We start from the raw sequence: 56820 nt of genomic DNA on the forward strand, positions 1-56820 counted from the left end.
GCCGAACCCGCAGGCCTGCGCCCGTTCCTTGCGGATATTCTTGCGCTTGCGCGAGGACAGTGCATCGAGAAACCCGTCGAAATCCGCATATGTATCATTGAGCCAGTGAAACTGCTGCGACGTGCGCAGCATCAGGCCCATCTGTTCGCCGGTGATGGCCTCATCTTCGGTGCAGAAGGTGGCGTGCAGCGATGACACCCGGTTGTCGGCGGCCAGCTGCACCGCGCCCTGTACCAGCGCCGACATCCCCACCGCCTCGTATCCCGGTCGCACCAGAAAGCGCCGCCCGGTAGCGGGGGTGAAGGGCACGGCGATCTGCAGCTTGGGATAGTACTGCCCACCTGCGTTTTCGTAGGCATGGGCCCAGTTGTGGTCAAAGATGTATTCGCCCTGGCTGTGCGACTTGGCATACATGGGCGCCGCCCCGATCAGCATCCCGTCCAGATAGGCGGTCAGATATTGCGGCTGCCAGCCGGTACCACGCCCGACCGAGCCGCTGTTTTCCAGCGCCGACAGGAACCGATAGGTGGTGAACGGGTCCAGTGGCCGCCCGCCATCGGCGGCCTCGGGGCAGGCGCAACTGTCCCAATCCTCGGCAGAAATCTGCGACAGCGACCCCAGAACCTGAACTTCGATTTGCGCCTGATCCATATGCCCTCCGCGTCTGACCTTTATCTGTGACGGAGGGGGACGGGTTCAACCCGGATGTGGGGCCAAATAGCCTTCGAAGGTCACATTGTCGGCAACCTCGCGGGCCTGTGCCTCTTGTTCGGGCGATCGCACCGTCCAACACAGAATCGGCACGCCCTGCGCTTTCAGCTCGGCCACGCGGGGACGGGACAGGTCTGCGGCCTCATGGCTGATGAAACTGGCACCGACCCGGTCAAAATCGGGGATGTCGCGCAAATGATCACAAACCTTCTGCGGCAACAGCTCGACCTTGGGCTGATAGGAACACGTCACGATGCCGCGCGGCAGGTGCGGCGCAAGGCGCGCCAGTTCAGCCACCGAATTGGGGTTGAACGACATCAGCGCCACCGGCCCATCATAGCCCTGCAGCGCGCGCACCGCGTCCGCCTCAAGCGGCCCAACATCGGGACCCATCGCGCCGTCCTGGTCCTTGAATTCGATCAGCAGCGGTACCTTGCCGCCCACCATCTCGAGCACCTCATCCAGTGTCGGGATTCCATCATCTGCGTGCAGCAGCTGTGTGTCCTGTGCCTGGGCCGCTGAGATCTGTTGAATCGGGCCGGACTGTCCGGTCAGGCGTGTCATGTCATAGTCATGAAACACCATCGCTTGGTTGTCCGAGGTCAGTTGCAGATCGATCTCGATGCCGTACCCGGCCTCGATCGCGGCTTGAATGGCCGCCCGGCTGTTTTCCGGGCGGTTGTCCGATTTGTCATGCAGCGCCCGATGCGCGATCGGGGTCTGCAAGAACACGGAAGGCAGAGACGGTGTCATTGGACCTCGAAGATACCTTCGATTTCGACGGCCACGCCCAGCGGCAGCGCGGCGGCACTGACGGCCGAACGGGAATGGCGACCAGCGTCGCCCAGCGCTTCGACCAGGAAATCGGACGCGCCATTGATCACCTGCGGCTGCGCGGTGAAATCGGCGGTCGAGTTCACGAAACCGGTCAGCTTGATCACACGCACCAGCTTTTCAATATCACCACCACAGGCCGCCTTGACCTGGGCCAGCAGGTTGATGGCGCAGACCTTTGCGGCCGCGGCACCAGCCTCAATTCCCATGTCATCGCCCAGCTTGCCGGTGATCAGATCATCATCCTTGGAAATCTGACCCGACACATAGACGATGTTGCCGACCCGCACGAAGGGGACGTAATTCGCTGCCGGTGCGGGCGCGTCCGGCAGATTGACGCCGAGGCTTTCCAGTTTCGCTGCGATGCTCATGAGGTTTCCTCCAAATCTTGAGTCGCGGCGAAGCTAACCGGGACGGGCAAATTCGGAAAGTCAGAAAACGGGGATGGACCTGCCCGAAAGGTGGGCGTAACTCTTCTTATTCCGAACAGTTGAAGCGGTGTCGCTTTACCTCGGCCCATCGGGCGGGTTAAACGCTTTCTGTTTCATATTGGTTGTGAAACGTATATGTGACGTCGGATTGGGCCCCGCTATGTGGCCATAGGCAGTATTGATTGATAGTTCGGGTCAACGACCCCGAATGGTTTGGAGTTGCAAAGACCGTGTTGAGCAGACCCCGCCTGAAACACCTGATCGTTCTGTCCCTGATGACAGTCCTGAGCGCCTGCGCCACGCAGCCTCCGGAAGGGACCCCGACAAATGAGGTGTTCGATCCCTATGAAAGAAACAACCGGGGCATTCACAAATTCAACCTGGGCGTTGACCGGTTTCTGTTTCGCCCGGCGTCGAAAGGGTACGTCAAGATCGTGCCCGATCCGATGGTGACCAGCTTCAGCAATTTCGCCGAGAACCTGTCATTGCCAAGCCAAGCAGTGGATTACCTGCTGCAGGGCAACCCCAAGCAATCCGGCAATGCGTTGCTGCGCTTTGTCATCAACATGACGGTTGGCGGTGCGGGTCTGTCTTCACCAGCTGACGAGCTGGACCTGCCCCCCGTGGACACCGATTTCGGGGAAACCCTGCACGTTTGGGGCGTGGGCGAAGGCGCCTATGTCGAGCTGCCGCTCTACGGCCCGTCAACCCAGCGGGATGCCATCGGGGTCGTGGTCAACCTGTTCACCAACCCAATTGACTTCGCCCCCACACGACCGGCCGACAATCTGGGCGTTTACGCCGAAATCGTACGCCGGATGGGCGATCGGGGCCGGTTCTCGGATACGGTCGACTCGATTCTTTATGAAAGTGCAGACAGTTACGCGCAGGCCCGCACAATCTACATCCAAAATCGCCGCTTCGAACTGGCCCGCGATGATGAGGAAGCCTATCTGGGTCTTTATGACGACCCCTATGCTGAAACCGGGACCGACCCTGTCAGGGACCCCTACCTAGACCCCTACGAGGACCCCTATGCCGAATAACACTTTGAACCGACGCGGTTTTATTGCCACCGGCCTGGCCGGTGTTATGCTGACCGCTCTTCCCGCCTTTGCCCAGACCGAAGCCAGCGCCAAGGCGCTGGTCGTCAGTGTCGTGGACGACATCAACCGCGTGATCGCTTCGGGCAAATCCGAAAAAGCGATGATCCGCGATTTCGAGAAGATTTTCGTGCAATATGCCGATGTGCCGATCATGGCGCGCTATGTGCTGGGCGCCGATGGCCGTTCGGCCAGCCCGTCGCAGCTGAAACAATTCACCAGGGCGTTTCAGGGCTATATCTCGACCAAATACGGCCGCCGCTTCCGTGAATTCATCGGTGGGCAGGTGACCGTGCGCAATGCCCGCAAGATCAAGGCAGGTTACGAGGTACGCACCTCGGTCAAGCTGCAGGGATCGTCGCCGTTCGAAGTGACCTTCCTTGTTTCGGACAAATCGGGCCGCGACAAGTTCTTCAACATGTTCATCGAAGGGGTGAATATGCTGCTGACCGAACGGACCGAGATCGGCGCGATGCTGGATGCACGCGGTGGCGATCTGAACCGTCTGATCAAGGACATGAAGAAGAACAAGGTCAGCTGACCCGGTTCGCCGTTCAAAAAAAGCGCCGCGCGAAGCCAATCGCGCGGCGCTTTTGCGTTCAGTTCAGGCGTTCGCCGGTTTCCTTGGCAAAGTAGGACACTTTGCTCATGTCAAAGGCGAGGTTCAGCATCTTGCCCGCCTGCGCGCTGGTTTCCGCGTGCAGACGCGCAGTGACCTGCTTGCCGCCCAGTTCCGACACCACATAAGTGTCGGCGCCTGCGGGTTCGACCATGTCGACAAGGCATTCGGCCTCTTGCACGCCGGCACCGGCTCGGAAACCTGCCTCGGCGATATCTTCGGGGCGCAGACCAAGGATCACGTCCTTGGGCAGTGACAGATCGCGGGTATCTTTCAGCACCAATGTCTCACCCGTTTCGCGGGCGATGGCAATCTCGGTGCCCGAGCCGTTCTTGGTCGCCTGCGCCGGGATCAGGTTCATTGCGGGCGAGCCCATGAAATCGGCCACAAACAGGTTGGCCGGATTGTTGTAGATCTCGGCCGGGGTGCCGATCTGCTGCACGACGCCGCCTTTCAGGACCACGATCTTGGTCGCCAGCGTCATGGCTTCGATCTGGTCATGGGTCACGTAGACGATCGAAGCATCCAGCGTCTGGTGCAGCTTCTTGATCTCGGTCCGCATCTCGACCCGCAACTTGGCGTCGAGGTTGGACAGCGGTTCATCAAACAGGAACAGCTTGGGGTCGCGCACCAGTGCCCGGCCCATCGCCACCCGCTGACGCTGACCACCCGACAACTGGCTGGGGCGGCGGTTCAGCAGCGGCTCGATCTGCAGCAGTTGGGCGACCTCTTTCAGCTTGGCGTCCTGCGTGGCCTGATCGACCCCGCGCACTTTCATGCCAAAGGTGATGTTCTTGGCCACCGACATGGTCGGATACAAAGCGTAGGATTGGAACACCATCGCGATGTCCCGGTCCTTGGGGCTGACATGGGTCATGTCGTTGCCGCCGATGGACAAGGTGCCGCCGGTGATCTCCTCAAGCCCGGCAATACAGTTCAGCAGGGTAGATTTACCGCAGCCCGAGGGGCCGACCAGCACCAGGAAGTCGCCCGGTTCGATCGAGATGTTGATGTCCTTGAGAATTTCGACGGGGCCGTAATTCTTGTAGAGTTTGTTGATATCAAGGATGGGAGCCATGGGTCTTATCCCTTCACTGAGCCAGCGGTCAGACCGCGGATGAAATACTTACCGGCGACGACATAAACGAGCAGCGTCGGCAGACCCGCGATAATCGCGGCAGCCATGTCGACGTTGTATTCTTTGACGCCGGTGGTGGAGTTTACGATGTTGTTGAGCGCCACGGTCACGGGCTGCGTGCCCGCCTGGCTGAACGACACGCCGAACAGGAAGTCGTTCCAGATCTGCGTGAACTGCCAGATCACGGTCACCACGATGATGGGCAGCGACAGCGGCAGGAAGATCGACCAGAAAATCCGCAGGAATCCCGCGCCGTCCACCCGGGCGGCCTTGGTCAGCTCGGCCGGAATGGTGACATAGTAGTTGCGGAAGAACAGCGTGGTGAAGCCCAGCCCGTAAATCACATGGACAAAGATCAGGCCCGGAATGGTTCCGGCGATGCCCATCATGCCCAACAGGCGCGCCATCGGCAGCAGAACAACCTGAAACGGGATGAAGCAGCCAAACAGCATCAGCGAGAAGATGATGTTCGCGCCTTTGAACCGCCACTGCGCCACGACATAGCCATTCAGCGCGCCCAGCAGGGTCGAGATGGCCACGGCAGGCACGGCGATCAGGACCGAGTTCCAGAAGTAAGGCCGCAGACCTTCACACTGGATACCGGTACAGGCGCCGGACCATGCGGTTTTCCAGGCGTCAAAGCTGACCTCGCGGGGCAGTGAGATCAGGCTGCCGGTGCGGATTTCCTCAAGGCTTTTCAGCGATGTGGTCAACATCACGAACAGCGGCATCAGGTAATACAGCGCGAACAGGCCCAGCAGGACATACAGCAGCCAACGCAGGGCGATCTTGCCAGTGGCGCTTTGGGTACGGGTTTCGGTATGGGGCATCGACAGATCAGTCATTTTTAGCCCTCAGCTCTGAGTAAAGGTAAGGAACCACGATGGCAAAGACGACCAGCATCATGATCATCGCGGAGGAAGCCGCCTGACCGATATCGCCGCGCGAAAAGGCCATTGCGTACATGTAGGTTGCCGGCAGATCGGTCGCGTAACCCGGACCGCCGCCCGTCAGGGCGATGACAAGGTCAAAGCTCTTGATCGCAAGGTGGGCCAGCACGATGAAGGCGGACAGGAAGATCGGAGCCATCGAGGGGATGATAATGGCGGTATAGATGCGCCATGTGGGGATACCATCGACCTGCGCGGCCTTGATGATCTCACCATCCACCGAGCGCAGCCCGGCGAGGAACAGCGCCATCACAAAGCCCGAGCTCTGCCAGATCGCGGCGATCACGATGGTGTAGATCGCGTAATCGGGGTTCACCAGCCAGTCGAACTCGAAATTTGTAAAGCCCCAACCCTGCACCATGGATTCAATGCCCAGACCCGGGTTCAAAATCCACTTCCACGCAGTACCGGTCACGATCATCGACAGCGCCATCGGATACAGATAGATCGTCCGGATGGCCCCTTCGACGCGGATTTTCTGATCCAGCAGGATCGCCAGCAACAGGCCCAGCACCATTGCGATCACGATGAACAGCGCGCCAAAGATATACAGGTTGTTGATTGCCGTATCCCAGCGGGGCGAGTCGAACAGGCGTTCATACTGGATGAAGCCCTTGATCTCGTATTTCGGCAGCAGTTTCGATCGGGTTAGCGACACCCAAGCCGTCCATCCGATAAAGCCGTAGACAAAAATCAATACGGCAATGAACGACGGTGCCAGCACCACCTTGGGCAGGTGGTTTTCCAGCCATTCGGACATTTTTTCCTCCGGGAGAAAAGAGGTTCTGCCCCGCAGTATAGGGGCAGAACCGGTTCGGATCAGTAGCTGTTGGCCACTGCGTCCGCCAGTTGCTGAACCGCGTCAGCCGAGGACATATCCGAGTTGAAGTGAGCGGTCACAACATCAGTGATTGCGCCGGACTGCGACCCGCGCAGTGCCATGCCATGGGCGTAAGACGGCAACAGCGAGCCACCTGCCGAAGTCGAACCCATATCTTCGGCCGACAGGTTGGCGCAGATGTCAAAGTCATCCAGCGCAACGTCGGTGCGTGCAGGGATCGAGCCTTTGTTCAGGTTGAACACTTTCTGGAAGTTCGGCGCGACGATCAGCTTGGCCAGCAGGTCCTGACCGGCTTTCTTGTCGTCACCGTCCACGTTGAACATGGCAAAGCTGTCGACGTTGTACAGATATCCGTCGCCGGGGGTCGAGGCGCACAGGAAATCTTCGCCGGGTTTCTTGCCTGCAGCCAGGAATTCACCCTTAGCCCAGTCGCCCATGATCTGGAACGCCGCTTCGCCGTTCATCACCATCGCGGTGGCAAGGTTCCAGTCGCGGCCCGAGAAGTTCTCGTCCACATAGCCACGCAGTGTCCGCATCTGGTCGAATACCTGAACCATGGTGTCCGAGGTCAGCGCCTCGGGGTCCAGATCAACCAAAGCCTTCTGGAAGAACTCGGGCCCGCCAATGCCCAGAACCACTGTTTCGAACACAGTTGCGTCCTGCCATGCCTGACCACCATGGGCCAGCGGGATCACCCCAGCGGCCTGCAGCTTGTCAGCGGCGGCGTTGAATTCGTCCCATGTGGTCGGCATCTCGATACCGTTCGCGGCCAGAACGTCCGCGTTGGCCCAGATCCAGTCGACGCGGTGCACGTTCACCGGCGCGGCGCACCAGGTGCCTTCGCACATCATGTGACCCGCGATCGAGGCGGGTAGCACGTCGGCCCAGCCTTCGGCCTCGGCCACGCTCGAGATATCGGCCAGAACGCCCTCTTCGTACCATTCCTGAATGGCGGGGCCTTTCAGCTGAACGGCGGTCGGCGCGTTGCCGGCCAGAACACGGGCGCGCAGCGCGGTCATCGCCGCATCACCGCCACCGCCGGCAACCGGCATATCGGTCCAGGTGCCACCGTTCGAGGCGAACTCTTCCTGAAGAACGGCCACCGATTTGGCCTCACCACCCGAAGTCCACCAATGCAGAACTTCAGCCTGCGGCTCGGCCAGAACCGACGTTCCGGCCACCACGGCCAGAGTCGATGCAGTGGCAAATACAAAACGCTTCATTACGTGTCTCCTCCCTGAGAACTTTGTGACTGCAAACGCAGCGATGCCCGACATACTGCGCCCAGATTGCTGTCTGGCAACGCGGAATCCGCACCCAAGCCCGGCCAAGGCCCAAATTTTCACCGCTTTTGTTACAGCGTGTTACGTTGGTATTGAATCTGTTTCCGTTCGTTACAATGGACGGTACAGAGGAGCAGAAATTGGGAGGACAAGCCGCGTGAGCATTCCGCGACTACTTGTGGTGGATGACGACCCCGAGATGCGGTCGATGATGACCCAGTTCCTGCAGCAGAACAGTTTCATCGCCCTACCCGCCAGTTCGGAAAACGAAATTCGGTCGCATCTGACGGCAGGCCGGATCGACCTGATCCTGCTGGACGTGATGCTGGGGGATGAGAACGGCATCGAGATCTGCGCCCGCCTGCGGGCCGAGCAGGATGTGCCGATCATCCTGGTCTCGGCCCTGTCTGCCGATCATCAGCGCATGGCGGGGTATGAGGTCGGGGCCGATGACTATATCGCGAAACCGTTCAACCCGCAGCTATTGCTGGCCCGTGTCCGCGCGGTAATGCAGCGCGCCCGGCGCACGCCGTCACTGGCCTATCGCCGCCGAACGCGCAGTTTTCGGTTCAACAACTGGACCTATGATGGCAAACGGGATGAGATTCACTCACCAGAAGGCTATCTGGTCTCGCTGTCGCAACGGGAAACCGCATTGCTCAAGGTTTTGCTGGCCAACCCGCATATCCCGCTGACCCGCGATGAGATTGCCGCCGCGCTGGACGTCACAGGCGGCACTGACAAACCCGAGGCGCAGGGCCGTGCCATCGATATGCTGGTCGGGCGGTTGCGGTCAAAGATCGAGGCTAACCCGAAAGACCCGCAAATGCTGCGGACCGAGCGCGGCGTCGGCTATGTCTTTGCCGCCGAAGTGGCCGTGGACGAGGACGCATGACAGCGCGCGCCCCGCGCCTGCGCAGCCTGGGCTGGATTTGGACCGGGGCGGCCTTTGCCTCGGGCCTTTTGTCCGCAGGGTTGTGGTTTTCTTCGGCCCGCGCCTGGGATGACTTTCTGACCCGCGCCTATGTCGCAGGCTTTGCCGTGTACGAGGAGCTACGGATCGGAATAACCCCGCCACCCGGCGTCACCGTCACAGTATTGTCGCCCGACGCAGCGCAACTCGCCGAGGCGGGGCAGTTCGAGCAATTACCGGGCCTGTCAGACCGCAGCTTTGTGACCAACCTTTCAATCCTGACCGACAACACTGCACCTCTGGCCGGGCGCGAACTGACGCTGGCGGTGATGTCCGACCGGCTGGTCTATCCGGTCTCAGATATCCTGTCGCGCATTGATCAGACCGGGGCTGAGAAGATGGGCAACCTGACCCGCCTGCTGGCCACCTATTGCAGCGAACCGATCCTGATCGCCCGGTTCGGGCGCAATGACTGGCGGAAGGTGGACGGCACCAATGTCTGGGGGTGCAAGGCCGCCCCCGCCGATTTGCGCCTGCCCGCCATTCTGGCCGCGGTTGTGGCGCTGGCGGTCATCCTGACCTCGGTCGGTAATGTTTCGGATACCTTCACCCGGTTTGCTGGCGCGCTGCGCGATCGCAAACGCCGGGGCGGGCCGAACAGCTATGACACCAACGGGCCCGCGGAACTGCGCGAGATCGTCTCGGCCGTCAATGACCATCTGGATGCCGAGCGGGCGCAGCTTGAAAAGCGCGCCACCGTTCTGTCCGGGGTCAGTCACGATCTGGGCACGCCCGCCACCCGCGTCCGCCTGCGGGCGGCGTTGATCCCGGATGACGAGCTGCGCGAAAAGCTTGAGGCGGATGTGGACCAGATGACCGGCATGATCGAAAGCGTCCTGACCTACACGCGGTCCGAGCTCAGCGTCGAAGAACCACGTCAGATTTCGCTGACCGCATTGGTCGAGTCTCTGGTCGCCGATTACCAGGATATGGACCTGCCGGTGACGCTGAAGAAAATCGCCCCGGTCGCGGTCGAGGGCGCGCCGTCGGTCTTCATGTCGCGGCGCGGACACGGGTCGCTGCCGGAAACGCGGCGGATGCTGGTGATGGCGCGGCCGATCTCGTTGAAACGCGCGCTGACCAACCTGATCGACAACGCCCTGAAATACGGCCGTCATGCCGAAGTGCAGCTGGAAACCGATGCCCGCACGGCCACCATCACCGTCGAAGACAAAGGGGCCGATCTGTCCGTGTCGGATATCGAAGCGCTGATGGCCCCGTTCCGCCGCGGCTCGAATATCGGATCCTCGGACGGGTTCGGCCTTGGCCTGACCATTGTGGCCACGATTGCCGAACAGCATGGCGGCTCTCTCAGTTTCGAGGCCGGGGATCAGGGATTGCGGGCGCGGCTGCAGATCACCCGGCAGTAAGGGTTCAGGTCATGTAGCTGCGCACCAATGCGCCAGCGATCAGCGACCAGCCATCGGCAATGACGAAGAACGCCAGCTTGAACGGCAGCGATACGGTTGCGGGTGGCACCATCATCATCCCCATCGACATCAGCACCGCCGCCACCACCAGATCGATGATCAGAAACGGCAGAAAGATCAGAAAACCGATCTGAAACGCGCGGGCAATCTCGGACAGCATGAAGGACGGCATCAGGATCGACAGCGGTGCCTCGGGCGACAGCGCGATGGCATCTCCGCCGGGGCGCAGGGCGGCCATGGAATGAAACGTATCGGGGTCCAGGCGCGCTGCCATGAAGGCGCGGAACGGTTCGATCGCGATTTCCAACGCCGGTTCGACCTCCATCGATTCTTCGATCATCGGTTTAATGCCGGTGGTCCAGGCTTCGGTAAAAACCGGTTCCATGATGAAGTAGGTCAGGAACATCGCCAGGCTGACGATCAGCATGTTGGGCGGCGATTGCTGTAACCCAATGCCCTGCCGCAGGATGGCGAGAACTGTGATCAGAAACGGAAAACAGGTGATCATGATCGCCAGCCCCGGCGCGAGGCTGAGCACAGTGATCAATAGGATCAGTTGGATGGTCCGCGCCGAGATCGAGCCGCCTTCGCCCAGTGACAGCGACAACTCCTGCGCCGCAGCCAAGGATGGGGACAGGGTCGCAAGCGCGACAACCAGCCAAAGCAGAACCCGCATCAACCGATCCCGTTCTGCAAATCCGCAATCTCGGTCAGGCGCACCGCCAGCTGCCCGGCCTGATCGCCCTCCATCTCTTCCAGCAGGCCACGGGCGACCAGTTGATCACCGACATAGAGGTCAACCGGATCCTCAATCCGCTTGTCCAGCGTCAGCACAGCATTTTCGCCCATGTTCAACAGGTCGCGGATCAAGGGCCGCGCGCGCCCGACCGAGACTGTGACCTCGATCGGGACGGCTTCGAACGGGTTGGCTTTCTCGGGTTTCGGGGTCTGGGAATCACTCATCGTTCACTGCCTCTTTTGCCTCAAATACATATGCGTCGAATGCCCCGGCGACCGAGGCGAGCAGGCCGCTGCAATCCACCTCGCGCTGCGAGGTGCCGACCTGCAATCGGGCCTGCCCGGGCTCGAGTGCCGGGTCCTCGATCACGCGGGTGGGTGCGGACATATCCTGCGGCAACAGGGCCTCGACCTCGCCCCCGCAACCCGTGGGAACGAAGATCTGCATCGGCTGACCGACCTGTTCGCGCGCCATGTCCGCCAGCTGTTCCACCAGCCGCGCGGCAAAGCTACGGTCCAGCGTCTCGGGCAGGACAACCTTCACCAGACTTTGGAACATCGGTTCCAGCGACAGGGTCATCCGGGTGACGGCCTCGTGATAGGTAAAGGACATATCCTCAAGCGATTTGGCCAGTTCGGCCGAAACCTGCCCCCGGCTCTGTTCCTGTGCCTGAACCGCGTCTTCCCAACCGGCGCTGTAGCCTTGTTCAAAGGCGGCCAGTCTTTGTTCTTCCAGCGCGTCCTCGTCCAGAAGGTGCAGCTTGCCACCCCCGGCCTGCAGGGTAAAATCCTCAAGAAGATGGGCAATCGACATCAGACACGCTCCTCCCCTTCTTCGAGCCAGCTGCGCAGAATCTCGACGGTTTCTTCCTGTTTGTCGCCGATCATCGCGCGCAACCGATCCACCGGATCAGCGCCCTGCTGAGCGGCCAGTGCCGGAACGTCGCCAGCAGGTACCTGACCCGGCAACGAGGTGAACTGGCCGTTCTCGTCGGTTGCAATTTCACCGGTCAGATAGGCCTCGGGCTCAGGAATGGTCCCTGCAGGCAGCAGCGCGGGTGCCACCGCCGGTTTCGTCAGGATCGGACGGATCACGAACAGGCCGAGCACCAGCGAGACAATCGCCAGAACCGCCATCTGGACCAGCGACATCACGTCGAAATGCACCTTTTGCCAGATCGAGGCCGAGGCCATCGTGCCCTGTGGCTCAACCACCGGCAGGTCTAGCGATTTCAGGGTGATGACGTCGCCGCGCGCCTCGTCGAACCCTACGGCCGAAGCCACCAGCTCTTTCAACGCGCCCATCTCGGCCTCGGGCATCGGCTCAAAGTTTTCAAGCCCGGCCGCGTCTACCGTGCGGGTTCCGTTGACCAGAACCGCAACGGTCAGGCGCTTGATCGCACCGGGGGCGTTGTGAACCTCAAGCTCGGTCTCGGAAACTTCGTAATTCACCCGTTCCCGCGTTTGCGTTGCGTTGGAGTTCGATTCGTCGCCGCCAGCGCCATCCCCATCCGGCAGGTTCGACGCCACGGTGACATCGGCAGACTGGTTGCGGGCACTGTCCGACCGTTCTTCGATATCAGTGCTGATGGCGACGCGGCCATTGGGGTCAAAACGGCGTTCGCGGATGGATTCGGTCTTAGTCACCGTATCGACACTGACCTCAACCACCGCGTTCCCGGTGCCGACGCGCGCCTCTACCAGTCGCATAACCCGTTCGCGCAGCTGTCGCGCCTTGTCATCTGCCGTGTCAGCGGCAACGGCCGTTTCCTGCGCCCCGATCACTGCCCCGTTCGAAGCGACGACAGTGACATTCTCGGGTGCCAGGCCACTGACGGCCGAGGCCACCAGAAAGCGGATCGCCTTGGCCTGATCGGATGTGACCTGCGCCCCCGACGGCACCAGATAGACCGAGGCCGTCGGTGCCACGCTGCGCTGGAACGGATTGGTTGACCCGTTGGCGATATGCACCCGCGCCTGGCTGACATGGGGGCTACCGACGATGGTCCGGGCCAGCTCACCTTCTTTCGCGCGCCAATAGGCGGCATCGAACATCTGCGACGTGGTGCCAAAGCCGCTGAGCGAATCCAGCAACTCATAGCCCTGATTGCCGTTGGCAGGCAGCCCTTCGCTGGCCAGAGTCATACGCAGCTCATCCCGCTGCGACCCGGGCACATAGATCGAACCGCCGCGAATCTCATACGGAACCCCGCGCTGTTCCAGCGAGCGGACGATATCCCCCGCGGCACCGCTTTCCAGCCCCGCATAGAGCAGGGTCATCGACGGCGCCGTCACCAGGCGTGACATCGCAAGGACCCCAAGAAACACCAGCACAACCGCACCGGCAACGATGATTTGTTTACGCCTGTCCAAACTTGCCCAGACAGTTCCGATCTGCTGCACGCTCACCTCCGACTCGCCGACATTCTGCCCGGCGCATCCCCTGTTTGGACGATTGCCCTTAACAATCGGTTAGTCCCTGCCGGGTTATGACGATTGCAGAACGCACAAATGAGGACGTCATGACTGACGCGACTGCAGAACAGGCAGAAGCCCCTGAAAAATCAGGTAAAAAAGGTCTGCTCATCGGAGTGATTCTGGCCGTGGCCGGGGCGGCAGGCGGGTATTTCCTGACCACGTCCGGAATGCTGCCTTTCGGCGGCAAAGCCACGGTGGAAGAGGTCAAGGAAAAGGATAATGGCAAGCCGGTCAAGGCGTTGCCACAGGTGGGCTTCGTCGATCTGCCACCGGTCATCGTGTCGGTGAACGCAGGCGATTCGCGGCATCTGAAATTTCACGCTCAGCTTGAAGTGAACAGCGAATACGCCGCCGATGTCGAGAAGATGAAACCGCGAATCATGGACATCCTGAACGGCTATCTGCGCGCGGTCGAAGTGTCGGATCTTGAGGATTCGCTGGCCCTGATGCGCATCCGCGGACATCTGCTGCGGCGCATTGAAATTGTCGTTGGCGAGGGGCGCGTGCGCGATGTCCTCGTGATGGAATTCGTACTGAACTAGGAGGCGAAATTGGAGCTGATTGCAGATATTTTGCTGGTCGCCGGCGCGCTGGGTGCGGGTCTTTATTGTTTTGTGCTGTCCCGGCGGCTCAAGCGGTTCACCGATCTGGAAAAGGGCGTTGGCGGTGCGGTTGCCGTCCTGTCGACTCAGGCCGATGAGCTGAAAAAGTCGCTCGGTGCGGCGCGTGAGGCGTCGGACCAGTCCGGTGAAGTTCTGAAAGAGCTGACGCAGCGGGCTGAATCGGTTGCCCAGCGCCTTGAGCTGATGATGGCATCTATGCATGACGTCGTGCCGTCCGAAGACAAGGCCGCAATGCCAACAGAACCGGAACCTGGCGAATCCCCCGAAAAAGAAAGTGAAACGCCCGAGGAGGCAGCTGAAGCACCCGCGCCAGCTCTGCAAGACACGACCGAAAAGTCGGTCGAGGCGGAAGGCAGCGCCGAAACGATCAATGAAAAAACAGAGCTAGAAGAAACCGAAAAGCCCACTGGGGTGGAAGACAAAGCACCTGCAACGCCTCCGTCCAAATCGCCCAGTGGATTGATGTTCTTTCGACACGACCGCAATCGGGACGAGGCCGCGACATGACCCGCAAGCCACCCGAAAAACGCCCAAAGGGCGGCGTGTTGGCGGTCATCTCGTTGCTGATGATCGGATCCGCCGCGATTCGCATTGGGCTGGAAGCCGGTCCTGCGCTGGCAAAAGGCGCCGAGCCATCTATGCCCGCAGCCAAGCAGACACGGGCCGAATTGCCCGGAGCTCAGGTTTTGCTGACCGAGTTGTTGCGTCGGGAAGAGGCGCTGAAACAGCGTGAGGCGGCCGTTTTGGACAAGGAAAAGGCGCTGGCCATTGCCGACCATGCGATCGAGACCCGCCTGGTTGCGCTACAAGAAGCCGAGGAAGCCTTGCGCGCGACACTCGCCGTCGCCGAAAAGGCCGCCGAGACCGATCTGACGCGTCTGACGGACGTTTACCAAAGCATGAAGCCCAAAGACGCGGCCGCCCTGTTTGAAACGATGGACCCGAGCTTTGCCGCCGGCTTCCTGTCACGGATGCCACCGGACGCGGCCGCAGGCGTTCTGGCCGGGCTGAGGCCCGAGGCCGCCTATACGATCAGCGTCATCATGGCTGGCCGCAACGCCGCGGCGCCGCAGGAATAACAATTCAACCCGCACAGGACTTTGCTGGAGACCACCCATGATCGGATTAATCGGAATTGTCGTCATTTTCGCCATGGTGTTCGGTGGCTATCTGGCTGCGGGCGGCAAGATGGCCATCATCATGAAATCGCTGCCGTTTGAGATAATGATGATCGGCGGCGCCGCCGTGGGTGCTTTTCTGATCAGCAACGACATGAGCGCTGTCAAACACACCGCCAAGGACATCGCCAAAGTGTTCAAAGGTCCGAAATGGAAGCCCGAGGATTACCGCGACCTGCTGTGCTTGCTGTTTTCGCTAATCCGCATCGCCAAGGCCAATCCGGTCGAGGTCGAGCAACATATCGAGGACCCGGAAAGCTCGTCTCTGTTCTCGGCCTACCCGAAAATTCAGGCCGATAAAGAAGCGGTCGACCTGATCTGCGACACGATGCGGTCCGCATCGATGAACTATGACGACCCGCATCAGGTGGAAGAAGTGTTGGACAAGCGGATGGAGGCGAATTTCCATCACGCCATGCATTCCAGCCATGCATTGCAGACGGTTGCGGATGGCCTGCCCGCCTTGGGCATCGTGGCGGCGGTTTTGGGGGTGATCAAAACGATGGGTTCGATCGACCAACCACCCGAAGTTCTGGGCAAACTGATCGGCGGCGCGCTGGTGGGAACCTTTCTGGGCGTTTTTCTGGCCTATGGTCTGGTCGGCCCCTTTGCGGGCAAGCTGAAGGCGGTGGTCGAAGAGGACAACCATTTCTACCAATTGATCAAAGAGGTTCTGGTCGCCAACCTGCACAACCACAACGCCGCGATGTGTATCGAGGTCGGGCGTCAGAACACGCCGACCCACAACCGCCCGGACTTCACCGAACTGGAAGAGGCACTGAAAGAACTCAAGCAGGCGGCGGCATGACCCGGTTCGCGCTGATTGCTTCTGCCCTGATTGCGGCGGCCACCAGTGCTGCCGCGCGGGATGTGATCGTGCGCTCGGGCGAGCATGACGGCTACACAAGGCTGGTTGTTCAGGTGCCGCCAGACACCGGCTGGGTTCTGAAACAGACAAAGAACGGCGCGCAGCTGAATGTCGCGCTGGAGGATGTAGCCTTTCAGACAGGGGCGGTGTTTCAACGCCTGTCCCAGAACCGCCTGGCGGCCCTTTCGCAAACTGAACCCGGCGCCCCTCTTGAACTGGAGTTTGGCTGTGACTGTGTTGCCTCGGCCTTTCTGTTCAAAAACACGATGATCGTGGTGGATATTGCGCCCGGTACCTTCCTGCCGCCGCTCACAAGCGACATTCCGGCCCCGGTGCTGCCCAAAGCCCCCAAGGGCGACAAGACACCCGGGCCGGATCAGAGTATCGCAGCATTAGAACTGCCCTTGTTGAATCTGAACGCAGGCGGATTTGAAGACCAGCTTGCAACGCGTCTGCTACAGGGCGCTGACCGCGGCATTGTCGATCTGAAGATTGCGCCCGTGGGTCCACGAGCCTCCATTGGCAACCAAAGCCTGCTCATGCCGTCTGACGTGGAACTGAACGTCCAAGTAACCTCAATCCTGGACGATCTGAACGGCCTTTTGGGCCCGGATGTGCCGCAGCTGGAACGACGTCCCCCCTGCGTGTCCAGCGCCGAACTGGCCTTTGACGGCTGGTCCGATGAACGTCCGTTTGCGGAACAGGCCGCGCAGCTAAGGGCGGGTCTGTTTCAGGAATTCGACGCACTCGACAAAACCCGCGCGCTGCAACTGGCCAAGCTTTACGCCTATTCCGGGTTTGGGGCTGAAGCCATCAGAACACTGGATTTACTGGGCGAGCGGTCATTGGAAACCGAACGTATCGCTGCCATTGCCCGCGTTCTGGATAAGGGGCCGTTGATTGGGTCGAACCCTTTTGCCGGGCTTCAGCGTTGTGAAAGCGATGCCGCCATGTGGGCCGCTCTGACCGAGGGCAGCTTGTACGAAGACGCAAATCTGGTGGCCATCGAGCAGAGTTTTACGCGACTGCCGGACCACCTGCGCCGCCATGTCGGGCCGATGCTGTCGGACATTCTGGTGGACGGGCAGGAATTGGAGGCCGCCCGGCGCGTCCTGCGCTCGGTGGATCGCGTCGAGACTCAGACCAGCGCAGACACCACGCAGGCCAAGGCAAAGGTCGCAACGGCCGAACACGATGCCCCCCGGGCGGAAACCTTGCTGACCGAAGTGCTTGAGGCCCCGGACGCCACGCTCGAGGCCCCGCTGGCGCTGGCCCGGCTGGTTGACAAACGCTGGCAGGAACGCGGCGCGGTCTCACCGCAAGAGACGGATCTGGCAGAGTCCTACACGGTCGAGTTGCGCCGGTCGGAAATCGGCCCGATGATGCGTCAAACCCACGCGGTTGCCCTGAGCCTTGGGCAGGAATTCGATGCAGCGTTGGACGTGGTGGCAGAGCTGTCAGAGGGTGACGGAACCACCGAGACGCTCAACCGCGTGGTATTCGTTCTGACCGAACGGGCCGACGATGCCACCTTTCTGCGCCGCATCCTGAGCCTGTCGCACACCCAGACACAGGGGCTGACAATAGATGCGGCAATTGCGGTTGCTGACCGGCTGGCCGAGCTGGGGTTTGCAAGGCAGGCGCAGGCTTTGGCGAAACGCCCTCAGGACAGGCTTAAACGTGGGGAACGGGCCCGATTGCGGGCCAAAGCGGCGCTGCTGGCCCAGCGCCCGCATCAGGCGATGCTGGAATTGGCCGATGATCCGTCGGAGGAGGCCGCTTCACTGCGGGCCACAGCCTTGCAAGCCGCAGGTGACTTCGCAGCGGCGGGCGACCTGATGCGTGCTTCGGGTCACGTGGAGGAAGCCAACCGGTTGTTCTGGCTGGCCGACCTGACCGAGAAGGCGGAGCCCAACAGCGGCACGAAGTTCAGCCGTGTTGCGAAAACAACCGTGGGTCTGGTGGCCTCGCCCGCACGCGTGCCTGAAAAACCTTTGGCCGACGCGGAAGCCCTGTTGCAGGACAGCGTGGAAACTCGCCAGAAGATTGCTGATCTCTTCGCGACATTGGAGGCAGACTAAAACAGGCATCCCGCCCAATGGCCCGGTGCGCACCCCCTATGGGCCGAAAACAAGTGACGACAGGTCGGAGTATCGGGAGTTCGGGGCGACCCAGCCCAATATGACATTGCGGATCGCCTCGGCACGCGTCGCCCCGATGATCGGGGCCGCGAATTCCATGTATTTGGCAACCACCTCATCCCGGCTGAATGGGGCCTCGGGGCCGCCGCGGGCGTGGATGTCTCCGGACTTCAAAACCCGCCCGTCGGTGGTTTTGATGCTGACATCAGCCCAGCGACCCTCGGGGAATCGGGCATTGTGGCGATCAGCCTCCGCCACCTGGATGCGCATCATCAATTCCGCCACTGCCGGATCAGACAGCCCGGCGCCGGAAATGTGCTCCACCCCGATCCGGCCATAAAGCGCCTGCACGGCCACAGCAAAGGGCAGAGAGTACTGGGCCTGAGACGTCGTACCCGGCATCCCAGCATACAGGCAGGCCGCCTCATGGAAACTGTTGATCTGAACGGCTTGAATCTGGTCATGGGACAGCGTGTTATCCCGCATCACCGTCCGGACACCATCAATCGCTGCATGGGCCCAGCGACAAATTGGGTAGGGTTTCACATACTGGTGCTCGACCTGCCAGAATTGTCCCAGATCGTCCCAATGGCGGGCGGCGGTCTCCGCTTCGATCGTGATGGCAGGTGCCCCGGTAAAGCCACGCTCGGCCAGAATTGCGGAAGAGATACCAACCAGCGCACCCCAGCCCGAGCCGTCATGCAACATCGTCGGATTGGCAATCTCGCGCATCATCTGGCTGCGGGGGCCGTGATATTCGGCAATTCCCATCCCCTGCCGCATCTGATCGTGTGTAAATCCCCGCAGCCGCGCCGCCATCGCCACCACGCCCAGCGCGTTCCACGCGCCCGAGGTGTGGTAGTCGCTGACCGACGCGTGCAACGACAGCCCGGCCCGACCGGCGATTTCATAACCGGTGATCACCGCGGCCAGCGCTTCGGGTCCGGACAGGTCAGGGCGATGTTCCGCCAGGGCAATCAGCGCAGGCAGAACCACGACCCCGATATGCCCTTTGGTCGGGTTATATCCGTCATGCCCGTCCAGATTGTCGGTCTGGGTTGCGGCGGCATAGGCTGCCCCTGCCAGACTGACCGGGCGACCGTCGAACATCATCCGCGTGCTGTAGGCCGGATCGGAACTGGCATAGAGCAGCGCAGCCGTATCGCGCGCGATCACCCCGGCCTCCATCGGACCCGAAGCGATCAGGATGCCCATCGTGTCCAGCATCATCAGTGCCGCCGCCTCTTTGGCGCTGTCCGGCATCTGATCGGCCGAACGGTTCAGGGTGAAATCAGCAACGCGTGTGAACGTATCGGTCATGAGGCGCCCTCCATCACCGGTTGGACGCCGCGCAACCGGTAACCCTTGGGATCAAAAGGCGGCTCGGAAAGGAGCCTGGCCCTGTGCGGCTTGCCGAGGATAAAGATTTCAACCGTATCACCCGGCCCTGCCACTTTGGGGTCGGCATATCCGATGGCCAGAGACTTGCCGACCGAATACCCAAACGCGCCCGACGTAACACGGCCCACAGGCGTGCCGTCGGGGGTAAAAATCGGCTCACCGCCTGAGGCATCAGCAACATCTGCATCGACCTCGAAGATCGACAGAACCTCGCGCGCCGGATTGTCCTTGATGGCCAGATAGGCCTCTTTGTGCAGGAACTCCTTGTCCAGCTTGATCAGGCCCGCCAGCCCGACTTCTTGCGGCCAGTATTCCTGAGAATACTCGCGCCCCCAGGACCCATAGCCCTTTTCGATGCGCAGCGACCCCAGCGCACGGCCACCTACGGGGCCACCGTTCAATGCCTTTGCAGCGTCCAAAAGCGCGGAATAGAGCCTGATCTGATCCTCTTCGGCGCAATGCAATTCCCACCCCAGATCACCGGTAAAGCTGACGCGGATAGCCAAACAGGCAACCCCGGCGACCTCGATCGTGCGGGACCGCATGAAGCGGAAGCCTTCGTTGGTCAGATCCGCGTTGGTCAACCTCTGCAACAGATCGCGCGATTTCGGGCCCGCCACGTTGAAGCCTGCGATGCGATTGGTGGCGACCTCGAAAGTGGTGCCCTCGGGCAAATCGACCATGTCGAAGAATCGCTGATGATAGCGCTCGGCCATGCCCGAGCCGATCATCATATACTCGTCGTCAGCGACCTTGGTGATGGTGAAATCTCCGGCCACACCACCGCGAACCGAGATCAGCGGGGTCAGGCAAGCCCGCCCGACCTCGGTCGGCACCCGGTTGGCAACCAGCTTGTCCAGCCACTCGTAGGCCCCCGGCCCCTTGATCACGTAATTGGCGAAGTTCGAAATATCGATGACGCCCACTTGGTCGCGCAGCATCTGCACCTCGCGCCCCACCGGCTCCCACCAGTTCTGACGGGTGAAACCGTTGGTTTCCACCGCGCCAGGCTGATCGGCGAACCACAGCGGGTGCTCCCAACCGCAATTGAGGCCAAAGACGCAGCCCATGTCCTTTTGCATCTGATAGGCCGGGCGCACACGGGCCGGACGGCCAGCGTTGCGTTCTTCGTTCGGGAAGTGGATGGCAAAACGGTGAGTATAGACGTCCTCGACCCGCGCCTTGGTGAAGGCTTTGTCCGCCCAGTCGCCGAACCGCGCCAGATCCCAGGCAAACATGTCGTATTGCGGCTCTCCCTCGATCATCCATTGCGCCGACAAAAGACCAAGGCCACCGGATTGCGAGAATCCGGGGATGATCCCGGTGCAACAGAAGTAGTTTTTCAATTCCGGCACCGGACCCCAGATTGCGTTCGAATCCGGGGACCAGATCATCGGCCCGTTGATCACCCGTTTCACACCCGCCGTGGCAGCCACCGGCACGCGTTCGGTAGCGCGAATGACGTTTTCCATGATGCGGTCCAGATCGTCGGGGAACAGGTCATGGGCGAAGTCCAGCGGCGTGCCGTTTTCTGCCCAGAACCGCATGTCTTTTTCATAGGCACCGATCAGCAGGCCGTTGCCTTCCTGCCGGAAGTAGTACTCGCCATCGCGGTCGGCGATTGACGGCAGGCGGCGGCCAAGATTGGCGACTTCGTCGATGGCTTCGGTGACGAAATACTGATGCTCAGTCGGTTGCAACGGCAGTTCGATCCCCGCCAGTGCGGCCACCTCACGCCCCCAGAGCCCGCCTGCATTGACCACCCATTGCGTGTGAATATCACCCTTTTCAGTGCGTACGATCCACGAGCCATCGGGTTGCTGATCAGTCCCTATTACAGGGTAAAACCGCTCAATCGTGGCCCCCAGAGCACGCGCACCGGCGGCATAGGCCATGGTCACGCCGGACGGGTCCACGTTGCCGCCGTCGGGTTCGTACATGATACAGCGGATGTCGTCGAACTGCGCCAGTGGGTGCAATTCCTTGGCCTGTTCCCGGCTGATCTCATAGAAGTTCAGACCGTAGAACTTCGCCTTGGCCTCTTGCAGGCGCAGCTGGTGTTCCCGGTCCTCGGTCTGTGCCAGATACAACGATCCGGGCTGGAACACGCCGCAGCCCTGCCCGGTTTCCTTTTCCAGCTCTTTATACAGGTTCATCGTATAATGCTGGATACGGGTGATGTTGTTGTTGTCGTGCAGCCCGTGGATATTGGCTGCCGCGTGCCAGGTCGAGCCCGAGGTCAGCTCATCACGTTCCAGCAAGACCACATCAGTCCAGCCGAGCTTGGCCAGATGGTAAAGGATCGAACAGCCGACAAGGCCGCCTCCGATCACAACGGCCTGTGCGTGGGTTTTCATGGGCGGACCTCCTGCTTGCGTACAAAGCGCTTACCGAAAGTCAGCCACAGGTCAGGGGCGGCTTATGCTCTGTTCCCGACGCGAAATGTCGGGAACAGAGTTTGGATCGCCGGTTTTGATCAGTAGGGCGCCTCGACATCGTTCATCGAGACGTAAACCGTCTTCATCTCGCTGAAGTGGTTGATCGCCAGTTTCGAGTTCTCGCGCCCGACGCCCGACATTTTGGACCCGCCGAACGGGGCCTCAACCGGGGCGAGGTTGTAAGTGTTGATATAGCAGGTGCCCGCCTCGAACCCGGCCACGATGCGGTGGGCACGGGTCAGGTCGTTGGTAAAGACGCCTGCGGCCAGGCCGAATTCGGTGTCGTTGGCACGGGCCATGACCTCTTCTTCGGCGTCGAAGTCCAGCACCGACATGACGGGGCCAAAGATTTCTTCGCGCGCGATGGTCATGTCGTCGGTCACATCGGCAAAGACAGTGGGCTGCATGTAGAAGCCATCACCGTCGATCCGCTCGCCGCCATAAACCAGACGTGCACCTTCGGCCTTGCCCTTTTCGACATAACCAAGCGCGATGTTCATCTGGTTTTCGCTGACCATGGGGCCAAAGTTGACCTCTTCATCCAGCGGGTCACCGATTTTCGCGGTTGCCAGACGTTCGGAGAGACGGGCAAGGAACGCTTCTTTGATGCCTTTTTGCACGAACACGCGGGTGCCGTTGGAGCACACCTGACCCGAGGAATAGAAGTTGCCCAGAATCGCGCCCGAGACGGCGTTTTCGATATCGGCATCGTCGAAGACGATCATCGGGGATTTGCCGCCCAGCTCCATCGTCACGTGCTTCATGCCATCCGCCGCGGCGGCATAGACCTTGCGGCCCGTTGGCACAGACCCGGTCAGCGACACCTTGGCCACGCGCGGGTCGGTCACCAGCGCCGCACCTACGTCGCCATAACCTTGTACGACGTTGTAGACGCCTTTGGGGGCTCCGGCCTCGATCAGGATTTCCGCCACCTGCAGCGCGGACAAAGGCGTGGTTTCGGACGGTTTGAAGATCATCGTGTTGCCGCAGGCCAGCGCAGGCGCGCCCTTCCAGCAGGCGATCTGGGTCGGATAGTTCCACGCACCGATGCCGACGCAGACGCCCAGCGCCTCGCGGATCGTGTATACGAAGTCGCCACCGCCCAGTGGGATGTGCTCGCCGGTCAGCGAGGCCGCCAGACCGCCGAAGTATTCCAGCGCGTCCGCTCCGCTGGTCGCGTCGGCCACCAGCGTTTCCTGAAGGGGTTTGCCGGTGTCGTGGGTTTCCAGAACCGACAGTTCGTGGTTGCGCGCGCGCATGATGTCGGCGGCGCGACGCAGAACGCGGCCACGCTCAGTTCCCGACATTGCGGTCCACTCGGCCTGGGCCGCTTTTGCGCTATTTAGAGCCTGATTTTTGATCTCAGGCGTCGCGGAATGCAGCCGCGCAATGACCTCTCCGGTGGCCGGATAGATGACGTCGATCGGGGCGCCATTGGTGTCTTCGACATATTCGCCATTGATAAAATGGCTGGCCTTGGGCTGAAACTTCATGCCGCGTCCTTTTCTGTTCGGATGTCCCTTTGGGGTTAGGGAATTGAGTGCGTTGTGTACGGATTTAGCTTTTATTGACTTGCCAGTCAATAAAAGCGAAGGCCGGCGGGTTCTTGCCGAGTCAAAAGGGCCTACTCTTGAAAAAAAGAGTTAATGTTCCATTTATGTTCTACATAGTCAGAGGACCACCCGATGACCCGGAACATGCGAAATTCCGCCCTGAGCGGCCCGTCAAACGACTATCACCTGCTGCCTGTTACCGACCGGCAGATGCGTTATGCCCGCGCCATTGCGGAGCAGTCTGCGCTGGACATTCCGGTCGAGGCGCAGCGCGACCGCCGATCGATGTCAGACTGGATTTCGGCCCACAAGCCACACGATCCGTCACCGTTTGCCAACTATCCCACGGGCAAACAGGTCGCCTTTGCCGAACGCATTTCACGCAGCAAACGCAGGCCGATCCCGTCCGAGTGTTTTCGGGACAAGCAAATGATGTCGCACTGGATCGATCAGAACAAATAGACAGAACACATGTTCAATGCGGTTGGTGGTAGCGGGCATAGATGCTGACTGCCGCCGCAACGAACATCCCCAGCAGCACATAGCCCGTGACCGCCTCGGCCGCTGCAAGCGCGCGGCACAACCCAACTGGGGCCATGTCGCCGTACCCCACCGTGGTGAAGGTGACGTATGAGAAATACAGCACGTCCGCCGGCCCTTTGGCACCAACCACACAGAGGTCATAATACCCAAAAGCCCCATAGGCCGCGGCGAACAGGAAGGGCACCACCTGTATGAAGGACACCCCCATCAGGAACACCAGTCGGCGAGGAGACTTTACCTGCGTCATGTAATACCAGGACTGCGAAACGATCCAGATCACCAATCCGACTGACGTGATCGTTCCGATCGTATCCCCGGCCGCCGCCTCGCTGAGACGAGACAACCCATACCAGGCCAGGAAACTGGCCACGATCAGCCCTAAAGCTGCGACCAGAGTCGACTTCCACTCTGCCAGGGTTGTTGGTTCACGACGCATGACGCCTCCGATACCGTGTATGCGGAAAGATGATCCGCTTTCCGGGGCGCGCCCGCAACCTTGTTTATCAGAGAGTTAGTCGGAGCCCAGATGCTCTTGACCACGCTGCCGCGCCAGTTGGATCTGTTTCTGCCGCTCGCGGAACCGCGTCTTGTCGGCCTCAGAGGTCTCGTCGATGCACTGATGGCAGGACACGCCATGTTCATATTCGGGACGTTTCATATCCTCGGGCAGGATCGGGCGACGGCAGCCGTGGCACAGATTGTGCGGCCCCTCGACCAGCCCATGCCCCACGGACACGCGGTTGTCGAACACGAAACATTCACCCTGCCAGGTGCTGTCCTCGGCGGGCATCTCTTCGAGATAGCGCAGAATGCCGCCCTTCAGGTGATAGACATCCTCGACCCCCTGCCCCAGCAGGAAATTGGTGGATTTCTCGCAACGGATGCCGCCCGTGCAGAACATGGCCACGCGCTTGTTGTGGAAGCGGTCCTTGTTGTCCTCCCACCAGGCGGGAAAATCGCGGAAACTGGCTGTTTCAGGGTCTATCGCGCCCTCGAACGTGCCAATTGCCACCTCATAATCGTTGCGGGTGTCGATCACCACCACATCGTCCGAGCGGATCAGGTCGTTCCAGTCCTCGGGTTCGACATAGTTACCCACCTGGGCACGCGGATCGATATCCGGCTGGCCCATGGTCACGATCTCTTTTTTCAGACGCACTTTCATCTTGCCAAAGGGCGGGTGGTCGGCGGTGGCCTCTTTCCAGTCCAGATCGGCACAGCCCGGCAACGCGCGGATATGCGCCAGCACCGCATCGATCCCGGCACGGGGGCCAGCAATGGTGCCGTTGATCCCCTCTTGCGCCAGCAAAAGCGTGCCCTTGACCGATTGCGTGCGGCACAGGTCCAGCAAAGGGTCGCGCAGTGCGGCGGGATCGGCGAAACGGGTGAAGTGGTAAAGGGCAGCGATCGTGTACATGCCCGTGATCTAAACCTGCAGGTCCAGTGTCGCAAGATGTTGGGTTAAGACCCGGCACAAGATTGACGCGCCCGCCCCCGCGCCGTACCGATAGACAACTCCGAGGAGAAACCGCGATGACCCACGCCCTTCTTGTAATCGACGTCCAGAATGATTTCTGTCCCGGCGGTGCGCTGGCCGTGCCCGGAGGGGATGAGATCGTCGCCCCCATCAATGCCATGATGGGTGATTTCGACGCCGTGATCCTGACGCAGGACTGGCACCCTGCGGATCATTCCTCGTTCGCCAGCAGGCATGACAACAAGAACCCCTTTGACACGAAAGACATGCATTACGGCCCACAGATTCTTTGGCCGGATCACTGCGTTCAGGGCACCGAGGGGGCCAATTTCCACCCGGACCTGAACACACATGCCGATCTGGTCATCCGCAAGGGCTTTCGCAAAGGTATCGACAGTTACTCGGCGTTTTTCGAAAACGACCAGACCACACCGACCGGGCTGGAGGGGTATCTGAGAACGCGTGGCATCGACAAACTAACCCTTGTCGGTCTGGCCACGGATTTCTGCGTCCATTTCTCGGCCATAGACGCCGCGCGGCTCGGGTTTGACGTGACCGTCCGGATGGATGCCTGCCGGGCCATCGATCTGGACGGGTCTTTGGCTGCCGCAGAAACTGCAATGCGGGACGCTGGCGTAACGCTGTCCTAGGGTGTGGTTCCTTCTGACGCCAGATACCTGAGCACCGCGATCACAACCACAGCCAGCCCAAGCGCAAATCCGATACGACCTTGGATCGAACGTCTTTTGGGTTTGGGCGCGGCGGGCTGTTGCCGTTTCGGTGCCTTGTCCCGAGCCTCCGAGCGGATTTCATCCCGTGGCCGGGCCGTCTTTACATCGTCCAAGAACTGCCAGAGGTCGAACGCACCACAATATTCACCCTTTACACCCACAGCCCTGACATTGGCGAACAACGCGCGCAGGATACGTTCCCGCTCGACCGTGTCCTGCGCACGGAAATACCCATGTGCAAGATTGCTTTTGGCCGTTTCCAGACCAAACCCGGCTTCTTCGAATATCAGACGTATTTTGGGAGAGGCCGCGCGCAATGCCTCGGCGGCATTGGCATCACGAAACAACGCACGCACCGTCCTGTCCCCGGACGTTGCGGAGCCTGACTTCGTATTGTCAGCATCAATCGTTACGATATCAAAGTCGTACTCGAAACCCATTCACCGACTTAACCTTGTACTTCCTTCCCCTTCGTCTCACTAAACAATGAAAGTATCACATAATATGCTCTCATTGTGTCGTGACCTTGTCATTGTCTTCGATCCGGCGACTCTTGCCAATCCACGCACCTATTGATCTAACAACGGAAATCGCAGGAGTTCCCCCATGATCGATATTGCGACACGCGTGTACAATCATAAATGGAAGATTGACCCGATTGTCCGGTCTTTGATCGACACTGACTTCTACAAACTGCTGATGTGCCAGTCAGTGTTTCGAAATAAGCCCCAAACGGATGTGGTGTTTTCGCTGATCAACCGGTCGAATCACATTCCTTTGGCCGAATTGATCGACGAAGGAGAATTGCGCGAGCAGCTGGACCATATCCGGTCGCTCAGCCTCAGCCGCGGCGAAAGCACATGGCTGCGGGGCAATACATTCTACGGCAAACGGCAGATGTTCCGCTCGGACTTCATGGAGTGGTTCGAGAACATGCGCCTGCCGCCCTACCACCTGGAACGCAAGGGCGATCAGTACGAACTGACCTTCGAAGGCAAGTGGCACGAGGTCATGCTGTGGGAAATCCCCGCTCTGGCGGTGCTGATGGAGTTGCGATCCCGCGCGGTTCTGAACGACATGCGCCGGTTCGAGCTGCAGGTGCTTTATGCCCGCGCCATGACCCGTGTTTGGGAAAAGATCGAACAGTTGCGGGAAGTCGACGGCCTGGGCATCGCCGATTTCGGAACCCGCCGGCGTCATTCCTTCCTGTGGCAGGACTGGTGCGTGCAGGCGATGATCGAAGGGCTGGGACCGGCATTTACCGGCACCTCGAACTGTTTGATCGCCATGCGGCGCGAGGTCGAGGCGATCGGCACCAACGCGCACGAACTGCCCATGGTCTATTCCGCGCTGGCCGAAACCGATGAGGCGCTGGCGCAGGCCCCTTATGACGTTCTCAGCGACTGGCATGACGAGCACGACGGCAACCTGCGTATCATCCTGCCTGACACCTATGGCACGCAGGGATTTCTGGACCGCGCCCCCGATTGGCTGGCGGGCTGGACCGGTATCCGCGTCGACAGCGGCGATCCGGCGGCGGGTGCGGAACGCGCGATCAAATGGTGGGAATCGCGCGGCGAAGACCCAATGCAAAAGCGGGTCATCTTTTCGGACGGATTGGACGTGAACAAGATCTGCGAGCTTCACAGCCAATTTGCAGGACGCACCAAAGTTTCCTTTGGCTGGGGCACCCTGCTGACCAACGATTTCCGCGGGCTGGTGCCCGATGACGCGCTGGCACCGTTCTCTCTGGTCTGCAAAGCCGTATCCGCCAACGGTCGCCCGACGGTGAAACTGTCGGACAACCCGGAAAAGGCAATGGGGCCACAGGATGAGATTGAGCGCTATAAACGGGTGTTCGGTGTTGGCGCGCAAGAAGCGATTGAGGTCATCGTTTAGACCCTAACCATGGCAGGCTGCCACAGTTTTCAGCTGTGAGAACCCGTAAAGGGCCTCGAACCCTTTCTCGCGCCCGTGACCGGATTTTCCGACCCCGCCGAAAGGCAGTTCCACCCCGCCGCCGGCACCGTAATTGTTGATGAACACCTGACCCGAGCGGAGCCGTTTCGCCAGCCGCATCTGCCGCGCGCCATCGCGGGTCCAGATGCTGGCGACCAGCCCGTAATCGGTGCTGTTGGCGATGTGGACGGCCTCTTCCTCGGTGTCGAAGGGGATCAGAACCTGAACTGGTCCGAAAATCTCGTCGCGCGCCAGAACGTGATCCGGGGGGACATCAGCAAACAAGGTGGGCCGGACATAGGCGCCTTGCTCCGGCGCTTGGTCTACGATCCGCCCCTGCCCCGCGATGTTCAGATCAGAGCCCTTGGCCAAGAACCCGGTCACGATCTCTTTCTGCCGGGCCGAGATCAGGGGACCGACCCGCAAATCCTCTTGCGCCGGGCCGACGGTCAGATCGGTATACGCCGCGGCCATTCGGGTTTTGACCTGCTCATAAATCCCGCGCTGCACCAGAATGCGGGACGAGGCAGAACAGGTCTGCCCCGCGTTCTGAATGCCTGCATTCACCAGAAACGGCAGCGCCGCGTCCAGATCGGCATCGTCAAACACCAGTTGCGGGGATTTCCCGCCCAGTTCCAGCGTCACCGGCACCACATTGCGCCCCGCCGCCTGCTGCACCAGCGCCCCCGTCGCGACCGAGCCGGTGAACGAGATATGGTCAACGCCCGGATGTCCGGACAGCGCGGCTCCGGCCTCGGCCCCCATTCCGGGCACCACGTTCAACGCGCCCGCAGGCAGGCCAGCCTCTTGCGCCAGATGGGCAAAGGCCAGTGCAGTCAGACAGGCCTCTTCCGCCGGTTTCAAGACACAGGCGTTGCCCATCGCCAGCGCCGCCCCGACCGAGCGGCCAATGATCTGCATCGGGTAATTCCACGGTACGATATGGCCGGTCACCCCATGCGGCTCGCGCAGGGTATAGACGGTGTAACCCTCCAGATAGGGGATGGTCTCTCCCATCACCTTATCCGCAGCCCCACCGTAGAATTCGCAATACCGCGCCAAAGCCACCGCATCCGCGCGGGCCTGGGTCAGCGGTTTGCCCACATCCATCGCCTCGATCCGCGCCAGATCATCCACCCTTTCCAGAACCAGCTGGCCCAGCCGGGTCAGGATACGGCCCCGTTCCAACGCGGTCTTGCGCCCCCAATCGCCTTGCAGCGCAGCCTGAGCGGCCTGTACTGCAGCATCGATATCCGTCGCGCCCCCGCGTGCAATCCTGCAAATCTCAGACCCGTCCGACGGGTTGATCAATGGAATATCCGCCTGTGACGCAGGGCTGACCCATTTGCCACCGATCAAACACAGGCCGGGATTGAACCAGAGTGGGTTGGGCATTTGGGCCTCCTTTCAGGCTCTAACTAAGGGTTTATGCGACGTGTGTGCCGATTTCCGGCAAAACGGGCGCGGCTTCGATCAGGGTTCGGGTATAAGGATGTTGCGGGTCGGAAAAGACCTGTTCGGTCTCACCCTGTTCAACGATCCGGCCCGCCTGCATCACCATCACCCGGTCGGTAATCGTTCGCACAACGCTCAGGTCATGGCTGATGAACAGGTAGGTCAGGTCGTAGGCGGCACAAAGCTCGGCCAGCAGGTCCAGTATCTGCGCGCGGACCGAGACGTCCAGCGCCGAAACGGCCTCATCAAACAGGATCAGTTCGGGGCGGATGATTAACGCGCGGGCGATAGCGATGCGCTGTCGCTGCCCGCCCGAGAACTCGTGAATGTACTTTCCCGCGTCGTCGGGGCTGAGTCCCACGGCTGTCAGCATCTCGGCGATGCGGTCCTGGCGTTCGGACCCCGTGGGAGGGGTGTCCAACAGATGAAACGGTTCGGTGATCAGACGGGCGACACGGTGGCGCGGGTTGAAGCTGCCATAGGGGTCCTGAAACACCACCTGCATCTTGCGACGCACCGCCGGGTTCGGCCTGTGGCCCGAGAAAACCGGCTGCCCGTCCAGGCGAATTTCACCGCTTTGGACCTCTTTCAGCCCCAGAATAGCCCGTGTTAGGGTCGACTTTCCACATCCGGACTCGCCCACCAACCCCAGACGCTCTCCCCGGTTCAAGGTAAAGCTGACGCCGTCCACTGCACGATGATGTCCCGGCGTGCCGAACAGGCCCTTTCGGGGCAGGCGGTAATCGCGGGTGACCTGTGTCACCTCAAGCAGGGGGCGTGGATCAGCGGCGTCGGGCAGCGACACCTGATGGCCGGAGGCTTCGAACAGCATCCTTGTATAAGGGTGCCGCATGTTGCGCAGCAGGTGGGCCGTTGCCCCGCTTTCGACCACCTCTCCGCGGCGCATCACCGCGATCTGATCAGCCATATCCGCCACCACCGCCAGATCATGCGTAATCATCAGCAGACCCATGCCGTATTCGCGCACCAGCCCTTTGAGCAGGTCGAGGATCTGCGCCTGAGTGGTCACGTCCAGCGCGGTTGTCGGTTCGTCCGCGATCAACAGCTTGGGGCGTAGTGCGATGGCCATGGCAATTACCACACGCTGGCGCTGACCTCCGGACAGCTCATGCGGATAGCGGGACAGCGGAAAGCGGTCGGGCGGCAGGCCGACGCGGGTCAGAACCTCTTGCGCGCGCGCCAGCGCCTGCGGGGGCGGCATGGCTTTGTGGATCAGAATCGTCTCCATCACCTGATCGCCGATGGTCTTGACCGGGTTCAGGGCGGTCATCGGTTCCTGAAACACCATTCCGATGGCGGCCCCGCGCAGGGCGCACATCTTAGCCTCGGGACGGGTCAACAGGTCCTGACCCTCCAGCCGGATCGCACCCTGCGCCTGCGCCCCGCTCGGCAGCAATTTCATTACGGCGAGTGCGGTCATAGACTTGCCCGAGCCACTTTCCCCAGTCACAGCCACGATCTGACCGGGATTGATGGACAGGCTGACCTTTTTCAGGATGTCCGCGCCGTGGATCGACAGCGACAGGTTTTCGATCTGCAACAAACTCATGCCCGCGCCACCCTGATCCTTGGGTCCAGCCAATCGCGCAACCCGTCGCCAAGCAGGTTCAGACCCAGGACGGTGACAATAATCGCCAGCCCCGGAATCAGAGCCAAATGCGGGGCAAAACTGACCATTGTTTGCGCATCCGCCAGCATCCGGCCCCAGCTGGGTGTGGGTGGCTGCGCGCCAAGGCCGACATAGGACAGCCCGGCCTCGGCCAGTATCCCAAGGCTGAACTGGATGGTCCCCTGCACGATCAGCAGGTTCGCCACATTGGGCAGGATATGTTCTGCAGATATCCGCGCCGCACCCTTGCCCGAGACACGGGCGGCGAGGATGAACTCCCGCTCCCACAGCGACAACGCGGCCCCACGGGTGATGCGGGCAAACACGGGGATATTGAAGATGCCGATGGCGATGATGGCGTTGATCGCTCCGGCCCCGAAAACGGCGGTGATCAGGATGGCGATGACCAGCGAGGGGAAGGCAAAGACCAGATCATTGCCGCGCATGATGACCTCATCCAGCCACGATCCCTTGCGCGCAGCTGCGGTCAGGCCCAGGGGCACGCCCAGCGCCATGCCGATGCCCACCGCAACCAGCGCCACTGCAATCGACGTGCGCGCGCCCACCATGATCATCGAGAACATGTCGCGGCCGAAATGATCCGTGCCGAACCAGTGCTGCGCATTGGGCGGCTGCAATTTGTCGGGGATATCCAGCGCCGCGTAATCGTAAGGTGTCCAGATGAAAGAGACCAAGGCCGCCAGCAGAACCAGCGAGGACAACACCGCGCCAAGGATCAGGTTACGGCTCATGTCCGGCTCCTTAGCCTTGGATCGACGGCGGCATAGGCCAGATCGACCAGAAAGTTCACGGTGATGACGGCAAAGACCAGCAGCATGACGACCGATTCCACCACGATCAGGTCACGGGCCGAGATCGCCTGAAACACCAGCCGCCCGAGGCCGGGCAGGTAGAACACCTGCTCGATGATGATCGATCCCGCCAGCAGGAACGAGAATTGCAGGCCGATGATGGTCAGCACCGGGATCAGAGCGTTCCGCACCCCGTGCCGCCACAACGCCTGGCGGCGGGACAGGCCCTTGGCGCGGGCGGTGCGCATGAAATCCTCGCCCAGAATATCCAGCAACGACGACCGCATCACCCGTGCCAGAATCGCCGCCTGTGGCAGGGCCAGCGCAATGGCGGGCAGGGTCAGGGAATGCAGACCGGTCCAGAGCCCCTGATCCCAGCCCGCAAACCCGCCCGCATTGAACCAGCGCAGGTTGATGGCAAAGATCAGCACCAGCATCATGGCGAACCAGAAATTCGGCACCGCGATGCCCAGCTGTGTTGCGCCCATGACCGTCAGATCCCCGGGTTTGCCCCGGCGCGCGGCGGCGTAAATCCCGGCGGGAAAGGCAATCAGCGTCGACAGCGTCAGCGCATAAAGCGCCAGCGGCAGCGACACCCACAACCGGTCCGCAATCATCTGCGATACCGGCGTGCGATAGGTGTAGGACGTGCCGAAATCCCCCACCAGCATCCCGCCGACCCAGTTGAAATAGCGCTGTGCCTTTGAGACGTCCAACCCAAGCTCGGCCCGCAACGCGGCCAGAGTATCCTCCTGCGCGTTCACGCCCAGCATGAACGAGGCCGGATCACCCGGCGCGACCTCGATCACCGCGAATATGACCACCGAGGCGACGGCCAGGCTGATCAGCAGTGAAATCAGACGTTTGAGGGCATAGCGCAGCATCGAGGCCACGTTAGGCACACAATACGCGCGGGTCCAGCACCTAGGGCACCAGCAGATAGATGAAAATCGCGTAGGCGACGATGGCGGCGTAGCCCAGCGGGTAAATCCACTTGATCGCGTAATTGTCCAGCTTTCTGGCCCCGTCCTCGCGCCCGGATACCTTCAGTTTGCGCAGGGCCACGTTGAACACGATCAGCGCCCCGGTCATCAGGAACATGCATTGCAGGATGAAATCCAGAAAGGTCAGATATCCAAGCTTGGGCAGATCAGCAGAGATCGCCCAGTTGAAGGCCACGAAAACCAGCAGATTGCCCCCGGCGATCTCGATCCTGCGGCGGTATTCGTCAAGGAAGAACAGCGCCCAGCCAACAGTGATCAGAACCAGCATCGGCAGGAACACCCGGATCACATAGTAGGTCAGATGCCGCTTGCCCTCGAAGGCCAGAGCGACCTGATCGCTGTCCCGGCCGGACAGGCCGATCACCGTCGAGCGCTCGACCCGGGGGTTGTCCAGAATCCACTCTTCCTCGCCCAACAGATCGCCAAGGCCCGAGTACTTCTCGAGCGGGTAAAAGGACACGAATTCGGACGGAAAGACCGAGACGACCTCAAAAAAGAACTCCTGCGTGTCGAACGGGTATTTGCGGAAATCGAAATGCGGGGCCTGTAAGGTCAGCGAGGATTTCTCGACATAGATCACATGCCCGTCATCGCGCAATGAGGCCGCGGATTCGTGAATCCACTTGTTGGATTGCTGGTTATGGATGACGAAAGCGGGCACAATCGCACCCAACCCCCGCGCGTGATCGGCCAGGGCCGGAGGGTTGAAGACCTGAATTTCGCGCCCGACCTCATCGCGGTCAAAGGCCAGCGCAGGGTCGGTCCATTCGGCCCTCAGAACAACGACGGCACCATAGTTTTCGGCCTTCTGATCGACGCTGGTGACCTGATCGATGCGGATACCAATCCCCACCTTCAGCGGGTTTTCAGGCGTACCAACCAGCGGCCCAACCCCGCCTGCCAGCCCGTTTTGCGCCTGCGCCCCGCCCCCCGCGGCAAGGAGGCAGGCAACAATTACAAGACAGAGGACGCGAAACAGGTTCATTATCAGGCTTACTCGGGAACAGGGGCCCGGGGCCGGTTACAGCCCCGGACAGGGCTTATTCGGACCAGCTGATCTGGGTCAGGTCGATCGCAGCCGTCGGTGCGTTCATCCAAAGGCCCTGCACTCCGGCTTTGGCGATCCCCAGCTTGGGCAGCTGGAACAGATAGCCGTTGACGTAATCGGTCGAAATCAGCCGCTGCATGTCGCCCAGCAGTTTCTTACGTTCCTCCGGGTCGGTGGTCGCGTTCAGCGTCTCCATCAGCGTCTGGGCGTCCAGGCTGTCATACTGGAAATAGTAGTCCGGGCGCGCATAGATTCCGATGTCCATCGGCTCGGTATGGCTGATGACGGTCAGGTCGTAATCCTTGCCCTTGAACACCGATTCCAGCCATTGCGCCCATTCCACGTTGATGATCTCGGCGGTGATGCCGACCTCGGCCAGTTGTGCGGCGATGATTTCACCGCCGCGGCGAGCGTAAGAAGGCGGCGGCAGGTGCAATGTGGTTTTGAACCCCTCTTCATAGCCCGCATCAGCCAGCAGCTTGGCCGCTTTTTCCGGGTCATAGGCCGAATTTCCGGTCAGATCGACATAAGCCGGGTTGTGCGGTGCGAAATGGGTGCCAATTGGTGTGCCATATCCAAACATCGCCCCGTCAATAATGGCCTGTCGGTCGATGGCATGAGCCAATGCCTGGCGCACACGGATGTCATCAAACGGAGGCTTCTTGTTGTTGGTGGACAGGATCGTTTCACCCTCGGTCGAACCGACAAGCACCTGAAAGCGCGGATCGGCCTCGAACTGCGGCAGGTTCTCCGGCGCGGGGAAGTTGTCGAACACGTCCACATCCTCGGCCATCATGGCGGCGAAAGCGGCGGTCGGGTCCGAGATGAATTTGAACGTTGCAGCCTCCAACGCGGGCTGAGCCCCCCAATAGTCCGGGTTTCGGATCAGCGTGATGCTGTCGCCCTGCACCCAGTTACCAAATGTATAGGCCCCGGTGCCGACGGGGTTGGTGGTGATGTTATCAATACTGTCGGGGGACACGATCACCGCATCCCCCCAGGCCATGTTGAACAGGAAATTGCCGTCAGGTTCGGACAGGGTCACCTTGACGGTCAGCGGATCGACGACCTCAACGCTTTCGATTCCGGCAAACAGCGCCTTTTGCGCGTTGGCGCTGTCTTCGGCGCTGGCGCGGTCGAGGCTGAACTTGACGTCCTCGGCATCCATCGTGGTGCCATCATGGAAAGTCACGCCGTCGTGCAACTTGAAAGTATAGACGGTGCCGTCCTCGGAAATCTCCCAGCTTTCGGCCAGCCCGGGCACGACCGAGCCATCGCCCATGAACCGGGTCAGCCCTTCGAAAATGTTGGTGTAAACCACCGAGTCGATCGCCTGCGCCGCAGCGCTGGTCGGGTCAAGATGCGGCGGCTCAAGCTGCATCGCGATGGTGATATCGGACTTGGCCAAAGCCCCGGTGGCAAAGACACTTGCCCCCAGCGCCAGGGCCGATGCAAAGGATTTCAACATCTGATTTGTCATAAAAATCTCCCACCGTTCTTATGGCTGAACCCGCTGTTTTACGGACCTTTCTGCGAGTAATGTCCCTTTAAACCTCGGGTCAATCAAGGAAATGTTCGCGCAACCGGGGTTTCTATAACCTTGTTCAATCTGCTATGCCGCGCTGCAACATGAACACCGGAGGAGCGATCATGAGCGCCACCGCCCATAAAAAAGCCCCCAATGCCGAGGACATCCGCGCCCGCAAAGGGGGCACGCCGCTGGTCTCTCTGACCGCTTACACGACCCCGATGGCGCGGTTGATGGATGCCCATTGCGACTTTGTTCTGGTGGGCGACAGCGTCGGCATGGTGCTGCACGGGATGGAATCGACGCTGGGCGTGACGATGGAGATGATGATCCTGCACGGACAGGCCGTTTCGCGCGGGCTGAACAAGGCGATGATGGTCATCGACATGCCGTTTGCCAGCTATGAACATGACAAGGCCGGGGCGTTCCGCAATGCCGCCCGCCTGATGGCGGAAACCGGCGCCGGTGCGGTCAAGCTGGAAGGTGGGGTCGAGATGGCCGAGACCATCCGCTTTCTGGTCAAGCGCGGCATTCCGGTGATGGCGCATATCGGCCTGACGCCCCAATCGATCAACACGCTGGGCGGCTACAAGGTGCAGGGCCGGGACGAACAGGCCGAGGCCGTGCTGGCCGACGCCCGAGCAGTGGCCGAGGCGGGCGCGTTTTCGGTGGTGCTCGAGAAGGTGCCGCAAGGTCTGGCCGACCGGATCACATCCGAGGTTGCGATTCCGACCATCGGCATCGGGGCCTCGGTTGGATGTGACGGGCAGATTTTGGTGGTCGACGACATGGTGGGCTTTTTCACCGCTTTCAAACCGAAATTCGTCAAACGCTATGCTGAACTGGGCCCACAGGCCGAAGCCGCCATCGCCGAGTACGCCGCCGAAGTGCGCGCCCGCGCCTTTCCGGCCGACGAACATGTGTTCGCGGATCAGGCGCCCTCCAAAGGACCCAAAACATGACTGCCCCCATCCTGCGCCGCTTGGCCGACATGCGCGCGCTGACCACCGAATGGCACCGCAACGGTGAAACCATTGGCGTCGTCCCGACCATGGGCGCACTGCATCAGGGGCACCTGTCGCTGGTCGAGGCCGCAAAGGCAGGCACCGACCGGGTGATCGTGACCATCTTTGTGAATCCCAAACAGTTCAACAACCCCGAGGATCTGGCCAAATACCCGCGCACCGAAAACGAGGATGCGCAGAAACTGGCCCCCTACGGCGTCGATGCAATCTATGTCCCCGACCCCGAAGAGATTTATCCGCAGGGCTTTGCCACCAATGTGTCCGTCGCGGGCCTGACCGATGTGATGGAGGGCGAATTCCGCCCCGGTCATTTCGACGGCGTCGCCACCGTGGTCGCCAAGCTGTTCCTGCAGACGCAGGCAGATCGAGCCTATTTCGGCGAAAAAGACTTCCAGCAACTGATGGTGGTCCGCCGCATGGCGCGCGATCTGGACATTCCGATCGAGGTGATCGGCTGCCCCACGGTGCGCGAACCCTCGGGTCTGGCGATGTCGTCGCGCAACCTGCGCCTCTCACCCGACGGGCTGGCAATTGCCGCCAACAAACACCGGATCATGCAAGGCGTGGCCCAGTCGCTGAACGCCGGGGCCGCGTTTGACGCGCTGGCCGCACAGGCCGAGACCGATCTGCTGGCCGCAGGGTTTGCGCAGGTCGAATATATCCACCTGCGCTGCGCCGAAACGCTGGAGCCTCTGACCCACGCCGACCGCCCCGCGCGGCTGTTTGCGGCGGCCTGGGCGGATGGCGTTCGTCTGATCGACAATATTCCCGTCTGAACGCTCTGGTAGGATTGTCATTGTTTGCGCTAAAGTCCCGCAAAACCAAACGGGAGGGGCGCGGGGAATGACCTATATTCTCGCCATTGATCAGGGCACCACATCATCGCGGGCCATTTTATTCGACGCAGACATGCAGCGCGCAGGCACTGCGCAGCATGAGTTCGCCCAGCATTTCCCGCAGGAAGGCTGGGTTGAACACGATGCCGAAGAAATCTGGGAAAGCGTGTTGCGCGTCTGCCGCGAGGTGATGGAGAGCACCGGCGTCACCCCCGACCAGATCGCGGGCATCGGCATCACCAACCAACGCGAAACCACCGTGGTCTGGGATCGCGCCACCGGAAAACCGATCCACAACGCCATCGTCTGGCAGGACCGCCGCACCGCCGAGATCTGCGCCCGCTACAAGCAGGCCGGATGCGAGGATGATGTGACCGCCCAGACCGGTCTGCTGCTGGACCCTTATTTCTCGGGCACCAAGGTAAAGTGGCTGCTGGACAATGTACCGGGCGCCCGCGACCGCGCCGAGGCCGGAGAGTTGATGTTCGGCACCATCGACTGTTTCCTGATCTGGCGTCTGACCGAGGGGCGCAGCCACGCCACCGACGCCACCAACGCCGCCCGCACCCTGCTGTTCGACATTCACAAGGGCGAATGGAGCCCGGAAATCTGCGATCTGCTGGATGTGCCGATGACCATGCTGCCCGAGGTCCACGATTGCGCATCTGATTTCGGAAATACGACCCTAATAGGGGGCGATATCCCTATTTTGGGCGTGGCCGGGGATCAGCAGGCCGCCACCATCGGTCAGGCCTGTTTCCAGCCCGGCATGATGAAATCCACCTATGGCACCGGCTGTTTTGCCCTGCTGAACACCGGGGACCAGCCGGTTGAATCGAAAAACCGCCTGCTGACGACGATCGCCTATCAGTTGGACGGCAAGCGGACCTATGCGCTCGAAGGCTCGATCTTTGTTGCCGGGGCCGCCGTGCAATGGCTGCGCGACGCGCTGAAGATCATCGAAACCGCCCCCGAAAGCGGAGAGCTGGCGCAACAGGCCGATCCGAATCAGCACGTTGTTCTGGTACCTGCCTTCACCGGCCTCGGCGCACCCTATTGGAAACCCGACTGCCGCGGTGCGGTGTTTGGTCTGACCCGCAACTCGGGCCGCGCGGAATTCGCCAAGGCCACGTTGGAAAGCATCGCCTATCAAACCCGCGATCTGTGGCACGCCATGCAGGGCGACTGGGGGGCCGAGACGGACGTGACCCTGCGTGTGGACGGAGGTGCCAGCGCCTCGGACTGGGCCATGCAGGGGCTGTCGGACTACTTGGGCGCCGAAGTGGACCGTCCCGTCATGCAGGAAACCACCGCCCTTGGCGCGGCCTGGCTGGCGGGGATGCGGGCGGGCATTTACCCGGATCAGCAGGGGTTTGCCGAAACCTGGGCGCTGGATCGCCGGTTCGAGCCGGAACTGTCCGCCGAGGAACGCGACGCCGCCTATGACCGCTGGAGTCGCGCCGTGTCAGCTGCGATGGCGTTCTGAAACCGGTGAAGGATCAGCTGTGATCCTTCATCAGCCGCTGTTTCTGACGTGACCAGTCGCGTTTGGCCTGAGTCTCACGCTTGTCGTGCAGCTTTTTACCCTTGGCGATGCCGATCTTCAGCTTTGCCCGACCCTTGTGATTGAAGTACAGAACCAGCGGCACCAGCGTCATGCCCTTGCGCTGGGTCGCGTTCCACAGGTTGGCCAGTTCCTTGCGCGACACCAGCAGCTTGCGGCGACGGCGTTCTTCATGCTTGAACACCTTCGCCTGCTCATACGGGGCGATATAGCTGTTGATCAGCCACAGCTCTCCGTCATCGACCGAGGCATAGCTTTCGGCGATGTTCGACCCGCCCGCACGCAGGGATTTGACCTCGGATCCCTCCAGCACGATACCGCACTCGATATCGTCCTCGATCGCGTAATCGAAGCGCGCACGCCGGTTTTCGGCGATGACTTTGTAATTCGGGTCTGAGTTCTGCTTTTGCTTGGCCATGACGCGTTGATTTAGGCGGCTTGGGCGGCCCTTGCAAGCCGTTGCCGTCAGGTCTTGGCCGAGATGATCAGATCGGGACCGAAAATCGTGTCGGCATGGTTGTGCAAATAGATCTTCAGCCACGGCGTAAACCGCGTCGGATGACGCTGCACTTCGGCCAGCAGATCGTGGTAGTCGATCCAGCGGATATCCATCACTTCGTCCGGATTAGGCTCGATTTCCAGCGGGCCACGCACATGGGCAAGGAAGACATCGACCACCTCATGCTCGACCATGTTGTTGCCGACATCGGCGTGATATTCCAGCCGGTGACGGTATTCGGGATACAGGCCCGTGATCCCCAGTTCCTCACTCAAGCGACGCACGGCGCATTCCGAGGGCGTCTCACCCCAATCGGGATGGGTGCAGCAGGTATTCGCCCACAGGCCCGGCGTGTGGTATTTGCCCATCGCCCGGCGCTGCAACAGAATCTCGGTGCCGCGGACGACAAAGACGGACACAGCCTTGTGTCTGAGGCCCTTTTCATGCGCCTCAAGCTTGTCCACGGGGGTCAATTCGCCATCAACCCAGGCCGGGATCATGATTCCCATCTGTCGTCTCCTGCTGCCGATCTGCCTGAAGGGCCAAACGTTCGAAAGTGACTAAGGCCGGATCGGCTTGGCTTTGCGCAATCATGCGGGCAAGGCATGACGGTTCGCGCAAACCCAAGGTGGCGCTGATCTATCCTGTGATCAAGCGCACGAAAGGCCGCAGGGGCTGCGGCCTTTTGTAACCTTAAGCGATGCGGTGCGTCAGGCGTTATTCGCCTGAAACACTGACGATATAGGCATAGACGTCTTCGCCGCCCTTCTTCAGCTTGAAGGTCATCTTGGACTTGGCACCAGTGTCATCCAGATAGGTTTTCAGGAATGTCTTGGGGTCCTGGGCATATTCGACAAAGGTGGCTTCATCCCAGACCAGACCGTTTTCACCGGCTGCAACGATGCTGTCACCGTATTTGAAGCCTTCGACGGTGCCTGCGGTACGGCCTGCGATGCCGTAAAGGTTCGGACCAGTCTTGCCGCCTTTGACGATTGCCTCGCCATCGGGGGTAGCGATTTGGTGACAGGACTTGCATTTGTTGAAGGTTTTCTTGCCGGCTTCGGCGTCACCTTCAGCATATACGGGTACGGCCAGCAGGCCGACGATTGCGGTAGCGAGGATGCGATTCATAGCTTTTGCTCCGATACAAATTGGCTGCGCCGAATGGACCTTCGGCGCGGAAAAGAGTCAACGCGCAGATTGCCGCGCGAGAGCACTGTGCCACTGCGGCATAGTGGCAGTCCTTAACTTATGTCATGTGGCGCGGACCAACACGGCAAAATATCGCCCACCTCCGGGGTCGCCAGGTAGATCGCCCGCGCGATGGCCCGCGCAAGGCAGACCGAGGCCGCATGGCCGATCAGCCCCAACTCCGTTTCAGCCGCGACCGGGCGCGCACCGGTGCTGACCCCGAACACCAGATCGCCGTCACCCGGCGTGTGGGCAGGCAGGATCGCCCGGGCAATACCATCATGCGCAGCCACCGCCAGCCGCTGGCATTGTGGTTTCGACAGCGCAGCATCGGTGGCAACGATGGCAATGGTGGTGTTGCCCTTGTCCGGTTCGGCCAGCCCCATGGCCTGAGCCTTGAGGCTGGGTGCGGGTGCACCCAACCCGGCACAGGAATCGGGTCCTAGTCCGCCGAATTCCCCGTCATATTCGAAAGGCGCAGCCCAGAAATGACGATCTCCGGGCGAGGTGACGCTGCCCAGCGGGTTGGCGGCAACCAACGCGCCAACGGTGATCCCGTTGTCCAGCACCAGCGACGCAGAGCCCAGCCCACCCTTGTGTCGGGAGGTCAGTGCCCCGGTGCCCGCGCCCGCTGTGCCCAGCGCGAAATCTTCACCTGCGCTGTCAAACGCGGCCCGACCCAGGGCGCGATACGGGTTTTGGTCCCAATCCTTATTGCCGCCATTCAGCAGATCGAACAGGATCGCTCCGGGCACAATTGGCACCACGGTGTCGCCGACCGGATAGCCCCGGCCTTGCGCGCGCAAAGCATCCGACACGCCCGAGCAGGCATCCAACCCAAAGGCCGACCCGCCGGACAAGGTTATCGCGTCCACTTTCGAGACGGATTTGTCCGGCGCCAGCAGATCGGTTTCCCGCGTCCCCGGTGCGCCACCCATGACATGGACCGAGGCTGTGAACGCCTGATCCGCCGTCAGGACGGTGGTGCCGGATTTCAACGCTACGTCCTGCGCATTGCCGACCCGCAGGCCGGGAACATCGGTGATCAGGTTCCGGGGACCGGGGGTCATAGATGCACCTCAGATACAGCGGCCACCGTCGACCTCCAAGGCTGCGCCGGTAATCATGCTGGCCTCGTCCGAGCACAGGAAACAGGCCGCGTTGGCCATGTCTTCGGGGGTCGAGAATCGGCCCAGAGGGATGGTCGACAGAAACTTGGCACGCATTTCGGGGGTGTCTTCACCCATGAAGGATTTCAACAGCGGCGTTTCCCCGGCCACCGGGCAGATCGCGTTCACCCGCACGCCAGACGGGGCCAGTTCCACCGCCATGGTCTTGGTTGCGGTGATCATCCAGCCCTTGGAGGCGTTGTACCAGTTCAGGTTGGGGCGCGGCGACAGGCCCGCAGTTGAGGCGACATTCAGGATCGCCCCAGCCCCCCGCGCCTTCATCGCGGGTACAAAAGCACGCGCCGTGAGATAGACAGCCTTCATGTTCACGTTGAAGACACGGTCGAAGTCGTCCTCGGTGACATCCTCAAGCGGTGTAGGCATATGGGTGACGCCGGCATTGTTCACCAGAATGTCCAGATGTCCGAACCGGTCCCGCACGATATCCGCCATCGCCTGAACCGAGGCTGCATCCGCCACGTCCACAATCTGGGCAATCGCGTTGGGTCCCAGTTGCTTGGCCTGAACCTCGGCCGCGTCGCCATTGACATCGGCAATCATCACACGCGCGCCTTCGGACAGGAATTTCTGCGCGATCCCGGCACCAAAGCCCGACGCGCCACCGGTGACGATTGCGGTTTTTCCCTCTAACCTCATGATCTTGCTCTCCCTTGCGGGATCAGACTAGCAAGGCGCGGCGAAACTACCAGATCAATCTTCCGCGATCTTGCCGCGCAGTGCTTTCACGTCCGAGCGCGCCTTTTTCGCCGCCAGCCGCCGCTTGACCGAGCCATAGGTGGGTTTGGTGGCAATCCGCCGCTTGGGTTTGACCAGCGCGCGGGCGATCAGCTCGGCCAGACGGGCGCGCGCAATCTCGCGGTTGCGGGCCTGACTGCGGGTTTCCTCGCACTGGATGATAATCGCGCCATCCTTGGTCCAGCGCCGCCCGGCCAGCCGTTTCAGCCGGTTCTTGACCGGGTCCGGCAACGACGGTGAGCGCGCGGCCTCGAACCGCAGCTCAACCGCGGTCGAGACCTTGTTCACGTTCTGCCCGCCGGGACCGGAGGAGCGGACAAAGCTCTCGGTCATTTCCCAGTCTTGCAGGGCGATATCGTCGGTGATGCGCAACATGGGGTGGACCTTATCCGGCACGGGCAGAAACAAAAAGGGCCGCCCCGGCGGGACGGCCCTTCGAAAGTATAAGGAGGTCGGGTCGGTTAGATCAATCGACCAGCCGGAGCGACTGCTCCGCCAAGGGCTGCCCTAACGGGCGATCCCCCCGGTTGTTCCAACACCTCTCTCCAATCTCTTTCTCGACACTGGATCACCTCCTTTTCTATCTGTTGCGGTTAACCTTGAGCCTGACACAAGATGCGCCATTCTCAAAGCACTTTTTTACGCAGGCTGAGCGGTCAGGCGCGCAACAATCACTTTGAACGGGATCAAGGCGATCAGCGCCAGCGACAGTTTCACCAGCCAGTCAGCGAATGCCAGCGTCACCCACAGCGGCGCCATCGGGCCGGACAGCATGAACGGCACGGGCTCCCACGCCCAGTTGATCGCAGCGTCTGCGTTGGCACCGAAGAAGGTGACCGATGCCGAAAACGCGATGGTGAAAAACAGCGCGGTGTCCAGCGCCGAGCCGACCAGCGTCGAAACCAGCGGCGCGCGCCACCAGCGGCCACCACGCATCGCATTGAACACAGTGACGTCGGTCAGCTGAGCGATCAGGAAAGCAGTGCCCGAGGCCACGGCAATCCGCAGCGGCACGGCGGCATAGGTGAATCCATCGCCCTGCAGCATGATCTGGCTGCCGATCAGCGAGCAGATGATACCGGTGACAAACCCGGCGAACACAACCTTGCGGGCCGGACCCACGCCATAGACGCGGTTCATGATGTCGGTGACCAGAAAGGCCAGCGGATAGGTGAAGGCACCCCACGTCAGCAGCCCGTCAAAGATCAGGAACTGGACCAGGATGTTCGAGGCCACAACAATGGCGGCCATGGCAAGAATGCCGGGAATAAAGCTGCGTTGCATGTTCAGATGCCCGTTTTGACAAGGTAGCGGCGACTTGGCCAAGGGACCGTCCCAAGGCAAGCCGTGCGTTTAGACCTTTGGGGGACCCGAGTCAATCCGGCAGCAGATATTCCACCAGTTCGGTGCGTTGCAGGGCCAGAAAGTTGTCGTCCGAGATCATCGTGGCCCGCAATCGCCCCTGATCGTCGCGCCAGACCGATAGGCCTTCGAGGTTGTCATGTGCGCCGGTGCCGCTGGTGAACAGGGTTTCTTCGGCCTCAGGCCTGTCACCCACAATCTGCCAACGGCGCAGGCGGGTACGGAACCCGGTCAGCGACAGGCTGCGTTCCAGCACATAGAACCGGCCATCGGGACCGAAATCGGCGGATACGGGCAGGAACTTGCCCCGCTGCGGCAGCGCAAAGGGCGTCGACCAGCCCTGCCCGTCCCAGCGATAGACGGGGATGTCGCCCTGCCGGGTGCGGCTTTTCTCGGGCAGGGTATAAAGCTGCCCCCGGTTGTCGATGGCCAGCGCCTCGAACGAGCCGTTCCGGCTCAGGTCTTCAAACGCCTTGGGGCGCGGCAGCACCCGCGCATTGGCATCGGGGGATGTGTAGCGGGCCACGCGATGCAGCCATTCAAATGAGATGTAATAGCTGCCATCCGGCGCGACCGCGATGCCTTCGGAATCCCCCGCGCTGCCTGACAGAATCTGCCCCGTGCTGGACAGAACCGGCCAGTTCCCGGTGATCCGGAGCCCGGTGATCTGATCCCCATCCCGCGCGATGGTTGCGCGGACAAGAACCGCCCGGTCGCTGAGCGCGATCAGCTGACGCCCATTATCCGAGACATGCAGCGCCGAGAACCCACCGAACCACTCGGCCTTATGCCGCCAGGCAAAGCTGTTCAACTGGGCGGCCGTTTTGACCTCGACCGCCCAGACCGATCCGGCCAGCAGAACAGCAATCAGTTGGATTGCAAAACGGCTGTGCATTGCTGAGGCAAATCGGCCAGAACATATTCCCGGCGTTTCTTGGGCGGCGGCGCGTTTGGATCGGGCGGCGGCGGGTTGAGGATATTACGCACCCATTGCTGCGCCTCGGCACAGCCATCCCCCTTGGGCGGCGGGTCCTGGTTGACGCAGCCGCGCGAACCCTTGGGGCATTTCAGGCGCACATGGAAGTGATAGTGATGCCCCCACCACGGCCTGATTTTGCGCAGATAGGCGCGGTTGCCTTTCTCATCCTTGCACATCTGAGCCTTGGCGCCGGGAAAGACGAATATCCGCGCCACGCGCTTGTCCTTGGCGGCCTCGCGCAGCACAGCGTGGTGCTGTTTCGTCCAGTTGCCGTTCACATAGGCCCCGTTGGCGCGGCGCAGGGAAATCGACGAGAGCTTCTCGCGCGCCTTGCGCGACAGCCGCATGTTGTCGCCGGGCAGCATCCAGATATCGATGTCCAGACCCATCTGATGCGACCGATGGCCCGAGGTCATCGGCCCGCCCCGCGGCTGGCTGATATCCCCGATATAGAGACCATTCCACCCGGGCTGCTTGGCCGCAAACCGGCTGAGGTCCTGTACATAGTCGACCGCCTCGGGGTGGCCCCAGTTGCGGTTGCGCGACAGGCGCATGGCCTGCCATGTCGGCCCGGTCTCGGGCAGTTGCACCGACCCGGCGGCACATCCGCGCGAATAACTGCCGAACGCGGCCGGTTTTTGCTGTGAACTTTGCTTTTGCGCTCCGAACAATTGCTTGGCCAAGGGTTGCGCCCCGGCCGTTCCTGCCAATGTCATCGCGGCGATTATTGCCAAAAAACGTAGTAAAATCATCTGCTCTGATCCCCTTCCGGTTTCACCCAGCGCATTAGGAACAGACCCAGAATAAACAACAGAATGATCGGTGACACCCCCAGACGCGCACTGCCCGTGACAGTTGTGGCAATCCCGATCAGCAAGGGCGCGGCAAAGGCGGTGGCGCGGCCGGACAGACCATAAAGACCAAAGCTTTCGACCGGGGCCTTGGGATCGGTATGGCGCACCATCAGGGATCGGCTGGCCGATTGCAGAATGCCCCCCATACCGCCGATCAGCACGCCGCAGCCGAAGAACACCATATCCGGCAGGCCCGATCCTTCAGCCAGCGGGATGCCGTAAATCTGCGTCCGGTCCATCGACACCACGGTGATGCAGACGAAGATCAGCACCCAGATCGCCACCAGAATGACCGGTTTAGGGCCGTATTTCTTGTCCATCTTGCCGCCGACCCAGGCAAAGATCGCCGAGGCCAGAACGCTGACGATCCCGAATATGCCGATCTTGATCAGCCCCCACTCCAGCACCAGCCGCGCATAGACACCGCCGAAACTGTACAACCCGTTCAGCGCGTCGCGATAGAACATGGACGAGCCCAGATAGGTCGCCAGACTGACCCGATGGCGCAGGTCCGAGATCGATTTGCCCAGCAGGCGCAGCGCCTTACCCAGACTGCCCGTTTTATTGCTGTCCGGGTCGTCACGCACCCACAGGAAATAGGGCACCATGAACAGGACGAACCAGCCGGCGGTGAAGGGTCCGACGAACCGCGTACCCTCTTGCATGGCGGCGTCCAGCCCGAACATCGGGGCCATCCCGATCAGCGTCTTGCCGTTGGGCTGTTCGACAAACAGCAACAGCATGATCGCCAGCGAGATCAGCCCGCCAAAGTAACCAAAAGCAAAGCCCGAGCCCGAAATCTCTCCGACCTCGTTGTCATCACCCAGATCGGGCAGTTGCGAGTTGATGAAGATCAGCGCGTATTCCGCACCCACAAAGCCCAGACCAAAGGCCGACAGCATCAGCCACATGTTCGAGCCATCCGGCATCGTGAACCACAGCGCCGCCGAACCCACCGCATACATCACCGAAAAGGCGAATATCCAGGGAATGCGCCGCCCGGACACGTCGGCCATCGCGCCCAAAAGCGGCGCGCCAAAAGCGATGATCAGCCCGGTGATGGTCAGGCAATTGGCCCAAACCGTCTGCGCCCGCGCCGCTGCAGCCTCGGCATCCAAACCGGTGCCCGAGAAATACCCCGCCGCAACCCCGGCGAAATAGGGACCAAAGACAAAAGTGACCAGAAGTGTGTGGTAGGGCTGACTTGCCCAGTCGAAAAACCACCAGCCCCAAATGCGCTTGCGCTTGGAAATCTCTGCCATGACCGCCCCTGATTATCGTTGCGTTCATAAGACGGGCCTTTGTCCTGTTTCGCAAGCGTTCTGTTGGCGCGGGCTTGCTCTTTGATGCGGGGGCGCTTAGGTCTCGTCAAACGTACTAACCGGAGGCCCCATGCTGTCGCTGATCCAAATTCTGCTGCTGATCCTGGACATTGTCTGGTTCATCATTCTGGCCCATGTGATCATGAGCTGGCTGATCAACTTTCAGGTGCTCAACCTGCATCAACAGCTGGTCGCGCAAATCTGGTACGGCCTCAACCGGATATTGGAGCCTATATATGGCCCGATCCGCCGCTTTCTGCCCGCGATGGGCGGGCTGGACCTGACGCCTCTGGTGGTGCTGGTCGGCGTCTACGCGCTGCGGATCATCCTGATCAACAATATGGTCTATTTCGTCTGACCTCTTGTTCACCGAATCTTAGTGTGTGATTGTCCTGTCTTAAGAGCAGATAAACCTTAAAACAGGGCCACCCCGCACATGTTCGACGCCGCGCCTATGCTGCGAGATGTCTTTGGATTCGACGACTTCCGCCCCGGTCAGGAAGAGATCGTCGATGCCGTGACCGCAGGCGAAAACGTGCTGGCGATCATGCCGACCGGAGGTGGTAAATCCCTGTGTTATCAGCTGCCTGCCCTGTTGCGCGACGGGGTAACGGTGGTGATTTCCCCACTGATCGCCTTGATGCGCGATCAAGTGCGCGGACTGCAGGAGGCGGGGGTCGAGGCCGGTGCACTGACCTCGGGCAACACCCCCGAAGAAACCGAGGCCGTGTGGGACGCGCTTGAGGCCGGGCGGCTCAAACTGCTCTACATGGCGCCGGAACGTCTGGCCGCCGGGTCGGCGCTGGGAATGCTGCGGCGGATCAATGTCAGCCTGATCGCCGTAGACGAAGCCCATTGCGTCAGCCAATGGGGCCATGATTTCCGCCCCGACTATCTGCGGATCGGAGAGCTGCGGCGCGCGTTGGGCGTGCCGTTAGCGGCCTTTACCGCCACGGCAGATGCGGAAACGCAGGATGAGATCGTCGAAAAGCTGTTCGACGGCACCGCCCCCCGCAAATTCCTGCGTGGCTTCGACCGGCCCAACATTCACCTTGCCTTTGCCGCCAAGGACGGGCCGCGCAAACAGATTCTCGACTTCGCCGCCGCCCGCAAAACCCAGTCCGGCATCGTCTATTGCGGCACCCGCAACAAGACCGAAGTGCTGGCCCAGGCCCTGCGCGCCGAAGGCCACACCGCCTGCCACTATCATGGCGGGATGGATCCCGAAGATCGCCGTATCGTTGAAACCCGTTTCGCTCGCGAAGACGGGTTGATCGTCGTGGCCACCGTGGCCTTTGGCATGGGCATCGACAAACCCGATATCCGCTGGGTTGCCCACGCTGACCTGCCCAAATCCATCGAAGCCTACTATCAGGAGATCGGCCGTGCGGGTCGCGACGGTGGGCCTGCCGAGACACTTACCCTCTTCGGCCCCGATGACATCCGCCTGCGCCGCTCTCAGATCGACGAGGGGCTGGCCCCGCCCGAACGGCGTATGGCCGATCATGCGCGGCTGAACGCTCTGCTGGGACTGGCCGAGGCGCTGGTGTGCCGCCGTCAGACCCTGCTGGGATATTTCGGTGAACAGGCGCAACCCTGCGGTAAATGCGATCTGTGCGACACCCCGCCCGAGGTGTTCGACGGCACCACCCCGGTCCGCATGGCCCTGTCCGCTATCCTGCGCACCGAGGAATGGTTCGGCGCGGGCCACCTGATCGACATCCTGCTGGGCAACGAAACCGACAAGACCCGCGCCCGCCGTCATGACAGCCTGTCCACCTGGGGCATCGGCAAGGACTGGTCGCGCCCGCAATGGCAAGCGATCTTCCGGCAGATGATGGGTCACGATCTGGTGCGCCCGGATCCCGAACGCCACGGTGCCCTGCGCATGACCGAGGCCGCCAAACCGATCCTGAAAGGCGAAGCACAGATCAACCTGCGCAAGGATACGATCCGAAAGGCCACCCGACGTCCCGCCGTCAAAATGATGGTGTCCGAAGAAGACGCGCCGCTGCTGTCCGCGCTCAAGGCCAAACGCCGCGCGTTGGCAGAAAGCGCGCGCGTTCCGGCCTATGTCATTTTCCCCGATCGCACCCTGATCGAAATGGCCGAAAACCGGCCCGTAACGCTGGATGATATGGCCCGCATCGGCGGCGTTGGCGCCAAAAAGCTGGAACGCTATGGCGATACCTTTCTTGAGGTGATTGCCGGTGCCGTCGAGGCCGTACACCCCGCCCGCCGCAAGCTGGCCGGGCGCGATCAGGGTGAGATTTACGACCGACTGCTTGAGGTTCAATCGCAATTGTCGCGCGGTCCCGACGGGATCGACAAACCGCTGACCTGCTCGGCCTCGCAACTGGCCAAGGTCGCGCAGTTGCGGCCCAACGATCCACGTGGGCTGGAACAGGTTCTGGGCGATCGCCGTCACGAAAGGTTTGGCGCCGCGTTTCTGGACGTGCTGCAACAGGCGGGCTAGATACCCCGGAACAGGCAAGGAACGAGGGCGGATATGCTGGTAGTGATTTCCCCGGCCAAGCGGCTGGACTGGGCAGAACGGGACATTGAGGTCACACAGCCCGATTTTCGGGACGACGCAATCCGGCTTTCGAAAACCGCCCGCAATCTGACGCTGGGCGATCTGAAGAAACTGATGGACCTGAGCGATGATCTCGCGCGTCTGAACCGCGACCGCTATCGCGCCTTTTCCGATAGCCCGGAGGCCGCCGTGACCCGCCCCGCAGCGCTGGCTTTTGCGGGCGACACGTATCAGGGTTTGGAAGCGGCCTCGCTGAACGGGGATGAAATGGAGTGGGCGCAGGACCACCTGCGCATTTTGTCCGGCCTTTATGGCGTGCTGCGCCCTCTGGACGCGATTCAGGCCTATCGGCTTGAGATGGGCAGCAAGCTGAAAACCCGGCGCGGCAAGAACCTGTATGAATACTGGCGCGATCAACTGAGCAAGGCGCTGAACGCGCAAGGGGATCAGATCGGCACGGACGTGCTGGTGAACTGCGCCAGTCAGGAATATTTCGGCGCGGTCGATCCAAAGGCGTTGAAACTGCGGGTGGTCACACCGGTTTTCATGGAAGACAAGGCGGGCACCCCCAAGATCGTCAGCTTCTTTGCCAAGAAGGCCCGCGGTGCGATGGCGCGCTACATCATCCAGCACCGCCTGACCGATCCCAAAGGCCTGCTGGACTTTGACACAGGTGGCTATGAATACCGCCCGGACCTGTCAGAGAACGACAAGCCCGTCTTTGTACGCCCCTATCAGGCCTGATCCAGCATCGACCTGTCATAGGCAACCAGTTCAACCGTATTGCCCTCGGGGTCTTCAGTGAAAATGCCACGCCATCCGATCCAGCCGAACTGCTCAACGCGGTAGGGCTGGTCGATTTCGTCGTACCAGCGCATCACGGCTTCTTGTTCCTCAAACGGCAGGGACAGCGCGATGTGGTGCAGCGACGATCCGACCCCGGTCGCGGGCCTGTCGGCACCGGTCGGGTGCAGCCCGGGGCGCGGGGCAGCCGTATGGTGAAACAGCGCCAGCACCTGCGTGTGGCCACCGAACCCTTCAGCAATGCGAAAGAATGTGATGGCGCTGTTGTGATCTCCGGTCAGGCGTTCCAGTCCGATCACGTTCTCATAGAACGCGACCATCGCGCCCATATCGGCGCAACGAATGGCAATCTCGCCCAATGCGCGAGGGTGAAATCCACGGTTTGACATGGGCTCACGCTAGCTGGCGGTGGCGTCTTCGGCAATGACGGGCAAGGCTTCCTCGGGCTGGTGATCCAGAATCATCTGATGGATTTTCCGTTTCTGCAGGGGCTTGGTTAGATAGTGATCCAGCCCCGCCGACAGGATACCCTGATCATCCCCGGCCATGGCATGCGCGGTCAGCGCAACAATCGGCACATACCGCCCTGTTTCGATCTCGCGCCGCCGAATCTCTGCCGTGGCCTGTTTGCCATCCATTTTGGGCATCGAGATATCCATGAAAATCAGGTCCGGATCGAAGTCCTGATGCTTGTCCACTGCCTCAACCCCGTTGCCCGCGAATTGCAGATCGATGTTCAGGTCTTTGACCATCTTTTGCAGGATCAACTGATTGGTCCGGTTGTCCTCGGCCGCCAGCACGCGCATCTGCCGTTGGCGTTCGCTGGGCTGCACAGGCGGGGTTTCCGGTGCCTCCGGTTCCGAATCCGGCCCGGCAGAGATCCGCCCCAGCGTGGTCAGCCGCGAATACAGCTCGGCCCGGGGGATGGGCTTCTGCAACACCCCTTCGATCAAGTGACGGGCCGGGTCGGCGTGGATGACGCCGGGATTGGCCGACATCACCACAACCGGCAAATCACCCCACCCCCTGTCCTTGAGAGTGGTCGCCAGCTCCAGCCCGTCCATGTCCGGCAGATCGTGATCGCACAGCAGCAGATCGACGCTGTCATCGACGGCGGCCAGCGCCTCCCCCCCCGAGGCGCAAACGGTGACCCGAGACCCCAGCCGCCCCAACTGTTTTGAAAGAATGGCGCGGTTCACGGCCTGATCCTCGACCACGATCACATGGCGCAAGCGATCCGCCAGATCGGGCGGCAAGGGTTGCGGGCCTTCGGCCGTGGGCAGCGAAACCCGGAACCCGAAACACGACCCCTGCCCTGGCTCACTTTCCACCCAGACCGTGCCGCCCATCAGTGTCACCAGCCGCCTGGTGATGGCCAGCCCCAGCCCGGTGCCCTCGTATTCGCGGTTCTTCTCGTCTTCGACCTGATTGAATTCGCCGAAGATATGCCCGATCTTGTCGGCCTCGATCCCGATGCCGGTATCCTCGATCGCGACGTGGATATCACAGGTTTTCGTGTCTGAATTCGGCACCCCGGTCACACGGATCAATACATGTCCCTCGGACGTGAACTTGACCGCGTTGCCCACCAGATTGGTCAGCACCTGCCGCACGCGGCCGGGGTCGCCCACAAACAGGGTCGGCAGGAACAGGTCATAGTCGACCAGCAACGACAGTCCCTTGTCGCGCACGCTGGGCTGCAACAGCATCGCGACCTCAAGGATACAGCGTTCGAAATCGAACTGTTCGGGGTGCAGGATCAGCTTGTCAGCTTCGATCTTCGAATAATCCAGCACGTCGTTGATGATCACCAGCAACGCCTCGCCCGAGTTGCGGATGGTGTTCAGATACAGGCGCTGTTCCTCGTCCAGCGGAGTTTCCGACAGCAGTTCCGTCATCCCGACAATGCCGTTCATCGGCGTCCTGATCTCATGGCTCATATTGGCCAGAAAGGCGGATTTGGCCCGGTTCGCGGCCTCGGCCCGTTCGCGGGCTGTGTTCAACTCGGCCTCATGCCGGACCGAGGCGGTGATGTTCAGGCCCAGACTGACCACGTCGCCGCCATTGCCGCGCTGGTCGATCATCTTGAAATACTCACCATTCCACAGCTTGATCACTACCGGTTCGGGATGTGGTCGTGCCCAGCGTTCCAGCATTCTGGCCTGCCAATCCGCCGCCTTCTCTGCCCCGGTATCGATCAGCCCCTCATCGGTCAGAATCTCGAGGATACGCGCATATGTGATGCCGGGCTCAACCTCATCCAGCCCGTCAAACAGGCTGAAATAGGTCGCATTGGCCCCGAGCAGCCGGTCTTGGTGGTCAAAAAACGCAAAGCCGTCCTGAATGGTCTGCATCGAATGCCAAAGCCGGCGCTCGGCCACTTCGATCTTGGCATTGGCCTCGGTCAGGTCGGATTTGACCTTTTCATTCTCATCCCGGACGGTTTCAACCTCGGCCTGGGTTTCGCCGATGCGTTTGGTCAGCGCCATCGCATGCAGGCCCAGCTTGCGATTGGCTGCCGAAAGTTCGGCCTGTTTCATCGCCAGAAGACGCTCGGCCGCCAGCCGGGCGCGCCGTTCCTGTGCCAGTTTGTTTGCAAGACTCATCTTTGGTGATCCCGGACCGTTGCATGACCAGCATCCGGACAGAGCGTGAAAAAGTGTTTAAGCCGTTGCCGGAGCCGCGCACCCCGTGCCAGAGTTTCGAAAACCGGAGGTCCGCCATGCGCTTTACTCTCGCCACATCGGTACTTTGTTTTCTTGCCTCAATCGCATCGGCGCAGGCCGATTGCGCCACGGATGCGCAGGTGGATCAATACGTGCAGGACTATCTGGCCAACACGCCCACGCCCGCCCTGTCTGCGGCGGGCAGCATCGAGGACGCGTTGTGCACCCAGACCAAGATTGTGTCTGCGTTAGAGCCACATATGGGGCCGGTCATCGGCTACAAGGCAGGCCTGACCAGCGCCCCTGCGCAAGAACGGTTCGGCGCCTCCGAGCCGGTTCAGGGTGTCCTGTTCCGCGATATGATGCTGGAGGACGGGGCAACGGCGCCGATCACATGGGGCGCCCGTCCGGTGTTCGAGGCCGATCTGGTTCTGGTCGTCGGGGATACGGGCATCAATCAGGCCACGACACCCGCCGAGGTCATGCAGAATATCTCGGCCATCCGCCCTTTCATCGAAGTGCCTGATCTGACCTTGGCCGAGGGCGAACCGATCACCCCTGTAACCCTGACCGCCATCGCGGTTGCACCGAAACTGGGCGTGTTAGGCTCTGAAATCCCCGTTTCTGATTCTGACGCGATGACGCAGGCGCTGGCAGACATGACCGTTACGCTCAGCGCCGCGGATGGAGAGGTTCTGGCGCAGGCCCCTGGCGCGGCGGTTCTCGGGCACCCGGCGAATGCCGCCTTGTGGCTGATATCCAAAGGGATCGAGTTCCAACCCGGCGACCTGATCTCGGTCGGGTCCTTCGGGCCGCTTGTGCCGCCTGCCAAGGGCAAGGGTGGGGCAACGGCCACCTATACCGGATTGCCCGGTGACCCATCGGTCAGCGTGGTGTTCGAATAATCAGCGCCGCCCCTCGCGCAGCCAGCCAGCCAGAAGGAACCCTCCGGCCAGGACCAGGACCAGCCACGGTGGCAGCAAACCGGCCTGTGTGACGTCGCGCGTCTCATAGGCGTTGCGCGGGGTCAGGCCGATCCAACCGCGACCCGAGGCCGGACGCCCGGCGCGGACATTGCGGATTGACGGCAACCCGTCCTCCAACCGCATCGCACCGCCGCGCAGCTCGTCCAGCACAGGTTCCAGAACCTCACTGGTGGCAATGGTGCGTTCGAACTCCTTCGGCGCGGCGGGACCGAGACCGATCACCGCCATCTGTTCGCCTTCCTGCAGGCGATAAAGGCCGATCTCGGGGCCATAATACAGCGCCTCGAACCGGCCCGGAGACACTTCGTCCAGCGTGATCTCAAGCGTTTCGCCATTGGGAAGAGTGATGGTCACAGGCCCGACCTCATCTTCCAGCGTCTGGCGGATGATGCGCATGACCTGCCCGTTGGCCTCGGCCCACAGGGCTTCTTCCTCCAGCTCGGGCTCTTTCATCATCCAATGGGCCAGACGACGCAGCAGTTCCAGCTGCGGGCCGCCGCCCTCGAACCCCCGGCTCCACAGCCAGGCGTGGTCCGAGGCCAGCAGCGCCACGCGCCCTTCGCCCACACGGTCCAACACCAGCAGCGGGCGTTCATCCACGCCGGTCATCAACAGCTCGCCAGTGCGGTGGTTCACGTCGATCTGACGCAGCCACGCGCCCCAATCCTCGGAATCGCCCAGATTGGTCGTCACCGGATGGCGATGGCCCAGATCGGTGACCATGGGCACAAAGCGTTCTTCGATCACCCGCGCCGTGGGCTGCGCCGGCAGGATGGGCGCCAGAGGTGAGCGGAAGATACTGTCGGCGCTGGCGAAATCCGGCCCGGCGGCAATCAGCACCGCGCCGCCTTCGTTGATATAGTTGGTGACGTTGTCCAGATAGATCGCAGGCAGGATGCCGCGTCGCTTGTAGCGGTCAAAGATGATCAGGTCGAAATCGTTGATCTTTTCCAGAAACAGCTCGCGCGTCGGGAAGGCGATCAGCGAGAGTTCGTCCACCGGTACACCGTCCTGTTTCTCGGGCGGGCGCAGGATGGTGAAATGCACCAGATCGACCGAGCTGTCGGATTTCAGCAGGTTGCGCCAGGTCCGCCCGCCGGGGTGCGGCTCGCCCGAGACCAGCAGCACCCGCAACCGGTCGCGCACGCCGTTCATCTGGATCAGCGCGGTGTTGTTGCGGTCGGTCAGTTCGCCTTCGGCCTGCGGCACGGTGAATTGGATGACATTGCGGCCGCCATGGGGCAGCGTGATCGGCAGTTCAACATCAATGCCGATGGGGATGTTCAACCGCTCGGGCTCGGCCCCATCGACCGACAGCTCAAGCGGCGCCGTCGCAGCGCCCGCAGGCGCGGCCCCGCTGTCCTCGATCCGCAGGGTCAGGGTCACGGGTTCACCGATGATGGCAAAGGCGGGGGCGTTGCGAACAATCAGGCGGCGGTCCCAGTCGCTGTCGCGCCCGGTCTGCAGCAGGTGCAGCGGCGCGGGCAACTCAGGCGCCTGATCGACGTCATGCACGATGCCGTCCGACACCACCAGAATACCCGCGATCCGGGCGCGCGGTTCCTCGGCCAGCGCCTCGTTCAGCGCGGCCATGACCTGCGTACCTTCGTCACCGTTGCCGTCACCCACCTTGATCCGGCGCAATTCGGTGTTGTCGCGGGAGTCGATCTCGGCAGCCAGATCCTCAGCCGCCTGCGCAGTCTGCTCGGCCCGGTCCGAGAGCGTCTGGCTGGCGCTTTCATCCTCGATCATCAGCACGATGTCGGTCAGCGGTGCGCGGTCTTCGACCTGATAAACCGGCCCCGCCAGCGCGGCGATCACAACCAAAGCCGCCAACCCGCGCAAGGCCCAGCCGGACAGACCGCGCCACAAGGCCAAAAGAACGCCAGCAATCGCAATCGCGGCAACAGCGGCCAGAACGGGCCACGGGATCAGCGGATCGAATATGACGGTTCCGGTCATTGTCCCAACCTGTCCAATAGCGCAGGCACGTGAACCTGATCGGATTTATAGTTCCCGGTCAGCACATGCATCACCAAATTGACACCAAAGCGATTGGCCAGCTCGCGCTGACGCTCGCCCGCGTAACCGCGCCCCACCGGCAGCAGCGCCTGACCGTTGCGATCCACCGCCCAGGCCGAAGCCCAGTCGTTACCGCCAATCACCACCGGGGTCACGTTGTCGTTGAGATTGCGAAACGGCATCCCTTCGATCTGTTCCGCATCCAGCGGCGCGGCCTCGACCCAGACCTCGGTGCCCGCATAGCGGCCCGGGAAGTCCTGAAGCAGATAGAACGCACGCGTTAGCACGTGATCACGCGGAACAGGCTCTAACGAGGGGATATTCAGCGGCC

At 61.3% G+C, this 56820-nt stretch carries 56 protein-coding genes (2 of these 56 running past the window's edge); 19 read left to right on the plus strand and 37 right to left on the minus strand.

Annotated elements, in window-relative coordinates; all coding sequences use genetic code 11:
* The 3 genes in view from GOX88_RS10870 to GOX88_RS10880 are tightly spaced (at most 45 nt apart) and all read right to left on the minus strand, a layout consistent with a single transcriptional unit that may run on beyond the window.
* Positions 1-651 carry the 5' portion of a GNAT family N-acetyltransferase gene (locus GOX88_RS10870; RefSeq protein ID WP_170401202.1) on the minus strand. Its footprint begins 537 nt before the window's first position, so 651 of the gene's 1188 nt are visible here — the first part of the coding sequence; it begins with the start codon at positions 649-651; the stop codon falls past the left edge of the window.
* 45 nt (positions 652-696) lie between these two features.
* Complete coding sequence (locus GOX88_RS10875) at positions 697-1464, minus strand: glycerophosphodiester phosphodiesterase family protein (RefSeq protein WP_170401204.1); 768 nt, start codon at positions 1462-1464, stop codon at positions 697-699.
* Positions 1461-1916, minus strand: a complete 456-nt coding sequence (locus tag GOX88_RS10880) for a RidA family protein (protein ID WP_170401206.1) — start codon at positions 1914-1916, stop codon at positions 1461-1463. Before GOX88_RS10880 ends, GOX88_RS10875 begins: the two co-directional genes overlap by 4 nt.
* A 335-nt stretch (positions 1917-2251) precedes the next feature.
* Between GOX88_RS10880 and GOX88_RS10885 the strand changes: the two genes are divergently transcribed.
* Positions 2252-3022, plus strand: coding sequence for an MlaA family lipoprotein (locus GOX88_RS10885; protein ID WP_170401507.1), 771 nt, complete (start codon positions 2252-2254; stop codon positions 3020-3022).
* The gene (locus GOX88_RS10890) at positions 3012-3620 is read left to right on the plus strand and encodes an MlaC/ttg2D family ABC transporter substrate-binding protein (RefSeq protein WP_170401208.1); all 609 of its coding nucleotides are present in this window, start codon (positions 3012-3014) and stop codon (positions 3618-3620) included. The genes GOX88_RS10885 and GOX88_RS10890 overlap by 11 nt, the downstream gene beginning before the upstream one ends.
* 58 nt (positions 3621-3678) lie before the next feature.
* Here the strand turns inward: GOX88_RS10890 and GOX88_RS10895 are convergent, their stop codons facing one another.
* From GOX88_RS10895 to GOX88_RS10910, 4 genes are read right to left on the minus strand one after another with little or no spacing between them, the layout of a single operon-like run.
* Positions 3679-4776, minus strand: coding sequence for an ABC transporter ATP-binding protein (locus tag GOX88_RS10895; RefSeq protein ID WP_170401210.1), 1098 nt, complete (start codon positions 4774-4776; stop codon positions 3679-3681).
* 5 nt (positions 4777-4781) lie between these two features.
* Positions 4782-5681: a carbohydrate ABC transporter permease gene (locus GOX88_RS10900; RefSeq protein ID WP_170401212.1), complete on the minus strand. Its 900-nt coding sequence runs from the start codon at positions 5679-5681 to the stop codon at positions 4782-4784.
* The gene (locus GOX88_RS10905) at positions 5674-6546 is read right to left on the minus strand and encodes a carbohydrate ABC transporter permease (RefSeq protein ID WP_170401214.1); all 873 of its coding nucleotides are present in this window, start codon (positions 6544-6546) and stop codon (positions 5674-5676) included. The genes GOX88_RS10900 and GOX88_RS10905 overlap by 8 nt, the downstream gene beginning before the upstream one ends.
* A 59-nt stretch (positions 6547-6605) precedes the next feature.
* Entirely contained in the window at positions 6606-7850 is a 1245-nt protein-coding gene (locus GOX88_RS10910; RefSeq protein WP_170401216.1) for an ABC transporter substrate-binding protein, read from the minus strand.
* Between the two features lie 217 nt (positions 7851-8067).
* On the opposite strand from GOX88_RS10910, the gene GOX88_RS10915 reads away from it, so the two are divergent.
* Complete coding sequence (locus GOX88_RS10915; RefSeq protein WP_170401218.1) at positions 8068-8805, plus strand: response regulator transcription factor; 738 nt, start codon at positions 8068-8070, stop codon at positions 8803-8805.
* Complete coding sequence (locus tag GOX88_RS10920) at positions 8802-10253, plus strand: sensor histidine kinase (RefSeq protein WP_170401220.1); 1452 nt, start codon at positions 8802-8804, stop codon at positions 10251-10253. Before GOX88_RS10915 ends, GOX88_RS10920 begins: the two co-directional genes overlap by 4 nt.
* Positions 10254-10257: 4 nt before the next feature.
* Here the strand turns inward: GOX88_RS10920 and fliP are convergent, their stop codons facing one another.
* From fliP to fliF, 4 genes are read right to left on the minus strand one after another with little or no spacing between them, the layout of a single operon-like run.
* The gene (fliP, locus tag GOX88_RS10925) at positions 10258-10989 is read right to left on the minus strand and encodes a flagellar type III secretion system pore protein FliP (protein ID WP_170401223.1); all 732 of its coding nucleotides are present in this window, start codon (positions 10987-10989) and stop codon (positions 10258-10260) included.
* Positions 10989-11276, minus strand: a complete 288-nt coding sequence (locus GOX88_RS10930) for a FliM/FliN family flagellar motor switch protein (RefSeq protein ID WP_170401225.1) — start codon at positions 11274-11276, stop codon at positions 10989-10991. Before GOX88_RS10930 ends, fliP begins: the two co-directional genes overlap by 1 nt.
* A complete protein-coding gene (locus GOX88_RS10935) occupies positions 11269-11865 on the minus strand; it encodes an ABC transporter ATP-binding protein (RefSeq protein WP_170401227.1) in 597 nt (198 codons plus the stop codon). The genes GOX88_RS10930 and GOX88_RS10935 overlap by 8 nt, the downstream gene beginning before the upstream one ends.
* Positions 11865-13454: a flagellar basal-body MS-ring/collar protein FliF gene (gene fliF / locus GOX88_RS10940; RefSeq protein WP_170401229.1), complete on the minus strand. Its 1590-nt coding sequence runs from the start codon at positions 13452-13454 to the stop codon at positions 11865-11867. Before fliF ends, GOX88_RS10935 begins: the two co-directional genes overlap by 1 nt.
* Positions 13455-13573: 119 nt before the next feature.
* Here fliF and GOX88_RS10945 point away from each other — a divergent pair, with 119 nt between their 5' ends.
* The 5 genes from GOX88_RS10945 to GOX88_RS10965 are packed head-to-tail and all read left to right on the plus strand — an operon-like array spanning position 13574 to position 18279.
* A complete protein-coding gene (locus tag GOX88_RS10945) occupies positions 13574-14071 on the plus strand; it encodes a flagellar basal body-associated FliL family protein (protein ID WP_254436254.1) in 498 nt (165 codons plus the stop codon).
* A gap of 9 nt (positions 14072-14080) precedes the next feature.
* Positions 14081-14659: a hypothetical protein gene (locus tag GOX88_RS23855; protein WP_437436423.1), complete on the plus strand. Its 579-nt coding sequence runs from the start codon at positions 14081-14083 to the stop codon at positions 14657-14659.
* Positions 14656-15231, plus strand: a complete 576-nt coding sequence (locus GOX88_RS10955; protein ID WP_170401233.1) for a MotE family protein — start codon at positions 14656-14658, stop codon at positions 15229-15231. The genes GOX88_RS23855 and GOX88_RS10955 overlap by 4 nt, the downstream gene beginning before the upstream one ends.
* A gap of 37 nt (positions 15232-15268) precedes the next feature.
* On the plus strand, positions 15269-16138 hold the full coding sequence (gene motA / locus GOX88_RS10960) for a flagellar motor stator protein MotA (protein WP_170401235.1): 870 nt from the start codon (positions 15269-15271) through the stop codon (positions 16136-16138).
* The gene (locus tag GOX88_RS10965; protein WP_170401237.1) at positions 16135-18279 is read left to right on the plus strand and encodes a hypothetical protein; all 2145 of its coding nucleotides are present in this window, start codon (positions 16135-16137) and stop codon (positions 18277-18279) included. Before motA ends, GOX88_RS10965 begins: the two co-directional genes overlap by 4 nt.
* A 36-nt stretch (positions 18280-18315) precedes the next feature.
* On the opposite strand, the gene GOX88_RS10970 is transcribed toward GOX88_RS10965, so the two are convergent.
* From GOX88_RS10970 to betB, 3 genes are all read right to left on the minus strand, one after another.
* Positions 18316-19659, minus strand: a complete 1344-nt coding sequence (locus GOX88_RS10970; protein WP_170401238.1) for an MmgE/PrpD family protein — start codon at positions 19657-19659, stop codon at positions 18316-18318.
* Positions 19656-22097, minus strand: coding sequence for a GcvT family protein (locus tag GOX88_RS10975; RefSeq protein WP_170401240.1), 2442 nt, complete (start codon positions 22095-22097; stop codon positions 19656-19658). Before GOX88_RS10975 ends, GOX88_RS10970 begins: the two co-directional genes overlap by 4 nt.
* A gap of 119 nt (positions 22098-22216) precedes the next feature.
* A complete protein-coding gene (betB, locus tag GOX88_RS10980; protein ID WP_170401241.1) occupies positions 22217-23671 on the minus strand; it encodes a betaine-aldehyde dehydrogenase in 1455 nt (484 codons plus the stop codon).
* A 192-nt stretch (positions 23672-23863) separates the two neighbouring features.
* On the opposite strand from betB, the gene GOX88_RS10985 reads away from it, so the two are divergent.
* Positions 23864-24193, plus strand: coding sequence for a hypothetical protein (locus GOX88_RS10985; protein WP_170401243.1), 330 nt, complete (start codon positions 23864-23866; stop codon positions 24191-24193).
* Positions 24194-24206: 13 nt separating this feature from the next.
* On the opposite strand, the gene GOX88_RS10990 is transcribed toward GOX88_RS10985, so the two are convergent.
* Together GOX88_RS10990 and trhO are read right to left on the minus strand one after the other, a co-directional pair.
* Positions 24207-24710 carry a potassium channel family protein gene (locus GOX88_RS10990; RefSeq protein WP_170401245.1) on the minus strand — a complete coding sequence of 168 codons (504 nt, stop codon included), beginning with the start codon at positions 24708-24710 and terminating at the stop codon, positions 24207-24209.
* A gap of 75 nt (positions 24711-24785) precedes the next feature.
* Complete coding sequence (gene trhO, locus GOX88_RS10995) at positions 24786-25691, minus strand: oxygen-dependent tRNA uridine(34) hydroxylase TrhO (protein ID WP_170401247.1); 906 nt, start codon at positions 25689-25691, stop codon at positions 24786-24788.
* 116 nt (positions 25692-25807) lie between these two features.
* Between trhO and pncA the strand changes: the two genes are divergently transcribed.
* Positions 25808-26401 carry a bifunctional nicotinamidase/pyrazinamidase gene (pncA, locus tag GOX88_RS11000; protein WP_170401249.1) on the plus strand — a complete coding sequence of 198 codons (594 nt, stop codon included), beginning with the start codon at positions 25808-25810 and terminating at the stop codon, positions 26399-26401.
* Here the strand turns inward: pncA and GOX88_RS11005 are convergent.
* Positions 26398-26838 carry a hypothetical protein gene (locus GOX88_RS11005; RefSeq protein WP_367647804.1) on the minus strand — a complete coding sequence of 147 codons (441 nt, stop codon included), beginning with the start codon at positions 26836-26838 and terminating at the stop codon, positions 26398-26400. The two genes, pncA and GOX88_RS11005, sit on opposite strands and share 4 nt — an antisense overlap.
* A gap of 250 nt (positions 26839-27088) precedes the next feature.
* Between GOX88_RS11005 and pncB the strand changes: the two genes are divergently transcribed.
* Complete coding sequence (gene pncB, locus GOX88_RS11010; RefSeq protein WP_170401253.1) at positions 27089-28381, plus strand: nicotinate phosphoribosyltransferase; 1293 nt, start codon at positions 27089-27091, stop codon at positions 28379-28381.
* 3 nt (positions 28382-28384) lie between these two features.
* Here pncB and GOX88_RS11015 read toward each other — a convergent pair whose 3' ends face one another.
* From GOX88_RS11015 to GOX88_RS11040, 6 genes are read right to left on the minus strand one after another with little or no spacing between them, the layout of a single operon-like run.
* The gene (locus tag GOX88_RS11015) at positions 28385-29836 is read right to left on the minus strand and encodes an aldehyde dehydrogenase family protein (RefSeq protein WP_170401256.1); all 1452 of its coding nucleotides are present in this window, start codon (positions 29834-29836) and stop codon (positions 28385-28387) included.
* 31 nt (positions 29837-29867) lie between these two features.
* Positions 29868-31466: an ABC transporter ATP-binding protein gene (locus tag GOX88_RS11020; protein ID WP_170401257.1), complete on the minus strand. Its 1599-nt coding sequence runs from the start codon at positions 31464-31466 to the stop codon at positions 29868-29870.
* Positions 31463-32278 (minus strand): ABC transporter permease, encoded by an 816-nt coding sequence (locus tag GOX88_RS11025; RefSeq protein ID WP_170401260.1) that lies wholly within the window; start codon positions 32276-32278, stop codon positions 31463-31465. The genes GOX88_RS11020 and GOX88_RS11025 overlap by 4 nt, the downstream gene beginning before the upstream one ends.
* Positions 32275-33222, minus strand: coding sequence for an ABC transporter permease (locus tag GOX88_RS11030; protein WP_170401262.1), 948 nt, complete (start codon positions 33220-33222; stop codon positions 32275-32277). The genes GOX88_RS11025 and GOX88_RS11030 overlap by 4 nt, the downstream gene beginning before the upstream one ends.
* A gap of 40 nt (positions 33223-33262) precedes the next feature.
* Entirely contained in the window at positions 33263-34327 is a 1065-nt protein-coding gene (locus GOX88_RS11035) for a hypothetical protein (protein ID WP_170401264.1), read from the minus strand.
* A 55-nt stretch (positions 34328-34382) separates the two neighbouring features.
* A complete protein-coding gene (locus GOX88_RS11040) occupies positions 34383-35870 on the minus strand; it encodes an ABC transporter substrate-binding protein (RefSeq protein WP_170401266.1) in 1488 nt (495 codons plus the stop codon).
* Between the two features lie 170 nt (positions 35871-36040).
* On the opposite strand from GOX88_RS11040, the gene panB reads away from it, so the two are divergent.
* The 3 genes from panB to glpK all read left to right on the plus strand — a co-directional run bounded on the left by panB (position 36041) and on the right by glpK (position 39265).
* The gene (gene panB / locus GOX88_RS11045) at positions 36041-36880 is read left to right on the plus strand and encodes a 3-methyl-2-oxobutanoate hydroxymethyltransferase (RefSeq protein WP_170401268.1); all 840 of its coding nucleotides are present in this window, start codon (positions 36041-36043) and stop codon (positions 36878-36880) included.
* Positions 36877-37719, plus strand: a complete 843-nt coding sequence (gene panC, locus GOX88_RS11050) for a pantoate--beta-alanine ligase (protein WP_170401270.1) — start codon at positions 36877-36879, stop codon at positions 37717-37719. The genes panB and panC overlap by 4 nt, the downstream gene beginning before the upstream one ends.
* Positions 37720-37786: 67 nt before the next feature.
* Positions 37787-39265 (plus strand): glycerol kinase GlpK, encoded by a 1479-nt coding sequence (gene glpK, locus GOX88_RS11055; RefSeq protein WP_170401272.1) that lies wholly within the window; start codon positions 37787-37789, stop codon positions 39263-39265.
* Between the two features lie 13 nt (positions 39266-39278).
* On the opposite strand, the gene smpB is transcribed toward glpK, so the two are convergent.
* The 10 genes from smpB to GOX88_RS11105 all read right to left on the minus strand — a co-directional run bounded on the left by smpB (position 39279) and on the right by GOX88_RS11105 (position 47415).
* On the minus strand, positions 39279-39761 hold the full coding sequence (smpB, locus tag GOX88_RS11060; protein WP_170326303.1) for an SsrA-binding protein SmpB: 483 nt from the start codon (positions 39759-39761) through the stop codon (positions 39279-39281).
* A 47-nt stretch (positions 39762-39808) separates the two neighbouring features.
* The gene (idi, locus tag GOX88_RS11065) at positions 39809-40351 is read right to left on the minus strand and encodes an isopentenyl-diphosphate Delta-isomerase (RefSeq protein WP_170401274.1); all 543 of its coding nucleotides are present in this window, start codon (positions 40349-40351) and stop codon (positions 39809-39811) included.
* Positions 40352-40559: 208 nt separating this feature from the next.
* Positions 40560-40973 carry a c-type cytochrome gene (locus tag GOX88_RS11070; RefSeq protein WP_170401277.1) on the minus strand — a complete coding sequence of 138 codons (414 nt, stop codon included), beginning with the start codon at positions 40971-40973 and terminating at the stop codon, positions 40560-40562.
* A 113-nt stretch (positions 40974-41086) separates the two neighbouring features.
* The gene (locus GOX88_RS11075; RefSeq protein WP_170401279.1) at positions 41087-42103 is read right to left on the minus strand and encodes a P1 family peptidase; all 1017 of its coding nucleotides are present in this window, start codon (positions 42101-42103) and stop codon (positions 41087-41089) included.
* 9 nt (positions 42104-42112) lie between these two features.
* Positions 42113-42859: an SDR family oxidoreductase gene (locus GOX88_RS11080; RefSeq protein WP_170401281.1), complete on the minus strand. Its 747-nt coding sequence runs from the start codon at positions 42857-42859 to the stop codon at positions 42113-42115.
* A gap of 54 nt (positions 42860-42913) precedes the next feature.
* Positions 42914-43333, minus strand: coding sequence for an alternative ribosome rescue aminoacyl-tRNA hydrolase ArfB (arfB, locus tag GOX88_RS11085; RefSeq protein WP_170401283.1), 420 nt, complete (start codon positions 43331-43333; stop codon positions 42914-42916).
* Between the two features lie 264 nt (positions 43334-43597).
* The gene (locus GOX88_RS11090; RefSeq protein WP_170401285.1) at positions 43598-44242 is read right to left on the minus strand and encodes a queuosine precursor transporter; all 645 of its coding nucleotides are present in this window, start codon (positions 44240-44242) and stop codon (positions 43598-43600) included.
* A 91-nt stretch (positions 44243-44333) separates the two neighbouring features.
* The gene (locus GOX88_RS11095) at positions 44334-45215 is read right to left on the minus strand and encodes an esterase-like activity of phytase family protein (protein WP_170401287.1); all 882 of its coding nucleotides are present in this window, start codon (positions 45213-45215) and stop codon (positions 44334-44336) included.
* Positions 45188-46051, minus strand: coding sequence for a penicillin-insensitive murein endopeptidase (mepA, locus tag GOX88_RS11100; RefSeq protein ID WP_170401289.1), 864 nt, complete (start codon positions 46049-46051; stop codon positions 45188-45190). The genes GOX88_RS11095 and mepA overlap by 28 nt, the downstream gene beginning before the upstream one ends.
* A complete protein-coding gene (locus tag GOX88_RS11105) occupies positions 46048-47415 on the minus strand; it encodes an MFS transporter (RefSeq protein ID WP_170401291.1) in 1368 nt (455 codons plus the stop codon). The genes mepA and GOX88_RS11105 overlap by 4 nt, the downstream gene beginning before the upstream one ends.
* A 130-nt stretch (positions 47416-47545) precedes the next feature.
* Between GOX88_RS11105 and GOX88_RS11110 the strand changes: the two genes are divergently transcribed.
* The 3 genes from GOX88_RS11110 to yaaA all read left to right on the plus strand — a co-directional run bounded on the left by GOX88_RS11110 (position 47546) and on the right by yaaA (position 50755).
* Positions 47546-47833, plus strand: a complete 288-nt coding sequence (locus tag GOX88_RS11110; RefSeq protein WP_170329719.1) for a YggT family protein — start codon at positions 47546-47548, stop codon at positions 47831-47833.
* 78 nt (positions 47834-47911) lie between these two features.
* On the plus strand, positions 47912-49951 hold the full coding sequence (recQ, locus tag GOX88_RS11115) for a DNA helicase RecQ (RefSeq protein WP_170401293.1): 2040 nt from the start codon (positions 47912-47914) through the stop codon (positions 49949-49951).
* Positions 49952-49984: 33 nt separating this feature from the next.
* Complete coding sequence (yaaA, locus tag GOX88_RS11120; RefSeq protein WP_170401295.1) at positions 49985-50755, plus strand: peroxide stress protein YaaA; 771 nt, start codon at positions 49985-49987, stop codon at positions 50753-50755.
* Here the strand turns inward: yaaA and GOX88_RS11125 are convergent.
* Positions 50746-51204 (minus strand): VOC family protein, encoded by a 459-nt coding sequence (locus GOX88_RS11125; protein WP_170401297.1) that lies wholly within the window; start codon positions 51202-51204, stop codon positions 50746-50748. The genes yaaA and GOX88_RS11125 overlap by 10 nt on opposite strands.
* Positions 51205-51213: 9 nt before the next feature.
* Positions 51214-53421 (minus strand): response regulator, encoded by a 2208-nt coding sequence (locus GOX88_RS11130; protein WP_170401299.1) that lies wholly within the window; start codon positions 53419-53421, stop codon positions 51214-51216.
* A 116-nt stretch (positions 53422-53537) separates the two neighbouring features.
* Between GOX88_RS11130 and GOX88_RS11135 the strand changes: the two genes are divergently transcribed.
* Positions 53538-54386, plus strand: a complete 849-nt coding sequence (locus GOX88_RS11135; RefSeq protein ID WP_170401301.1) for a 2-keto-4-pentenoate hydratase — start codon at positions 53538-53540, stop codon at positions 54384-54386.
* On the opposite strand, the gene GOX88_RS11140 is transcribed toward GOX88_RS11135, so the two are convergent.
* Complete coding sequence (locus GOX88_RS11140) at positions 54387-56429, minus strand: hypothetical protein (protein ID WP_170401303.1); 2043 nt, start codon at positions 56427-56429, stop codon at positions 54387-54389.
* Positions 56426-56820 carry the 3' end of a DUF4159 domain-containing protein gene (locus tag GOX88_RS11145; protein ID WP_170401305.1) on the minus strand. Its footprint extends 2368 nt past the window's final position, so the window shows 395 of its 2763 coding nt (coding positions 2369-2763); its start codon lies beyond the right edge, outside the window; it ends in the stop codon at positions 56426-56428. Before GOX88_RS11145 ends, GOX88_RS11140 begins: the two co-directional genes overlap by 4 nt.

Source organism: Ruegeria arenilitoris (assembly GCF_013030985.1).
Lineage (GTDB): Bacteria > Pseudomonadota > Alphaproteobacteria > Rhodobacterales > Rhodobacteraceae > Ruegeria > Ruegeria arenilitoris_B.

Excerpts from the sequence above, each read along its gene's own strand:
- GOX88_RS10875 (WP_170401204.1), bottom strand. The coding sequence starts at position 1,464 with ATGACACCGTCTCTGCCTTCCGTGTTCTTGCAGACCCCGATCGCGCAT.
- GOX88_RS10880 (WP_170401206.1), bottom strand. The coding sequence starts at position 1,916 with ATGAGCATCGCAGCGAAACTGGAAAGCCTCGGCGTCAATCTGCCGGAC.
- GOX88_RS10885 (WP_170401507.1), top strand. The coding sequence starts at position 2,252 with ATGACAGTCCTGAGCGCCTGCGCCACGCAGCCTCCGGAAGGGACCCCG.
- GOX88_RS10890 (WP_170401208.1), top strand. The coding sequence starts at position 3,012 with ATGCCGAATAACACTTTGAACCGACGCGGTTTTATTGCCACCGGCCTG.
- GOX88_RS10895 (WP_170401210.1), bottom strand. The coding sequence starts at position 4,776 with ATGGCTCCCATCCTTGATATCAACAAACTCTACAAGAATTACGGCCCC.
- GOX88_RS10900 (WP_170401212.1), bottom strand. The coding sequence starts at position 5,681 with ATGACTGATCTGTCGATGCCCCATACCGAAACCCGTACCCAAAGCGCC.
- GOX88_RS10905 (WP_170401214.1), bottom strand. The coding sequence starts at position 6,546 with ATGTCCGAATGGCTGGAAAACCACCTGCCCAAGGTGGTGCTGGCACCG.
- GOX88_RS10910 (WP_170401216.1), bottom strand. The coding sequence starts at position 7,850 with ATGAAGCGTTTTGTATTTGCCACTGCATCGACTCTGGCCGTGGTGGCC.
- GOX88_RS10920 (WP_170401220.1), top strand. The coding sequence starts at position 8,802 with ATGACAGCGCGCGCCCCGCGCCTGCGCAGCCTGGGCTGGATTTGGACC.
- fliP (WP_170401223.1), bottom strand. The coding sequence starts at position 10,989 with ATGCGGGTTCTGCTTTGGCTGGTTGTCGCGCTTGCGACCCTGTCCCCA.
- GOX88_RS10930 (WP_170401225.1), bottom strand. The coding sequence starts at position 11,276 with ATGAGTGATTCCCAGACCCCGAAACCCGAGAAAGCCAACCCGTTCGAA.
- GOX88_RS10935 (WP_170401227.1), bottom strand. The coding sequence starts at position 11,865 with ATGTCGATTGCCCATCTTCTTGAGGATTTTACCCTGCAGGCCGGGGGT.
- GOX88_RS10945 (WP_254436254.1), top strand. The coding sequence starts at position 13,574 with ATGACTGACGCGACTGCAGAACAGGCAGAAGCCCCTGAAAAATCAGGT.
- GOX88_RS10955 (WP_170401233.1), top strand. The coding sequence starts at position 14,656 with ATGACCCGCAAGCCACCCGAAAAACGCCCAAAGGGCGGCGTGTTGGCG.
- motA (WP_170401235.1), top strand. The coding sequence starts at position 15,269 with ATGATCGGATTAATCGGAATTGTCGTCATTTTCGCCATGGTGTTCGGT.
- GOX88_RS10965 (WP_170401237.1), top strand. The coding sequence starts at position 16,135 with ATGACCCGGTTCGCGCTGATTGCTTCTGCCCTGATTGCGGCGGCCACC.
- GOX88_RS10970 (WP_170401238.1), bottom strand. The coding sequence starts at position 19,659 with ATGACCGATACGTTCACACGCGTTGCTGATTTCACCCTGAACCGTTCG.
- GOX88_RS10975 (WP_170401240.1), bottom strand. The coding sequence starts at position 22,097 with ATGAAAACCCACGCACAGGCCGTTGTGATCGGAGGCGGCCTTGTCGGC.
- betB (WP_170401241.1), bottom strand. The coding sequence starts at position 23,671 with ATGAAGTTTCAGCCCAAGGCCAGCCATTTTATCAATGGCGAATATGTC.
- GOX88_RS10985 (WP_170401243.1), top strand. The coding sequence starts at position 23,864 with ATGACCCGGAACATGCGAAATTCCGCCCTGAGCGGCCCGTCAAACGAC.
- GOX88_RS10990 (WP_170401245.1), bottom strand. The coding sequence starts at position 24,710 with ATGCGTCGTGAACCAACAACCCTGGCAGAGTGGAAGTCGACTCTGGTC.
- trhO (WP_170401247.1), bottom strand. The coding sequence starts at position 25,691 with ATGTACACGATCGCTGCCCTTTACCACTTCACCCGTTTCGCCGATCCC.
- pncA (WP_170401249.1), top strand. The coding sequence starts at position 25,808 with ATGACCCACGCCCTTCTTGTAATCGACGTCCAGAATGATTTCTGTCCC.
- pncB (WP_170401253.1), top strand. The coding sequence starts at position 27,089 with ATGATCGATATTGCGACACGCGTGTACAATCATAAATGGAAGATTGAC.
- GOX88_RS11015 (WP_170401256.1), bottom strand. The coding sequence starts at position 29,836 with ATGCCCAACCCACTCTGGTTCAATCCCGGCCTGTGTTTGATCGGTGGC.
- GOX88_RS11020 (WP_170401257.1), bottom strand. The coding sequence starts at position 31,466 with ATGAGTTTGTTGCAGATCGAAAACCTGTCGCTGTCGATCCACGGCGCG.
- GOX88_RS11025 (WP_170401260.1), bottom strand. The coding sequence starts at position 32,278 with ATGAGCCGTAACCTGATCCTTGGCGCGGTGTTGTCCTCGCTGGTTCTG.
- GOX88_RS11030 (WP_170401262.1), bottom strand. The coding sequence starts at position 33,222 with ATGCTGCGCTATGCCCTCAAACGTCTGATTTCACTGCTGATCAGCCTG.
- GOX88_RS11035 (WP_170401264.1), bottom strand. The coding sequence starts at position 34,327 with ATGAACCTGTTTCGCGTCCTCTGTCTTGTAATTGTTGCCTGCCTCCTT.
- GOX88_RS11040 (WP_170401266.1), bottom strand. The coding sequence starts at position 35,870 with ATGACAAATCAGATGTTGAAATCCTTTGCATCGGCCCTGGCGCTGGGG.
- panB (WP_170401268.1), top strand. The coding sequence starts at position 36,041 with ATGAGCGCCACCGCCCATAAAAAAGCCCCCAATGCCGAGGACATCCGC.
- panC (WP_170401270.1), top strand. The coding sequence starts at position 36,877 with ATGACTGCCCCCATCCTGCGCCGCTTGGCCGACATGCGCGCGCTGACC.
- glpK (WP_170401272.1), top strand. The coding sequence starts at position 37,787 with ATGACCTATATTCTCGCCATTGATCAGGGCACCACATCATCGCGGGCC.
- smpB (WP_170326303.1), bottom strand. The coding sequence starts at position 39,761 with ATGGCCAAGCAAAAGCAGAACTCAGACCCGAATTACAAAGTCATCGCC.
- idi (WP_170401274.1), bottom strand. The coding sequence starts at position 40,351 with ATGGGAATCATGATCCCGGCCTGGGTTGATGGCGAATTGACCCCCGTG.
- GOX88_RS11070 (WP_170401277.1), bottom strand. The coding sequence starts at position 40,973 with ATGAATCGCATCCTCGCTACCGCAATCGTCGGCCTGCTGGCCGTACCC.
- GOX88_RS11075 (WP_170401279.1), bottom strand. The coding sequence starts at position 42,103 with ATGACCCCCGGTCCCCGGAACCTGATCACCGATGTTCCCGGCCTGCGG.
- GOX88_RS11080 (WP_170401281.1), bottom strand. The coding sequence starts at position 42,859 with ATGAGGTTAGAGGGAAAAACCGCAATCGTCACCGGTGGCGCGTCGGGC.
- arfB (WP_170401283.1), bottom strand. The coding sequence starts at position 43,333 with ATGTTGCGCATCACCGACGATATCGCCCTGCAAGACTGGGAAATGACC.
- GOX88_RS11090 (WP_170401285.1), bottom strand. The coding sequence starts at position 44,242 with ATGCAACGCAGCTTTATTCCCGGCATTCTTGCCATGGCCGCCATTGTT.
- GOX88_RS11095 (WP_170401287.1), bottom strand. The coding sequence starts at position 45,215 with ATGCACAGCCGTTTTGCAATCCAACTGATTGCTGTTCTGCTGGCCGGA.
- mepA (WP_170401289.1), bottom strand. The coding sequence starts at position 46,051 with ATGATTTTACTACGTTTTTTGGCAATAATCGCCGCGATGACATTGGCA.
- GOX88_RS11105 (WP_170401291.1), bottom strand. The coding sequence starts at position 47,415 with ATGGCAGAGATTTCCAAGCGCAAGCGCATTTGGGGCTGGTGGTTTTTC.
- GOX88_RS11110 (WP_170329719.1), top strand. The coding sequence starts at position 47,546 with ATGCTGTCGCTGATCCAAATTCTGCTGCTGATCCTGGACATTGTCTGG.
- recQ (WP_170401293.1), top strand. The coding sequence starts at position 47,912 with ATGTTCGACGCCGCGCCTATGCTGCGAGATGTCTTTGGATTCGACGAC.
- yaaA (WP_170401295.1), top strand. The coding sequence starts at position 49,985 with ATGCTGGTAGTGATTTCCCCGGCCAAGCGGCTGGACTGGGCAGAACGG.
- GOX88_RS11125 (WP_170401297.1), bottom strand. The coding sequence starts at position 51,204 with ATGTCAAACCGTGGATTTCACCCTCGCGCATTGGGCGAGATTGCCATT.
- GOX88_RS11130 (WP_170401299.1), bottom strand. The coding sequence starts at position 53,421 with ATGAGTCTTGCAAACAAACTGGCACAGGAACGGCGCGCCCGGCTGGCG.
- GOX88_RS11135 (WP_170401301.1), top strand. The coding sequence starts at position 53,538 with ATGCGCTTTACTCTCGCCACATCGGTACTTTGTTTTCTTGCCTCAATC.
- GOX88_RS11140 (WP_170401303.1), bottom strand. The coding sequence starts at position 56,429 with ATGACCGGAACCGTCATATTCGATCCGCTGATCCCGTGGCCCGTTCTG.